Here is a 55,341-nt window from a genome sequence, read left to right on the forward strand (position 1 = left end):
GCAATCTCATGCGAGAGCGCCGTAAACGGAGATGCGACAGCGACTTCCATGACTTAGGTCAAGCCGACTGTTCATGGTGGCCGTGGTGGGGAAGCCCACATTCGTTCCGCAACTGGCCGCCTTATTGGGACACCTTGGGTAAGGGCGGCGGACTGCGGAGACGGATAGGTGAGCACATCTGCCTACGCTGCTCTCTTCACATTGAAGAATGTTGATGAGGCCACGAAAGCGTACTTGAAGAGGGCGAGCGCGACGACATCAAGCGGGGTCGATCACGTCACTTGGGGGGACGTGAAGTCTAACACTTCTCTCTTCGTGAGTAGGCTGCATAGGGACCTGAAGCTTGACTACAACTTAAGTCCGCTTCGTCCTATTCCTATACCGAAGCCGAATGGCAAAGGGATGCGAGTGATCTGCGTTCCTACGATCCGCGATAGGATCGTGCAGCGGATGCTCGTTCAGCACCTTATGACGCGCCCTGGCGCTGCGCTGATACGCAACAGCGTGAGCTACGCCTTCATGTCCTCCGTAGACGACGACAAGAAGGGCATTCACCCTGCGCAAAACAAAGCCTTAGAGCTGCGCCGCAAGTTTCCTTGGGCCCACAAGTCCGACATTACGTCCTTCTTCGACAACATTCCGAGGAAGCAGGTGGTTGATCGGACTATGCAGATGTTTCGTCAGCCGAGCTTTCGGGGACTGTTGCAGAAGACAGTCGCCTGCGAAGTCGCTCGCGTTGACCCCGGTACGAACCGGAGGGTCGATCAAGCTGGGCTCCGACCTGGGATAGGGGTGCGGCAGGGTATGCCCATCTCACCCTTCCTCTCGAACGTTATCCTACAGCGCTTCGACAGCGGCATGGCGGCTAACGGATTCCATGCAGTCCGATACGCGGATGACTTCATCGTCTTCTGCGAGAGCCGTGATGAGTGCCTTCGCGTGGACAACCTGGCCCGCAGCTTACTGAATGAGCAGAGCTTTACCCTTCCCGCTCTGGAGCCAGGGAGCAAGACGCAGATTGCAGAGCCGGAGGAGGCAATTGAGTTCCTGGGGTTGGAGATAGCGAAAGCATCTGACGCTCTTGGCGACTACGCCCTTTGCATCACGCCGAAGCAGCTCGCCCACATTCGGGACGAGTTGGGGTACTTCCGGGATTTCGATCGTTTGGCTCGGGATCGCGTCACCCTTGCCGCTGCCGTGCAAGGGGCGACGAACAGGATCGCAGGCTACCGCGCAGCGTACACTGCCGCGTCGAACGTCAGCCAGCTCATCAAGGTGCTTAACAACGAGGCCCGTGAGAGCACGCGTGCCCTCTTCGTTAAAGCGTTCGGTGAAAAGGCGGTGAGCGAACTGTCTGCGAACAAGGCGATGGTCCTGGGGATCAAGGAGTTCCCAGAAACCAAGGTTGCAAGCCGCAGAAGGTGATGTGTCCCTTAGGCATCGCGTGTCGTCTCAGATTGAGCGTAGTTCCCCACGTTGGAGAGATAGCGAGGGAGACGGTTCACCGCCTCCGATAGCCGCTGCATCTCCAACGCACCAACGTAACGGTTATCCTGTCCATCTAGCCTGTGGCCCGTGATGCGCTTCCGCCGAGTGTCGGAGACATCAAGGTTCACAAGCTCTGTCGAAAAGCGATGACGCCACCCATGGTTCGGGCTGACCTCTCCTGACAGCACCGCTTCGAGGTTGAGGCCTCGTATCCAGTCCCCCAAGCGGTTCACGGCGACCGACTTCCGAGGCCGCTTACCATCCTCATCGCCGCCTTCTCGGTCCTCGTAGAAGAGCCTTCCAGCAGCTTGCGCTTTCACCCACTCAACGAAGCCAAGCTCTATTAGATGGTCATGAAGCGGGACTACGCGACGGGACGCCTTGTTCTTCACCCGGCCAGCGCCAGGAGCGAAGTCCATCATCCATAGTCCCGTCTCGGGCTCCTGCTTCACGTCCTCTTTTCGGAGTTGGACCACTTCACCAGCTCGGGCTCCGCTGTAGGCTAGAAGCCACGGAACCCAACGCCGGATCGGGTTCGTCTCCTTCAGCGACGCGCCAAGGATCGTCTCGGCCTCCGCTTTAGTGAAGCCACGCTTGCCATCTCCTTCCTCCCTGCGGTGTATCTTCGGCACGTCTGCAGTAGGGGCGCTCGGGACGTATCGTTTCCCACGCGCCCACCGGTATATGGTCTTGATTGCAGCGAAGTAGGTCTCGTTGATCGTTTTTGCGCTGCGGCCCTTCTCCACCAGCATGGCCATCCACGCGATAATGGCTTCCGCTGTGATCGCTGACGCGTCTTCCGTCTTGGCGTGGTCCGTCAGGCTCTGGACACTACGGGTCCACTCGGAAACTGTCTTCGGCGCATATCCGCGTTCCTTCGCCAACTTGCCGAAGAGGGTGATGAGCTTGTCCCCATCCGCCGTCTTAGACTGCGCTGTTGATGCGGCGGTGCTCTGCTGAGGCTTTGGAGGCGTCCATGTGGGAAACCGCTGGGTGCGGGTGTCTGGTCCGTAGTCTCCGTCAGCGTTCCGCATCAGGTCCATAGCGGCGTCCTGCAGGGCCTTGCCAGTCTCTTCGATCAAACGCCTGCGGCTATCGTCATCCACAAGGAAGCCGAGGGTCGCGAGCTTGCTGTCCGCCCAGAAGCCGAACCGCTCCTCCATGCTCTTCTGGCGGATCGTAGCGTCATCACTGATCATGAGGGCGGCCCGGCCGAACCTTCCCTCGGTCGCCGCGATGTTCGCCACCTCCACCCCTGCCCACATCTCAGGCTTGCCCGGATCGTCTTCGATTGCTTCCACGAACTCACGGTAAATTTCGCCAGCGAGCGCCAAAGCTTCCTTATGGGTCAACCTTCGGGTTCCATCGCGCACGGACTGCCACATCCTTGCGAGGTATGCCGTGATGGTCGCAGTCCGAAGCTTAGCCTCGGCGGGGTCGCTGGTGCGGAGAGAAAGACGAATGTCTGGTGTCGTCGGAGAGATGGTCACAGGGATGACCTTATCTCCAAGCGGAATAGCCAGCTTGAGACCTCGGGTCTTCGTCTTCACATCGGCCGGGATGCGTTGGACGAACTGCTTATTTTGGGTGCCGGGTCGTTTCATCGGACGGGCTATTGCAAGGGGCATGTTGTGCAGTCCTGTTGTACAGGCCGCCCCATGCAATCCCTTGTAATCGCTTAAGTCTCGGGCTTCCCTGAACAATCAGGGGAGTTGGTGCCCAGGAGAGGACTCGAACCTCCACGCCTCGCGGCACACGGACCTGAACCGTGCGCGTCTACCAATTCCGCCACCTGGGCAGGTGTGCGCCGCCGATGTACGTGCGGCGCTTCGGTCTGTCAACGTACAATCTTCGCTGTTTTCAGCAATCTTCGCAGATGCGTCATTCTGCGAAGATTGTGAGCCGGCCCTAGTTGCCGGCCGGACTGAAAATTACAGCGTTTCCTTGGATGCGACCGTCGAATCTGCATTGAGCTTGTAGACGATCGGGACGCCTGTTCCGAGCTCCATCGAGACGACTTCCTCACCCGTCAGACCATCGAGCGCCATGATAAGGGCGCGCAGGGAATTGCCGTGGGCTGCGACGAGCACGGTTTCGCCGCGCAGCACGTGCGGCTGGATCTCGTGCATGTAGTAGGGCCACACGCGAGCACCCGTATCGCGCAGGCTTTCGCCACCGGGCGGTGGGACGTCATAGGAGCGGCGCCAGATGTGAACCTGGTCTTCGCCCCATTTGGCGCGCGCATCGTCCTTGTTGAGGCCTGACAGGTCGCCGTAATCGCGCTCGTTCAGCGCCTGATGACGGATCGTCTTGAGATTGTCTTGCGCAAGTTCACCGAGGATCAGCGAGCAAGTGTTCTGCGCCCGCTTCAGGTCGGATGTATAAGCGAGATCGAACTTGAGCCCGCGCGCGGCAAGCTTTGTGCCGGCGGCCTTGGCTTCGGTGACGCCCTGGTCGGTCAACTCGGGATCACGCCAGCCGGTGAACAGGTTCTTGAGGTTCCAATCGCTCTGGCCATGGCGCACGAGCACGAGGGTACCGGACATAATTCTCTCCCAGTTCGTTCGATGATCAGAAGGCAGGACTGGCGGTCATGCCAGGCCAAGAACGTCTCGCATGGAATACAGGCCGGATTTGCGTCCGCGCGCCCACAAGGCTGCCCGTACGGCGCCGCGGGCGAAAATCGAGCGGTCTTCGGCCATGTGGCCAAGCGCGATGCGCTCGCCCGCGCCAGCGAGGATCACGGAATGCTCGCCCACAACGGAGCCGCCGCGCAAGGTGGCAAAGCCGATCGTGCCCGCTTCGCGTGCGCCGGTATGGCCGTCACGGCTGCGTACGCTGTTTTCGTTCAGATCCACAGCGCGGCCCTTTGCTGCGGCGTCACCCAGCAGCAGGGCGGTGCCGGACGGGGCATCCACCTTGTGGCGATGGTGCATTTCCAGAACCTCGATGTCGAAGTCAGCTGCGGGCAAAGCGCGGGCCGCCTGTTCCACCAACGCGGCGAGGAGATTGACGCCGAGGCTCATATTGCCGGATTTCACGATCGCCGTGTGGCGCGCGGCGGCGAGGATCTTGGCATCGTCGTCTGCCGAACAGCCGGTGGTGCCGATCACATGCGCGATATGCGCTTGTGCGGCATAGCCGGCAAACTCAACGGTCGCGGCAGGCGAGGTGAAATCAAGCACACCATCTGCCTGGGCAAAGACCAGCAGCGGGTCATCACTGACGATGACGCCGAGCGAGCCGACGCCGGCAAGCTCGCCCGCATCACGTCCAATCGCTGCGGACCCCTGACGCTCCACAGCACCCGACAAAACGGCCTCTGCCGATTCGCCGATAGCGCGGATCAGCGCCTGACCCATGCGGCCGCCGGCACCCACCACGACCAGTCGCATCGGGCTCAAGGCGTTCTCGCTCGTCATGGAAGTGTCTTTCGCTGGAGGGGCGGCAGTTCGGATGCGGCGCGGTCTTCCACGAGCTCCAGTCCCTTTTGTGTTTGAAGACGATAGAAGCGTGCATAGATGCCGTTCTTATCCGCGAGAAGCGCGTCATGTGTGCCTTGCTCGACGACCTCGCCGGAGTCCATCACCACGATCTTGTCGGCATTCACCACCGTCGACATTCGGTGGGCAATCACGATCGTGGTTCGACCCTGCATCACACGCTCGAGTGCGGCCTGCACCTGCGCTTCCGATTCATTGTCGAGCGCCGAAGTGGCTTCATCGAGCACGAGGATCGGCGCATTGCGCAGGATGGCGCGGGCGATCGATACGCGCTGTCGCTGCCCGCCTGACAGTGTGGCACCGCTTTCGCCGACCAAGGTGTCATAACCTTCGGTTTGAGCGCGAATGAAGGTGTCGGCATAGGCGATGCGAGCGGCTTCCTCGACCTCGGCATCGGTCGCATCGGGGCGGCCATAGCGGATGTTGTCGCGGATCGTGCCTTCGAACAAATAAGGCTGCTGCGAAACATAGGCGATCTGGCTGCGCAGCGACTGCTTGGTGACGCCGGCAATATCCTGATCATCCACGGTAATGCGGCCGGACTGGAGATCGTAGAACCGCAGCAGAAGCGAGATCAGCGTCGATTTGCCCGCGCCTGAGGAGCCCACGATTGCTGTCGTCTGGTTGGCTCCGGCCACGAAGGAAACGGCGCGCAGTACGGGCAGCGTTTCGTCATACGCAAAGCTGGCAGTCTCGAAGCGGATCGCGCCAGCCTGAACCTTCAGCTCCGTCGCACCAATGGCGTCGCGCTGATGGGGCTCGATATCGAGAATCTCGTAGATCATGCGCGCGTTGACGAGCGACTTTTCCAGGTTGACCTGGACGCGCGCCAAACGGCGGGCGGGGTCGTAGGCCAGCATCAAGGCGGTGATAAAGGCAAACACCGCGCCGGGCGGCAGCTGTTCATAGGCCGCGCGATAACCGGAATAGGCGATCACCCCGGCCACCGCCACACCGGCCAGAATTTCGGCGATGGGCGTGGTGCGCTCGGAAACCTGCGCGATCTTGTTGGCGCGCTGTTCGGCATCATCAATCAGCGTGCCGATACGCCGCGACAGCTGGTCTTCCATCGTGAAGGCCTTGACGATGGCCACGCCCTGGGTCGCTTCCTGGATAGCCCCGACGAGACGGGAATTGATTACGACGGCTTTGCGCGCAGCCTTGCGCAGGCGCCGCATCAGCGTGTTGACCGCAAAGATCAGCGGCGGACCGATCAGAAGCGCGATCATGGCCAGAAACGGATCCTGGTAGATCATCACACCCACCAGCGCGAGCAGTGACACCAGATCGCGCGCAATCGAAGTCAGCGTCATCGAAAGAAGATCACGCACGCCGTTGACGTTTTCGGTGATCCGCGCGGCCAGCTGGCCGGAGCGCTGGTCACTAAAAAAGCCGATGCCGAGCTTCATCAGATGGTCGAAGATGCGCTTCTGGTAGCGCGCAACGAGATTGTTGCCGACGCGCGCCAGGATCACGGATTGCGCATATCCGGCGATGCCGCGAATAAGAAAGGCCGCGAAGATCGAGAATGAGATGACAGCAATCAGGTCGGCCCGCGCATTGACGAAGATCTCGTCGATGACGTCGCGCATGATCCAGGCGCTGAATGCGGTGGTGCCGGCGATCGCCAGCAGGCAAAGAATGGCGATCGTGTAGGAGCCGGCATAATCCCGGCTGTTTTCCGCCAGCATGCGCTTCAGGATGGCGTAGGTTTCGCCCCTGAAAATGCCCTGCCTGGTTTTACCTGCCTCGTTCTGCTTGATGGCCGTCAACCGCTCGTCCAGTTTGTTGAACAACCGGCGCAGCATGCACCCGGCTGTTGGCGCCTTCATAAAGGCATCGCGGCCACATTTCTATCGGCGAAATCGCGGAACATTCCCGTCGAGCTGAAGCGCGGTCTCAAGCGCTCCAGCGGCGGCCGTGTGTTTCGACCCCAAACAAAGCGGGTGTGCGGGCAAAAGCCGCCAGGCCAGCCAGCGCGGCCAGTGGGTGGGTGATGACGTAGACCGGCATCGTGCTGAGAAGGTGGCTATGCGGCGCCTTGTCTTCGAAAGCGCTGCGGAACGCACCGGTTTTCAGCGCCGGAATGATCTTTTGTGCAATGCCACCGGTCAGGAACACGCCGCCCTTGCTCATGAACACGAGCGCCAGATCGCCGGCCGTGCGACCTAGCGCCGTCACGAACATCTCGACGGCTTCGACGGCCATGGCATCGGATGTGTCGAGCGCACGCGCCGTCACCTCGGCCGGCGTGGTCAAGGTAGCCTCCTTGCCGTCGGTCTTCGCAATGGCACGATAAAGGTTCACCAGACCACGGCCGCTCAGCAGCTGCTCGCCGGAAACACGGCCCTCGATCTTTTCGATGTGCGGCCATACCGCGTAATCGCGCTCGGTTCGTGGCCCGATATCCATATGGCCGCCTTCGCCGGGAACGGGCACCCAGGTGTGAACGGCATGAACGAGACCGGCGACACCAAGCCCGGTGCCCGGACCAAGCACGACACGGCTGGCAAGCGGCTCGGCCGGGCCGCCGCCGATCTGTTCCATGTGCTGCTCACCCAAGGCCACGACGGCAAGTGCCTGCGCCTCGAAATCATTGAGCACGATCAGTTCGGAAAAGCCGAGTTCGCCGAAGAATGTCTTCGGCCGAACAACCCACGGGCAGTTGGTCAGGCGGATTTCGTCGCCTTCCACCGGACCTGCAACGGCCAGCACCGCCGAAAGCGGACGCAACGAGGTGCGGTCCAGAATGGAGGTCTGGATCGCATCATCGATCGTGGCGAAATCCGCCGTTTGCACGATGGGAAATTCCTTGGGATCGGCATGCGGACCGGTCAGGATCGCGAAGCGGGCATTGGTGCCGCCGATGTCGCCGATCAGAACCGGGAACTTCAACACCGTGTCTTCAAAAAGCTGAGCCATTTCGTTTCCGCCTGTTCCGCCTGGTCATGCGCCGTTCCAACCGGCTTCCTCGCTACGAAGGATCATCTCCGCAGAAGCCCGGTTGAGCGCCATTGCAATGTCGTAAACGATGCCGAGCCGCATAAGTGCCTTGACGTCGACATCATGCGGCATCGGCGTCAGGGGATCGACAAAGAAGATAAGAATATCGATGGCGCCTTCCGCAATCAGAGCGCCGATCTGCTGGTCGCCGCCAAGCGGTCCGCTCTTCAGAAGCGTTACATCGAGTTGGGGGCAGGCTGCTTTGACCAGGCTGCCGGTCGTACCCGTCGCAACGAGGCTGCAGGTCTCGAAAAAGGCAGCATGCACGGACACGAAGGCGACGAGGTCGTCCTTCTTCAAATCATGCGCAATGAGGGCGATGCGGCGGGACATGGGCAGACCAAACTAAATCGATTGAGACCTAGTCCGGTTCGACGCTGCCGCCAAGGCTTTCCGGGCGCTTTATTGCGCCAATGGGCGCGGAGTGGGCACCGGAATCGCGTTCGGCAGTTCCGGTTCGACGGCGGACACGGTCGGGATGACATTCGCCACGCGGTTGCTGCCGCCGCCTACCGTCACCGACGCTTCGGACTGCGGCGCGGGTGCTTCCAGCACCATGCGGCACTCCTTGGGCAACGCTTTCATCGTCATCACATCACGGGCCCGTGGCGCCTGTGGGCCGGTAGACTTGCGCCAGGGCTCTTCGGTGAACCACCAGGCAAGCGACTTGTCGCAACCGTCGCCGGTGCCCGTGGATTCCTGGGCCTTGCAGTCGACCGAACCGGGTGGGCAGCCGATGCGAACGTGGAAATGGTAGTCGTGGCCCCAGAAAGGCCGCACCTTGTTGAGCCAGGCACGATCGCCCTTCACCGTGTCGCAAAGCTTCTTCTTGATGCCTGGATGAACGAAAATGCGCTCGACTTCCGGATAACCGGCAGCGCGCTTCAGGATCGCGGCATGCGCCGGCGTCCAAAGCCGGTCATCGACGGTCAAACCACCGCCCTTGATCATGGACTTGGGTTCGAAGCTTTCCCGCTCCGGTCCGGACAAACGCCGCTTCGGCATCGGCGTGAACCAGATGTCGGCATCGAGCCCGACTTGGTGCGAGGCATGGCCGGACAACATCGGGCCTCCGCGCGGCTGCGAAATATCGCCCAGCATCAGGCCGTTCCAGCCGTCCTTGGCGGCCCCATCATCCGACAAGCGTTCCAGAACCTGGATGAGCTGTGGGTGTCCCCAGCGACGGTTGCGCGACAAGCGCATGGCCTGCCAATGCGGACCATCCACCGCCATGGCGATGCCACCACCGAAGCAGCCTTTGGAATAAAAGCCATAGGACTTGGCAGGAATGGCGGCGGGCAGGGATTTGGACCCGAACAGGTCCTTGGCAAGCGGCTCTGCGGCGTTGGCCTGCGGAACGGCAGGAACAAGAGCGAGCAGGGTGGCGCAGGCAAAAACCGCGCGGAGCCATCGAGAAGGTGTGCGCATCGGGTGATCTCCAACGGCGCATGGGCCGCCTTTGGAGATGATCCTTCCGCCGCCAAGGTTAACGGAAGCTTAACGTCACACGTTCCAGCTCGCTGATGGTGCGTGAGGAGGCTTACCCAGCGTCGCGCCAGTTGCCGGCTTGCATCATTGCCTGGAGCGCAACCCGGTAGTTCGGATAACGAAACGCGTATCCGGCTTGCCGCAGCTTGGCGTTGGAGATGCGCTTGTTGTCGCCATAGAAGCTGCGTGCCATCGGCGACATGTCGGCTTCATCGAACGGGATCGCAGGCGGTGGCTCCACGCCCATGAGATCTGCCGCGAAGGTAATGACATCCTGAGGCGGCGCGGGCTCGTCGTCGACGATGTTGAAGGCGCCTCCGATTTTTCCCCGAGCCAACAGTTCCGTTGCTCCCGCGATGTCTTCGACATGGATGCGGTTGAAGACCTGACCCGGCTTTATGATGCGTCTGGCCTTGCCGTCTTCGAGGTTCAGGAAGGTGTTGCGCCCCGGCCCGTAGATGCCGCCTAAGCGAAGCTGGGCAACCGGGATTCCCTTGGCGCTGCCAAAGGCGTTCCAGGCTTGTTCGGCGACAACACGTTGCTGCCCCCGTGTCGAGGTTGGATCTCGCAGATCGTCTTCCGCCACCCAGCCGCCAGCGCGATCGCCATAAACGCCGATGGTCGAAAGATAACCGACCCATTGCAGCGCCGGTGTCTGGTCCCGCAGCAGATCGCCAGCGGCGTTCAGAACGGGATCGCCGGTCGCATCCGGCGCGGCGGACAGGATCAGATGCGTGGTCTGCCTGATCTCGGCAGCCAGCGCCTCGGTTACACTTCCGTCGAACTGGAATGGTTCGATGCCGAGCTGCTTCAAGGCTGCGAAATTCGCGGTCGAGCGGGTTGTGCCGCTGACGGGAACGCCGGCTTGGGCGAAGCACTGCCCGATGGCGCGGCCGGAATAGCCTGCCCCGAAGATCAAAACGCGCATGGTCATGCGTCCTCAAACACCGGCAATACCGCGCGCCATTCTGCGCGCACGTCCGCGTCGGCCTCATTCTCATGGCGCTGCGCGAGACCCGCAAAGGCCGCGCCCGCCATCAATTGCGACAGCGCCCACACGGCGGCACCGCGCACCAGCGGGTTCGGATCGGCCAGCAGCGCTTCGCAAGCCGGGATCAGCGTTGCATCTCCGGAATTGCCCGCAGCAATCAGGACATTGCGCAAAAATCGATCGCGCCCGATGCGTTTCACCGGCGAACCGCTGAACAGCGTGCGAAACGCCGCATCATCCAGCGCCAGCAGTTCAGCCATTCGCGGTGCCCGCAGATCGTCACGCGCGGCAAACTTCGCTTCGGCCGCAACCTGCGCGAACTTGTTCCAGGGGCAGGCGGCGAGGCAATCGTCGCAGCCATAGATGCGGTTGCCGATCGCTGGCCTGAATTCGGGCGGGATCGGGCCCTTGTTCTCGATGGTGAGATAGGAAATGCAGCGCCGTGCATCGAGCCGGTAAGGAGCCGGAAAGGCGTTTGTCGGGCAGGCAGTCTGACAGGCGTTGCAGCGGCCGCAATGATCGGCAACCGCGTCATCGGCTGGAAGTTCAACCGTGGTGAAGATGGAGCCGAGAAACAGCCATGAGCCGAACTGACGGCTGACCAGATTGGTGTGCTTGCCCTGCCAGCCAAGCCCGGCCTGTTCTGCAAGCGGCTTTTCCATCACCGGGGCGGTATCCACGAAGACCTTGACGTCGGCGCCCGCACGCGACGCGAACTTGCCGGCAAGCGTCTTCAGCTTGCCCTTGACCACATCATGATAATCGCGGTTCTGCGCGTAAACGGAGATGGCCGCGCGATCCTTTTGCGCATGCACGGCGCGCGGATCGCTGTCGGGACCATAATTCATGCCAAGCATGATCACGGAGCGAACGTCACCCCATAGCGCCTGAGGATCGGCCCGCTCGTTCCTGCGAGTTTCCATCCAGTCCATTGAGCCATGATGGCCATCGCTTAAGAAGACCTGCAGCCGTTCGGGGGCGCGTGGAATGGAATTCGGCCGGGTGATGCCGATCGCATCGAACCCCACCGCTTTCGCCTCGACTTCGAGGAAAGCCCGCAACCGCGCTGCCCTCCCGGAAGCGGCGGTTATCATGTCAAAAGTCCAGATCCGCGTAATGCGACGACGGCGAAACGCCGCGTACCCGGTCGGCCAGGATCGAACGGAAGGCCGGGCGTGATTTCATGCGCGTGTACCAGTCCTTGGCCGCCGGATATTCGCTCCAGTTGATCTCGCCGAGGTAATCGAGCGTCGCCAGCGTGGCTGCACCTGCCATGTCGGCATAGGTGATGCGATCGCCGGCCAACCAGTTACGCGTACCGGCCAGCCAGTTCGTATATTTCATATGCTGCTTGAGGTTGGAGCGAGCTGTGCGGATCACCGCCGAATCGGGTGAACCGCCGCCTTCGCCAGCCGGCATTAGCGGCTTGTAAACGCGTTCGCGCACGAGGTGGCGCGTCACTTCGTTTTCGGTCTTGCCGAGATACCAGTCCACCAAGCGGCGGATTTCGGCACGCTCCACGGATGTGTCGGCAAACAAGCGCCGTTCGCGCTTCAACACGCCGCGCGTTTCATCGATATATTCGGAAATCACGGTGCCGCCGACGATCGGGACATCGCCTTCCGCCAGCAAAACGGGAATCGAGCCTGCGGGGTTGAGCGTCAGGAACTCTTTGCGCCGGGCCCAGGGTCGCTCCTCGATCAGGGCGATCTCTTCGCCGTATTCCCCGAAGATGAGGCGAATGAACCGGCTGGCTGCGGACATTGGGTGATGAAAAAGGGTCAGCATATCCGCTTCTGAAATGAGAGGCTGGCATTTGGCCGGCTGTGCCGCTACAGGCCGCGCCTGTGTCCGAGGATGCGATCAAGGCTGGTCCTATAGGAGCAGATCGCGGCGCTGACAAGCAAGCGCTGAGTGGTCATGACTCGGACAAGGTTCATGCGCAATGGTGCGGCCGCCGCAATCCGACCGGCCTCGAAGGTAAACACATGGCAGACCAGACAATCGTTGAAGCGCTTCTTCTTGGCGCATTGGAAGGTCTGACCGAGTTTCTGCCGGTATCCTCCACAGGCCACCTCCTGCTGGCGGGGCACTTCCTGGGCTTTCAATCAACCGGCAAGGCTTTCGAAGTTTTGATCCAGGTCGGCGCCATATTGGCGATCCTGACCGTTTATTTCGGCCGCCTTTGGGACCTGTTCGTACATCTTCCGCGAAGCAGGGCGGCGCAACGCTTTGTTCTTGGCGTTCTGGTGGCGTTTTTGCCTGCAGCCGTAATTGGCGTGTTCGCGCATGGCTTCATCAAGGCCGTGCTGTTCGAATCACCGATGACGATCTGCATCGCCCTTATCCTGGGCGGCATCGTGCTGTTGTGGGTGGATCGCCGGGCCGAACAGCCGATCTATAACGACCTGATCGATTATCCGCTCTCGCTGTGCCTGAAGATCGGCTTCTTTCAGTGCCTGGCGATGATCCCCGGCACGTCGCGCTCCGGCTCCACGATCGTTGGCGCGCTTTTGATGGGCGCCAGCAAGCGTTCGGCCGCCGAGTTCTCGTTTTTCCTCGCCATGCCGACAATGGCCGGCGCGTTTACCTTCGACCTGATCAAGAACTGGGACGTTCTGACAGCAGCCGACCTGCCGATCATTGGCGCCGGCTTCATCATGGCCTTCATCGTCGGCGTTCTGGTGGTGCGGTCGCTGCTCGATTTCGTCTCGAAGCGCGGTTATTCTATGTTCGGCTGGTGGCGCATCGTGGTCGGCACGGTCGGCCTGATCGCCCTTCTCACCGTGGGGTGAGAAGGCGAGGCCTGCCATCAAGGATCAGGCGTGGCGGCCGACCCGCGTATATTGGCCGGCAACGCGGTAGCGCCACAGGTAGCTCGGCAGGATTGCGTCCACCGTCTCAGCCTTGATGCCAAGACCGCTCAGCGTCCGGCCATCCTTTTCTGCTTCTTCTGATACGACATTGTCGGACTGCAACAGCGTGACCTGATCGCTGGTCAGAAGATGACCAGGCAGATTGCCAAGGATGGCGCCCTGCAACTTTGCGATCGACCATGGCACGGAAACGAGCGGACGGCGGCGGTCCACCACTTCCAGCATATGCTCCATGCACTCGCGGAAGGTCATCACCTCAGGTCCGCCGAGTTCGTATACGCGGCCGCCCGCAACCTGTCCGTCGACCGACATGGCAGCCGCTTCGGCGATATCGCCGACATAAACCGGCTGCAGCCGTGTCTTGCCGCCGCCAAGCAGCGGAAGCATGGGGGAATAGCGCGCCATATCGGCGAAGCGGTTGAAGAAGCTATCTTCCGGACCGAACACGATCGAAGGCCGCAGGATCACGGCATCAGGCATGCTTTCCAGAACACCGGCCTCGCCCTTGGCCTTGCTGCGCGCATAAACAGACTCGGAATCCACATTCGCGCCGATGGCGGAGATGTGGGTCAGCGGTGCACCGGCAGCGCGCGCCGCTTCTGCAACCGAACGCGCACCGAAATCCTGAACGGTGTTGAAGCTTTGACGTCCGCTTTCAAACAAGATGCCAACGGCGTTGACGACGAAATCGGCGCCTTCCACAGCACGGTCCACCGACCAGCGATACCGCAGATTGGCCTGGATCGGCTGAACCTGCCCGACATTGCCGAGAGGCTGTACGAAGTTTGCAATATTCGGATTGCGGCACGCAACGCGCACCTGATAGCCGCGCCGCGCCAGCGCTCGCACGATGTGGCGTCCCACAAAGCCCGAGCCTCCGAACACGGTTACGAGTTTCGGGCTTGCCTTGATGGTCGTCATGATCGGGTCTCCGGCGTGGATGCCTATGGGTTGGAAGCGATATATGCGCTTTAGCGAGCAAGGCAAAGATGCGCTTTGCTTCGGTGCCACTGCAATTTGCCTCGAAAGCTCGGTTAAACAAGCCACTCATGCGTGCTTAACAGGCGCCGCGCGCGATCGGAGGCTCATCAAGGCATAGTGAATTGACCGGCGACGGAGCATCGCCTCAAAGGCGCCGGTTATTTCATCACCTGATCGGAGCTTCTTTCGTTTGACCCACAATCCAAACCTACCCGGCCGTCGCCGGCTGTTTGTTCCAGCGCTAGGCGGCCTTTATGCCGCTGCACATGACGGCGTGGAAACCCTCATGCGCGTCGTGGCCGGCTTGGCTCTCGTCACGCATGGCTATGGCAAGATCATGAATCCATTCGGTGCGGCCGGCATGGTGGAAAGCCTCGGCTTCTATCCAGGCTCGTTCTGGTCGTTGCTTCTTGCGCTGACGGAATTCGTTGGTGGCTTGTTTATCGCCATAGGCTTTCTGACCCGTCCGTCCGCCTTTGCTGCGTTCTTCGTCCTGATGGTCACCGTGTATTTCCACTGGATCGTCAAGGCTGAAGGCTATGGCGGCTCCGAGCTGTCGATCATCTGGGCATCGATCATGCTCTTCTTCGCGATCCGCGGCGGCAACCGCCATTCGGTGGATGCCAAGATCGGCCGCGAGTTCTAAGCGCCCGTTGAACCAAACAAATAAAAACCCCGCCGGATCGCTCCGGCGGGGTTTTTCATGTTTGCTTGAGAACCTGAGGCTTAGTTGCCGCGGTTCTTGAGGGCTGCGCCCAGGATGTCGCCGAGCGAAGCACCCGAGTCGGTCGAACCGTACTGTGCAACGGCTTCCTTCTCTTCGGCGATTTCCAGCGCCTTGATGGAAACCTGCAGACGACGGGTCTTCTTGTCGAAGGCGATGACGCGCGCATCGACCTTCTGGCCAACCGAGAAACGCTCAGGGCGCTGCTCGTCACGGTCACGCGACAGGTCGGAGCGACGAACGAAGCTTTCCATGTCGTGATCGACAAGGCGAACCTCGATGCCACCGTCGGTGATCGCGGTCACTTCACAGGTCACAACGGCGTTCTTGCGCAGTTCGCCCGACGTAGCGGCTTCGCCGATAGCGTCCTTGCCGAGCTGCTTGATGCCGAGCGAGATGCGCTCCTTGTCGACATCAACGTCGAGAACCTGAGCCTGCACCATTTCACCGCGGTTGTATTCCTCGATGACCTGCTCGCCCGGACGGTTCCAGTCGAGATCCGACAGGTGAACCATGCCGTCGACATCGCCATCGAGACCGATGAACAGGCCGAACTCGGTCTTGTTCTTGACCTCGCCCTCGACCTGGCTGCCAACCGGATGGTTGCGTGCGAAGGCTTCCCATGGGTTCTCGAGGGTCTGCTTGAGACCGAGCGAGATACGACGCTTGGACGGATCGACTTCAAGCACGACAACGTCGACAGCCTGGGTCGTCGACAGGATCTTGCCCGGATGGACGTTCTTCTTCGTCCAGGACATTTCCGACACGTGGATCAGGCCTTCGATGCCTGGCTCCAGTTCAACGAACGCACCGTAGTCGGTGATGTTCGTAACCGTACCGGCGATCTTCTTGCCGATCGGGAACTTGGTGCCGATGTCGGACCACGGATCGCTCTCGAGCTGCTTCATACCGAGCGAGATACGATGGGTTTCCTGGTTGATGCGGATGATCTGCACCTTGACCGTCTGACCGATGTTGAGGATTTCGGTCGGATGGTTGACGCGGCGCCAGGCCATGTCGGTAACGTGCAGCAGGCCGTCGATTCCGCCGAGATCAACGAATGCACCGTAATCGGTGATGTTCTTGACCACACCCTCAACCACCTGACCCTCTTCGAGGTTCTGGACGATCTCGGAACGCTGCTCTGCACGGCTCTCTTCGAGAACGGTGCGGCGCGAAACCACGATGTTGCCGCGACGACGATCCATCTTCAGGATCTCGAACGGCTGCGGGTTGTGCATCAGCGGGGTAACGTCGCGGATCGGGCGGATATCAACCTGGGAGCGCGGCAGGAACGCCACTGCGCCGTCGAGATCGACCGTGAAGCCGCCCTTGACCTGGTTGAAGATGACGCCTTCGACGCGCTCGTTGGCGTTGAACTTCTCTTCGAGGCGAACCCAGCTTTCTTCGCGGCGAGCCTTGTCGCGCGACAGCATGGCTTCGCCCAGCGCGTTCTCGATGCGCTCGACATAGACTTCGACGGTGTCGCCGACGGCAAGCTGGCCGTCCTTGGCCTTGGCGCCGAATTCCTTCAGCGGCACGCGACCTTCGACCTTCAGGCCGACGTCGATGATCGCCATGTCTTTTTCGATGGCGGTCACGGTTCCCCGTACGACGGAACCTTCGGAAGATGCGTTTTCAGAGAACGACTCTTCGAGCAGGCTCGCGAAATCGTCGCGGGATGGATTGGCTTTCGACATATAATCTCCTGGAGAGCCGCTTGATCCCGTATCCCGGGAGCGGCAGCGCCGTGGGTTCGTGTTGCGGTCGCCTGCCGAACAATCCGGGCAAAATCAATGCCCTGTACCGCTTGTGAGCGGCTGGTCCGGCGCATGGAATGCAGGCAGGCAGGTTAACGATCGTGTCCACTCAGATATGGTGACGATCAAAACCGTCGCCAAATCCTTTTTGGATCTAGATCGTGTTCTCAGCGGATAAGCGAACATCGATGATCGTCTTCGCCGCAGAAAACGCGGCTTCTATATCCATTTGCGAGGTATCGAGCAAGTAGGCGCTCTCCGCAGGCTTCAAGGGCGAGTCCGCGCGGCCCATGTCGCGCGCATCGCGGCGCTCGATATCTGCAAGGATCGTCTCGTAGGAAACATCCTTCCCGCCAGCCACCATTTCGTCATGGCGACGCCTGGCGCGTACCTGCGGCGAGGCGGTCACATAAAGCTTTACGCTCGCATCCGGACAAACAACCGTGCCGATGTCGCGTCCGTCTAAAACGGCGCCTTTGGCCGCAAACTCCCGCTGCTTGTCGACGAGGATGCGCCTCACGCTTGGCATCACGGCGACCTTCGACGCCGCTTCACCAACCGCATGCTGTGATAGGACTTCGCGGTTCATGTCCCCGAGATCGAGCTGCCTGGCCGCCGTTTCCGCCGCCGACACATTTTCGAGCGGCAATCCGAATTGGAGCAGACGATGCGCCACAGCACGGTAGGTGAGGCCGGTATCGAGATGCGGCAAGCCGTATTGCGCAGCCAACCGCCGGGCCAGCGTCCCCTTGCCCGATGCGGCCGGGCCGTCGATGGCGATGATGAGAGGTTTTGTCATCACGTCAAACCCAATTTGGCTCGTGCCGGCGTAGCCTGAAAACTCGCCCGACATGGCCTGTCACTTCCAGTGAAGTGTTCTCGTCGCGACCGATAGGTCAAAGCGGCGAAGCGGCGCAAGCCGGCATCATCAAACCCGTCAGCGCTCATTGCTGCCCATGATGACCCCGACGACGTAGCCAAGAAGCCAGCCGGTTGCGGGAACCGTGAGCAGGGTCAGCACCTGTCCCCATTCGTCGTCGATATAAGGCGTTGCCGGATCGCTGAGGTCGAAGCCTCGGATCAGGCCTGTTGCAAACAAGGTGAGCGGCAGAAACAAGAACCAGAAGGTCACGGCATGACCTGGGTAGCTGCCTGATCGTGCCGCGGTGCTGTTCCGTGTCGCGACGCCGGCCCACACCACGAAAGGCACGCAGGCCACGGCGTAAAACGCGTAGCCCAGAAGAGGCTCGACGAGAAACGAGAGGGATGCAAGCCGATCCATGCCGGTTCTTACTCGATAACGGCGCCCAAGCCGGTCATCAGATCCATGAACTCCGGAAAGCTGGTCGCAATCATGGCGCGGTCATCAACCGTGACGGGCTTGCTTGCCGCCAAGCCCATGACGAGGAAAGCCATGGCGATGCGGTGGTCGAGATGCGTTTCCACCGTGCCGCCGCCGAGACCCATACCGCCGGGGCATCCGGTCACCGACAGGGAAGCCTCGCCTTCCGTGCAGTCGACATTGTTGGCTTTCAAACCGGCCGCAACGGCGGCAAGCCGGTCGGATTCCTTCACGCGTAGTTCGTCCAGCCCTTCCATCACCGTAATGCCTTCGGCGAAAGAAGCGGCAACGGCCAGCACGGGATATTCGTCGATCATCGACGGAGCGCGTTCGGGCGGAACGGTCACGCCGCGCAGGTCGGATGCGCGCACGCGCAGATCCACGACGTCCTCGCCGCCTGCATTGCGCGGGTTCAAAAGCGTGATGTCGGCGCCCATCTCCTGCAGCGTCAGGATGAGGCCGGTGCGGGTCGGGTTCATCAGTACGTTGTCGATCGTGATGTCCGAGCCCGGCACGAGCAGCGCTGCAACGAGCGGGAAGGCGGCCGAGGACGGATCACCGGGAACTGCGATGACCTGGCCGGTCAGCTTCCCTTCGCCCTCGATGCGGATGGTGCGCAAACCGGCCGCGTCCGTCTCGACCTCGATTGCAGCGCCGAAGCCGCGCAGCATCTTTTCGGTATGATCACGCGTCATCACCGGCTCAAGCACGGTGGTGATGCCCGCGGTATTGAGGCCAGCTAGCAGCACGGCCGATTTCACCTGCGCCGAAGGCATCGGCACGCGATAGGTGATGGGAGCGGCATGTTTCGGCCCGCGCAGGGTCAGCGGCATACGGTCGCCGGGTGCCGCACTCACGACCTGCACGCCCATTTCGCGCAAGGGATCGAGCACGCGCGCCATCGGTCGCTTCGACAAGGACGCGTCGCCGATGAAAGTCGTTTCCATGTCATACGTGCCCACGAGCCCCATCGTGAGCCGTGAGCCCGTGCCGGCATTGCCGAAATCGAGCGGTGCTTCCGGCTGGAGCAGGCAACCATTGCCGGTACCCTGGATCACCCATTCTGCACCGTTGCGCTCGATCCGCGCGCCCATTGCCTTCATGGCTTCGCCGGTGCGCATCACGTCTTCGCCTTCAAGCAGGCCGGTGATGCGCGTTTCGCCCGAAGCCAGACCGCCGAACATAAAGGAGCGATGGGAGATCGACTTGTCGCCGGGAACGCGGACGCGGCCGGTCAACGCTTCGGAGCGATGGGCAGTGGCGGGCTGGGGCAGAGCTGAATGAGACATAAGCACAAGAAATATGAGGGCATTGGGCCGGAAAGCGGGTGCCGCCGGTGGTCGCTTCCGTACCACCCTTTCTCCACCCGGTCATCCCTGGCGCTGCGACTTGTTCGCGCCCCGTTGATCGTCTGCGGGACGGACCAGGCTCGCGACGCTGCCAAAGGCTTTGACAGGATTGGGAACTGTTTGTATGGGGTCCGCACTTCTAAACAGACCGACGGAGCTTGTCGCCCGCTTGAGGCGAGTGTGGCACGGCTCCCCATGAGACACGAGGCAACCGTGGCAAATCCCGAGCTTGGCACCAAGCGTGTCTGCCCCGAAACCGGGCGAAAATTCTACGACCTGAACAAGGATCCGATTGTCTCGCCCTATACGGGCAAGACATATCCGCTGAGCTTCTTCGAAACGACGGCTTCGCCGGTGCGCGCATCCACGCGCAACGAGGATGCGGACGAGAAGGAAACGAACGAAGTGGAGGAGGTCGATGATGAGGCTGAAACCATCTCGCTCGAAGAAGCCGACGAGGATAACAAGGAAGACGAGAACCTGCCGGACATCGACGAAGATGACGACGTGGATCTCGGCGATGACGACGAAAACACCTTCCTTGAAGACGAGGAAGACGAAGACGACGACCTCGAAGACATTGTTCGTGGTGGCGACGAAGACGACGAAAGCTGATCTTTTCAGCCTGGCGTGCTTGCAATAGCACGCCCTTTTCGAGCGCCGACAAAGAAAGGCGCTCGAAGCGTGTCAGAAGGGCTTGATCTCTTCGGAAAGCGCGGTTAGAAGCCGCCCACCGTGACAGCGCAAGCCATCACGGCCAGCACCCACCGGCAGCACCTGCCGGTTTTTAGATGGGGCCATAGCTCAGCTGGGAGAGCGCCTGCATGGCATGCAGGAGGTCAGCGGTTCGATCCCGCTTGGCTCCACCAAATCTTCGAACATTCTCACATTGAACGATAATGTTACGGCGCGCTTCGGCGTTGGTCGGTTGCCGAGGGCGGAAACATCTCTCCGCCCCTGAATGCTTCAAAGCGTCTGAGGCGGTTCGGTTGTCTCTTCCTTGATGGCAACGGTGCTCGCGACACGCGTGGTGCCGCGGTCTTCGGTGAAGAGCGACCAGACGGCGATAAACAACGCCGCAATCAGTGGCCCCACAACGAAACCGTTGATCCCGAACAGCGCAATGCCGCCGAGCGTGGAAACCAGAACCACGTAATCGGGCATCCGTGTTCCCGCACCCACCAGAGGCGGTCGCAGGAGATTGTCAACGAGGCCGATCACCAGAACGCCGATGGCAATCAGGATCGCGCCCTTCAGGTAAGCGCCGGAAAGGATCAGGTAGACGGCAACCGGTCCCCACACAATCGCGGCGCCGACAGCCGGCAACAGCGACAGGATCGCCATGGACACGCCCCACAACAAGGCTGCGGGCAGGCCGAGGAAGTAAAAGGCGATGCCGCCGATCGTGCCCTGAATACCGGCGATGATGACGTTGCCCTTGACGGTCGCCTTCACCACCGAGCTGAACTTGTTCAGGATATGCGCCGTGTGATGCGGACTGAGCGGGCTTGCTCTACCGATCTTCAGCGCCAGCGAGCGTCCGTCGCGGAACAGAAAGAACAGCACGTAGAGCATGACGCCGAGGCTGACGACGAGCTGCGCCGTTCCTTGCCCGATCGTAACGAGGCGGCTGGCGATGAACTGGGATGTCTGGCCAATAAAGCTCGCCAGCTGCTGCTGAATTTCATCCAGCGTGCCGAGATTAAAGCGTTCGAGAAGATCGGTGACGAAAGCGGGAAGTGAATCGCGCATTGTTTGAATGATCAGCGCAGGATCGGTCTGGCTTGAGCGGATCCGCTCATAAAGGCCGGTTGCCTGGCTTGTAAGGGAAGACAGAACGATCACGCCTGGGATGAGCACGATGCAGATACAGGCAAGCACGCTGAGCGCGGCGGCAAAACCGCGTCGTCCGCTCAGCTTCCAGGTCAGCCAGCGTTCCAGCGGGTTAAACAGGAGAGCGAGGATCACGGCCCATAAAAGCGCGCCGTAGAATGGAATAAGCAGCCAAACAAACGCGATCGTGACCAGAACGATCACAATCACGAAGCTCGCCTTCTCGGCACGGGGTTTCAGATCATCCATATCAGCGCTCTTGGCGTGTGAGGTGCAGTTGCAAGCTTCACCTAACATGCCTTGAGCCAAGATAACGATCAGATACGCCTACCTTTGACTGTTATGACACCTGACTTACAGCGGCGTCCGGTCGGCATGCTTTTCAGCTTTGCGCCTTTGGCCCAGCTGCTTCGACAGTTCGGCAACAGGCGGGGCGTAGAGAAAGTCGAACGACACGGCGCCTTCTTTCTCGTCTACGGCGTGATGCAGGCGATGGGCCTGGTACAAGCGCTTGAGATAGCCGTAGCGCGGCGGCTTCTTGAACAACCAGCGCTGATGCACCAGGCCATCGTGAGGGTGCAACTTGTGCCAGCCCCATCCTCAGCCACGCATGACTTAGAGATGCAGCGCATAAGCGTCGAAGTCCATCAGGATGACCACGACAAGCGAAATCTAAAACCCGAAGATGATGTTTATGACGGAAAAATTCCGTCCGAGCTCAGAAGCGAAACCTGCCGCAAGGCTTGGAGATCGGCCGCACCTGTGCAGAAGCAGCTGATGCGCAGCTGCTCGATCGTGATTTTGTAAGCCTCGATCACCGCTTCGGTCGAATCCAGTGCTGGTCCGAGGATGCCTGCTGCCTGTCCGACAAGGTCGGCGCCCAGCCGGATGGCCTTGGCGGCATCGACGCCGTTTCGAATTCCACCGGAGCCGATCACGAACATGTCAGGCAGCGAAGCCCGCACGGATGCGATGGCCCGCGGTGTTGGAAGGCCCCAGTCGGCGAAGGGTTCGGCAATGGCGCGCTGACGGTCGCTCGCGCCCCGTGCGGCTTCGATGGCCGCCCAGCTGGTGCCACCGCTTCCCGCCACATCCACAGCCGCAACGCCCGCATCCGCCAGGCGCCGTGCCGTCGCTGCCGACAGGCCAGCGCCCACTTCCTTGACGATCACCGGCGCGCCAAGGCGCTGCACGAGTTGTTCGAGCGCCCGCAAGATACCGCGCCAGTTCGTGTCGCCTTCTGGTTGCAGAGCTTCCTGAAGAGGGTTGAAGTGAACGATCAACGCATCCGCTCGGATCGTGTCGAGGGCGCGTCGGGCAATGTCGATGCCTTTGCGATCGATGAGTTGCGCCGCACCGATATTCGACAACAGCGGAACGGACGGCGTCAGGTCGCGTAGCCTCTGTGTCAGGCCGCTGTCGCTTTCGCCTTCAAGCGAAACGCGCTGCGAGCCGACGCCGAAAGGGATGCGCAGGACTTCGGCGGCTTCGGCCAGATGATGGTTGATCCGCTCGGCGCGCAACGCGCCACCGGTCATCGAGCTGATCAACAAAGGTGCTGCAAGCCGCTTGCCTAGCCATTGTGTGGAAAGGTCGATGTCAGCAAGATCGAGCTCCGGCAAAGCGCAGTGCTCGAAGCGCAGCGCGTCGAAACCATTGCGCGTCGCAGGCACAATGCCAGCGCCAGCAAGGACCAGATCGAGATGACTCTCCTTTCTGATCTGCAAAGCTGCTGACATTTCCGGCTTGGCATCCATACAAGGGCTCCTAATTTCGCTAGAACAGGTAGATACTGCAAAGCGTGCCCCCTGCCAGCCCGCCTCACGCAAAGGTTGATGTTCCCTGACACCAAGAGCCATGACTGATCTCACAGCTCCGGCAAACCAAGACTGGGACGCCCTTAAGGCGCGTGTTGATGTGCAGCTTCGCGCAATCACGGGCGCGCCGGAGCCGGACGAGCCGCTGGTGCGGACTGCCGTGCGCGAGAGCGTGATGGGAGCGGGCAAGCGCGTTCGGCCGATCCTGGTGGATCTTGCAGCGCGCGACCTTGGTTACGACCAGCCAGCTGCTTTACAGGCGGGCTGTGCGATCGAGCTGGTGCATACGGCGTCGCTTTTGCTCGACGATCTGCCTTGCATGGACGATGCGCTGACGCGGCGCGGCAAGCCGACGGTGCATATCCGGTTCGGCGAGGATGTGGCGGTTCTGGCGGCGATTGCGATGCTGGGCGACGCCTTTGGTTTGGCGGCTTCCGTGCCGGGGTTGAGCGGCGAGCAGCGCAGTGCGTTGACGTTATCCTTGTCGCAATCGGTGGGGATGCGGGGGCTGGTTGCCGGGCAGTATTCCGATCTGCGCAATGTCGGGAATGTCAGCGAAAACAATGTCGTAGAGCTGAACGACCAGAAAACGGGATCCTTGTTCGTGTCGGCCGTGGAGATGGCGGGGATCCTGGCGGATGCGTCGGCGATGCAGCGCGAACAGCTGCGCATCTACGGCCTTGAACTGGGACGCGCCTTTCAGTTGTTCGACGATCTCCTGGATGTCGCGGGCGATGCCGCGCGGATGGGCAAGAGCAACAACAAGGACGCGGGAAAAGCCGTTCTGGCTCAAGGACTTGGCTCGAAAGCGATGGCCGAGCGCATTCAGGCGCATCTTGATACGGCCTTGCACGCACTCGATCATTTGCCGGACGGCGCGCCCAATCTCAGAGCCTTTACGGACAAGCTGTTCGGCAAGCCGGCGGCTGGAATGCAGCCTCATGGCGGAGGCAAGAACGGGTCGGTTCTGACCAGCCTGTTGGCCTAGATTTTGGGCCTTTTCCAGAGCGTTTCATCGCGCCTTTTGGCGATTTGGCTGCGCGGTTTCAGCGTTTTAACGAGCCCTTTGAGCGCAAAACCGCTCTTTTGCAGCGTGCTTGTGCTCACTCTTTCGTCCCAGGCACGCGCGCCGCGCTTCACCACTTCCTGACCGATCGCGCGATACACATAAAGCGCCGTGGCGATGGCAAGACGGGAGCGGAAGGGCAGGGCGCCGATGCCGACCTGGGCGGAAGCGTAATAAGGTTCGGCAGCTTGAACGAGACGCCTGGCGACGGAGGCGAGTGCATCACGATGTTGTGAGGCGGCGACCTCATCCACGGGGATGCTGGCTTCATCCAGCCAATCCAGCGGCACGTAGATCCTGCCATTTTCGGCGTCTTCGACGATGTCGCGGGAAATGTTGGTGAGTTGGAAGGCGAGGCCGAGATCGCAGGCGCGATCGAGTACGGCGGGATCGCGTACGCCCATGATGTCAGCCATCATAATGCCGACGACACCGGCCACGCCGTAGCAGTACACCATCAGATCCGGCAGCGTTTGGTAGCGGCGATGCTCAACATCGGCGCGGAAGCCTTCGAGATGGGCAAGCGGCAGCGCACGCGGCAGCTCGTGATGCTGGGCGATGTCGCGCAAACCGGCAAAGGCCGGATGCTTCACCGGACCGCCTTCCAGCGCGGCTAGAGTTTTCTCGGTCAGTTCGGCGAGCCGCTGTTGTTGAGAATGGGGTGAGACGACCGTGCCATGACCGAGCACCTGACCATCCACGACATCGTCGCAGTAGCGGCACCAGGCATAGAGCTTGGTGACGTCTTGACGCGTTTCCTTGTCGAACAGCCTGGCTGCAGCCGCAAAGCTCTGCGAACCCTGCTCGATCGACTGATCGGCATAATCTTGCGTCGACGCCGTGGTCATGGCCGGGCGTCGATCATCAGCTGCGCCGTGGCCTTGGCCGACCCGATCACGCCGGGAACACCGGCGCCGGGATGGGTGCCGGCACCCACGAAATACAGGTTGTCGATCTGATCGTCACGATTGTGCGGCCGGAACCAGGCGCTTTGGGTCAGGATCGGCTCCAGCGAAAAGGCGGAGCCGAGATGGGCGTTGAGCTCGTCGCGGAAGTCGAACGGCGTGAAGTGGCGGACGGTCACCAGCTGCGAGCGAAGGCCCGGCATGTAGTGCTTTTCGAGATAATCGAGGATCGCATCACGGTAGCGCGGTCCTTCCACGGTCCAATCGATATCGGCACTGCCGAGATGGGGAACGGGTGCCAGCACGTAATAGCTTCCGCTGCCCTCGGGTGCGAGCGACGGGTCGGTGATCGAGGGCGAATGAAGGTAGAGCGAGAAGTCGGTCGCGAGCTTCGGACCCTTGAAGATCTCGTTGATCAGCGGCCGATAGCGCGGCCCGAAGCAGACCGTGTGATGCGCGAGCTGGTCGTGAAGCTTGTTCAAGCCGAAATAGATCACGAACAAGGACATGGAATGGCGCTTGGCGGCCAGTTTCTTGCCCTGGCTCTGGCCGCGCGGATGGTTGGACAAAAGCTTGCTGTAGGTGTGCACGACGTCGCCGTTGGAGGCGACCACGTCGAAGGGCAGCGTTTCACCCTGGCTGACGATCGCCTTTGCCTTGTCGCCTTGCGTTTCGATGCGCTCCACCGGCGACGACAGGCGGATGGTGCCGCCCAGATCCTCGAACAGGCGCACCATGCCCTGCACCAGCGCGCCGGTGCCGCCCTTGGCGAACCACACGCCGCCTTCGCGCTCCAGCGCATGAATCAGCGCGTAGATGGATGAGGTCGAGAACGGGTTGCCGCCCACCAGAAGGGAATGAAACGAAAAGACCTGGCGGAGATGCTCGTCCTTGATGAAGCTCGAGACCATCGAATACACGCTGCGCCAGGCCTGCAGCTTGGTCAGCTGTGGTGCGACCGAGATCATCGAGCGGAAGTTGAGGAACGGCACGGCGCCGAGCTTCACATAGCCTTCCTGGTAGACCGCGCGGGAATAATCGAGGAAGCGGCGATAGCCTTCGACATCATCGGGATTGCGCAGGCGGATCTGCCGATCGAGCTCCTCCTGGTCGTTGGCGTAATCGAAGGTCGAGCCGTCTTCCCAGGCAAGCCGATAGAAGGGAGTGACCGGCAGAAGCTCGACGTAATCTTCCATGCGCTTGTTCGCTGCGGTGAACAGTTCGCGGATGCAGTCGGGATCGGTGATGACGGTCGGACCGGCATCGAAGGTAAAGCCCTGATCCTCATAGACATAAGCGCGGCCGCCCGGCTTTTCGCGCTTTTCAAAGATCGTCGTCTGGATGCCGGCGGCCTGAAGGCGGATGGCGAGTGCCAAGCCGCCGAAGCCGGAGCCGATTACGGCGGCAGTGCGAGTTGTGCCGGTCATGACAGCTCCATGGATTTCGGTTTGCGAAGAAGGGCGGAAAGGGCTTGGCCAACGGGTACGGGCGGTTTGCCGGCGAGAATGCGCAGCTTGTCCGCCGTTGTGGTTTGGCCGGCATAGAAGCGCTCGATCAGCGGTTCGGACAGCTTGTAGAAGCGCTGCATCACCCGCCAGCGCTGGTCCTGTTCGCCGGCAAGAAACAGCATGCGGTTCAAGGCGCGGAAAAAGCGTTGCTCGCGCCACAGCACCTTCGCATGCATTTTGAGCGCGTCGAGGATGGCTGGCGATGTGAGCTGCGGCATCTCGGCGATCAAATCCGCCACACGCACGGCATCGGGCAGGGAATAGCCGGTGGTCGGATGAAAGAAGGAGCCGGCCAGACCAATGCGCGGCAGGGTCACGCCCGTCCAAAGCAGATCGATGTCGGCATCAAGCGTGATCGGCAGAACGCCTTGTTCGCGGCGAACCTCTTCCACGATCTGCCAACCGCGCGTTGCGCAGTAGCGGGTGATGCGGGCTTCGAGCTCGGCAAGGTCCAGCGCGCGGTCGTCCACATAGCCGGTATCTTCCACCAGCATCGTCGTGTCCGTGAAGGGCAGCAGATAGGTGAAGCGATAGCCGCCATCCTGCGGCGTGGTCGCGTCCATGATCACGGGTGCGCTCAAGCCGTGCGGCTCGGCAAAGCGCAGTTCGAGGCCAAGAAAGGATTGGAAGCGGATCTGCAGGGCGGGATGGGAGCGAAAGCCGGTTGCGTCGATCACCGCCGGCGCTTGTAGCGTTGTTCCGTCAGCCAGCACGACCTGTGTCGGCGCAATCGATCTGACGGAAGTGTTCAGCCTGATGCTGTTGCCGAGTTGCTCGCTCAGCACATGGTGGAAGCGGTCGGACGCCACGGAATTGTAGCCGGCGTCGAGACGCCGCTCGAAGGCCGGGAAGCGCACGCTTTGCGCCGGCCAGCGATGAACAACGAGCGGAGCCAGGAACGCGTGCTGTTCGGCCGTCAGATCATCGTCGTGGAAGGACCATGTGTGATTGCCGCCAAGGGTCGGGCCGCTTTCCAGCACGAGAACGGACAGGTCGGGCCGGCTTTGTTGCAGGCGCAAAGCGAGCAGACCGCCCGCCAGACCACCGCCGACGATGATGAGGTCGGCATCCTTCATGCGGCAGCCTGCGACCGGCTTTGAACGGGCGCATCTTGTGTAAAGGCCTGTTCGATCAGAACCGCCGCGCGCCTGGCGCCACCGGCCGACGCAAAGTCTTTTGCCAAGGGTTGAGCCGCAGCCTTGTATTGGCTGCTTGCTGCCAGAAGAATGTTGAGCGCCGTTGCGATCACCTTGGGCGAGGCGCGCTTCGACACGATCTCGCCGACACCGGCATGGCGCACGCGCGCGGCCATTCCCGGCTGATCGAACGCCAGGGGAATGCAGAGCATGGGCACGCCTGCGGTCAGCGCATCCACCACCGTGTTGAGGCCGGCATGGGTGATCACGACATCGGCGCGGGCCAGCGCTGTTTTCTGGTCAACACGGTTCACCACCCAATCGGCATCGAGACGCCCCGCCTGGGCCGGCGACAAGCCGCCGCAATGGGCGATCATCAGTTGCACATCAAGGGTGCGGCAAGCGCGCGCGATGCGCTGGAAGAGGTTGAAGCGGTGGCCCTGCAGCGTGCCGAGCGACGCGAACACGAAGGGGCGATCCCTGGCGATTTGAGGCATGGCCTGTGTGAGCGGCACGGGCTGTTGCTGCCGCAAGGCGCCGATATAGGAAAAGGTATCGGGGCGATGCAGGCGCGGAAAATCGAAGCCTTCAACCAGCTGCGAGATTTGCGCCAGCGGCGACAGGCAATCGACAAGCCGGGGTTTGGGGCTGCAACCAAGCTGCGCGGCGCAATCGGCGATCGCGTGATCATGCCGCAATGTCAGCCAGTCGGCGATGCGTTCGCCAACGGCATTGCGCTTGATGGCGGCCTCGCTGTTTTCATACGGCCAATCGAGAACCGGCAGGGGCACCAGCGGTTCGCGATTGATGGGAGCGGCAACGGCAAGCGACACGAAAGGCAGGCCGAGATGTTCGGCAACCAGCGCGCCGCCGGCTTCCATCTGGTCGCAGACCACGGCCTCGATGCCGTGCTGGCGCAGCAGGGCCGGTGCCTGACTGCACAGAGAGCGGGTGATGGCTGCCATGTCGGCCACCGTGCGGCGGATGCCGAGCGGCAGGGATGGACGGCGGGTGTTGCGGATCACCGAGGCCGGCGACCAGGAACAGCGGGCCGGATCGAGCGCGATCAATTCGAGGCTTTGGGGCAGGTCGGCAGCAAGATCGGGATGGCCGACATAAAAGCACTGGTGGCCGCGTTCAACCAAGGTGGCGCCAAGCGCCCCCATGGCCTGCAGGTGGCTGGACAAACCAGGCGAAAAGAACGCGATGCGCAAGCCCGGTCATCCCCTTCTGTCGCAGCCTTCACGCCGCTGTTTGCTTGATCCCCATGAAATAGGGTCGCAATACCGTGCGGAAAGCCGATGAACCCACCGTGATTGCGTCTCCTGCCACGGGGACAACAACAAGAAAACCCTGACCGAACCGTTTGATGCTCTATATGGCTCGTATCGGTCATCCACATGCGAGGCGTTTTTGACCAGCCATGAGTTCGCGTCCGTCTCGGCTTTGACCGGAAGGGTCAAGTTCGTGCCGCGCCCGGCGCCCGTTCCCGTTTATGTCGCCGTTGTTCTGTCGATCCTCGCAGCCAAGGCCCTCATTCTCTACCTGATGGGCAATGACGTGACCTGCGCTTGCGGCGTGAAGCTGTGGCTGAACGATGCGACGGGTCCGGAGAACTCCAAGCAGATCGCCGACTGGTATTCGCTGTCGCATCTGATTGCCGGCATGCTGTTTGCCGCCGTGATGTGGTGGACATCGCGGCGCTGGCCGCTCGGCTGGATGATCGTTGCCGCCGCCGCGTTCAGCATGGGGTGGGAGGTGATCGAGAATACGCCCTGGATCATCGGCCATTTCGGCCAGTCGGAAATCGGCGCAAATTATTCGGGCGATACGATCGTCAATTCGCTGAGCGACAGCGTGTTCGTTCTCGTTGGCTTCGTTGCCGCCCTGCGGTTACCCCTGTTTGTCGTGTTGGCGCTGGGGCTTGCGGCGGAAGCGGCGGTGACTTTTGCGATCAATGACGGGTTGATCTTGAGCACGCTGCGTTTCGTGGGCGGCTTATTCTGAAAGCGTAGACGCTGGGCATCCCTCGTTAACGCTTTGTTAACCATCCTGGTGTGTGATGCCAGTCAGTCACCTCGCCGGCGACCACGGATGAACTGGCGCCGGTATCGAGGTGACGCATAGAAAAGGTCGGCCTTGTGCCGGCCTTTTGTTTTTGTGCGCGCGCAAAGCTGCGATGCTGGCGGCTGCCGGACCCAGGCTTCCCCGAAGCCCGGGCCGAGCTCATGAACCCGGGTCTAGAAGACCGCGAGGTAGCGCAGCAGCGAAATAATGCCGATGACGATCACGATCAGCTGCACGATCTGGCGCATGCGGCCATCGAGCGGCAAACGCTGCACGAGCCAAAGAACCAGAATGACAACAAGGAAGGTGATCAGGATGCTGATCAGAACTGACATGGATTTTCCCTCTCCGCGGCGATGATCGCCGTCAGCACCCATATAGGGGAAACAACGAAAGCGGCGAGGCGGGATGATCTACTTCACAGGTGATACGCATTTGGGGGAAGCGCGCGGGCTTCGCATCGACCGGCGGCCCTTCGCTTCGATCGCCGAACAGGACGCGGCGCTGATCGCCAACTGGAACGAAGTGGTGGGGCAAGACGACGAGATCTGGCACCTCGGCGATTTCGCGCGCGGCGATCAGGCGGCGATCGAGGCGCTTCTTGCGCAGCTGAACGGTCGCAAGCATCTGATCGTCGGCAACAACGATCCCGAAGCCACCACCACAGCGCGCGGCTGGGCGAGCGTGCAAAGCTATGCCGAACTCGAGCTCGACGGGCACCGCCTGGTGCTTTGCCACTACGCCTTCCGGACCTGGAACGGGATAGGCAAGAAGGCGATCAACCTGCATGGTCATTCGCATGGCCGGTTGAAGCCGATGACGCGGCAGTTCGATGTGGGTGTGGATGCGCAGAACTTTCGCCCGGTGTCGCTCGCAACCCTGCTGACAACAAAGCGGCGGACGAGCGCGGCGACGCCAGAGGCCGTTATTCGCTGATCAGGGCGCGCAGGCGTTCGGTCAGGCTGTCGATTTCGTCCTGCCGCACGACGTTCAGGCTGAGCAACTCGTTGCACTTCAAGCCGCTAATCACGAAGTAAAGGATCATGGCCAGACCGGTATCGCCGAGATCGGCCTTGATGCGATCCAGAAGCGCGCGGTCATAGCGCTTGATCGGGTTGAGAAAGGATGGATCCTCTGCCAGAGCGGCCAGAATGCCGGATGAAGGCGGCCTTTTGCAGCGGACATCGTCGATAAAAACGTCGAGAAAGGCCTGCGCCACGGGCGTCGTGGCCTGCGCATGCGCGGCTTCGCGCTCCTTCAGCAGACGGTCGTAATCCTCCACGAAGGTCTCGACCGTGGCTTCCAGAAGCTTCGCCTTCGAGGGGAAATGGTAAAGCAGCCCGCCCTTGGACACGCCGGCCTTTGCGGCCACGGCATCGAGCGACAGCTTGCCCGGTCCCGATTCCCAGGCCAGTTCCGATGCCGCCTGCACGATGCGCTCGCGTGTTTCATGGCGTCCTGTCACCATTGCGGCGCCTACTCCTCTTGACAATACCGTCCAGACGGTACAGCTGTCTTGCGCTGCAATACAACTTATTTCTTGCTACCTTGCGGTAGCTGTCTGTTGAAACCCGCGCCCATTTCGAGCCTTGTCCATGATTAAACGCCTCCTGATCGCCATCGTTCTGCTTGCACTCGTTGGAGGCGGCGTAGTGGGCTTCAACATGTTCCGCGACAAGGCCATTCAGGACTTCTTCGCCAACATGCCCGTGCCCACGGCCACCGTGTCCGCCGTGGCGGCCGAGAAAAGCAGCTGGACGCCCAATGTCGAGGCGATCGGTACGGTCAGCGCCATCCAGGGCGTCGATCTCACCGTTGAAACCGCAGGCGTGATCACCGAGGTCAACTTCAAGGCCAACCAGGAGGTCAAGGAAGGCGACGTTCTTCTGCGCCTGGACGATGCGGTGCAGCGTGCCGATCTCGAAGCCGCCCGCACGCAGGCGGATCTCGATCAGCAAACCCGCCAACGCGCCCAGGAACTGCAGCAGCGCGGTGTCGGCTCCAACGTGACGCTGGAATCCGCACAGGCCGCTGCGCAGTCGTCCGCCGCACAGGTCCAGAAGCTGGAAGCCGTTCTTGCGCAAAAGCAGCTGCGTGCGCCCTTCGACGGCGTTGTCGGTATTCCGCGCGTCGATGTCGGCCAGTATCTTTCGCCGGGCAATCCGGTTGTGACGCTGCAGAACATCAAGACGATGCGCGCCGATTTCACCGTGCCGGAACAGCGCTTGAACCAGATGCGCATCGGCCAGCCGGTGGTGGTGACGCTCGATGGCCAGGAAGGCACGTTCAAGGGCGAGATCACCGGCATCGACCCCAAGATCGACCCGGCAAGTCGTCTTGTTTCGATCCGCGCCAATATCGACAATCCCGACAATGTTCTGACGCCCGGCCAGTTCGCGCGCATCCGCGTTCAGCTGCCATCCGAAGACGGCATCATCATCCTGCCTCAGACTGCGGTCGTGACCTCGCTTTACGGCGATTACGTCTATGTCGTGCGTCCGATGGAGCCGAAGAAGGCGGAAGAAAACAAGGAACAGAAGGAAGAACAGGGCGACGCCGTTGCCGAGGCCGGCCAACCCCAGACGCCGCCGGCAACGCAGCAGGCGTCCCAGGTCTTCGTTCAGCTCGGCCGCCGCAACGGCACCGAAGTCGAAATCAAGAGCGGCCTGAAGGTCGGTGATCAGGTCATCACCGCCGGCCAGAACCGCTTGAGCAACGGCACGCCGGTGGCGATCGACAACACGATCGATCCATCGAAGGCCAATGCGCCGACGCAGGTGTCGCAGCAATGAGCATTTCCGATATCTTCATTCGCCGGCCCGTTCTTTCAACGGTGCTCGGCCTGATGATCCTGCTTCTGGGCTTCCAGGGGCTGTTCAACCTGGCGGTGCGGCAATATCCGGAAGTCGAGGAAACGGTGATCACCGTGACCACGACCTATCCGGGTGCGAGCGCGGACCTGATCCAGGGCTTCATCACCTCGCAGATCGCCCGTTCGGTCGCGACCACCGAAAACATCAACTACGTGACGTCGCAAAGCCGGCCTTCCGCCAGTGTCGTTACCGTCAACATGACGCTGGGTTCTGACCCGGATGCCGCCTTGACCGAAGTGATCGCCAAGGTGAACCAGGTGCGCGGCGAGCTTCCCTCGGAAGCCGAAGACCCGATCATCGTGAAGGGCACGGGCCAGCAGTTCGCCATGATGTATCTGGCGCTGCAAAACCCCAACATGACCAACGAACAGGTCACCGAATATATCGAGCGCGTCATTCGTCCGCGCATGTCCACCATTCCGGGCGTGGCCGAGATCCAGATCATCGGTGCGGCCGATTATTCGATGCGCGTTTGGGTCGATCCGATCAAGCTTGCGGCGCGCGGTCTGACCGCATCCGAAGTGTTGAACGCCATCAGTGCGTCCAACTTCCTGGCGGCACCCGGCAAGACCAAGAACGAATATGTCGCTTATTCCATTACCGTGCAGTCGACCCTGCAAACGCCGGAAGCCTTTGGCGCGCTGCCGCTGAAGGCCGATGGCGATGAGGTCGTGCGCCTGCGCGACGTGGCCAATGTCGAACTGGCGGCGGAAAACACGGATACGATCGTGACCTTCAACGGTCAGCCCGGCACGTTTATCGGCGTGTTCCCGACACCGGCGGCCAACCCGCTGACGACGGCAACGGCGGTGATCGACGAACTGCCGAACATTCAGGCCAGCCTGCCGGAAGGCATGCAGCTGACCATGATGTACAATTCGACCGAGACGATCAGCGCCTCGATCGAGGAAGTGTTCCATACGATCGCGGAAGCGGTTGCCATCGTCGTGGTCGTTATCCTTCTGTTCCTGGGCTCGTTCCGCTCGGTTCTGATGCCGATCATCACCATCCCGCTGTCCTTGATCGGCGTTTGCGCGATCCTGTTTGCGATGGGCTATTCCATTAATCTTCTGTCGCTCTTGGCCATGGTGCTGGCGATCGGCCTCGTGGTGGATGATGCGATCGTGGTGGTGGAAAACGTCCATCGTCATATCGAGGAAGGGCTGGAACCACGCGAAGCGGCCTTCAAGGGCATGCGCGAAATCACCGGGCCGGTGATCGCGATGACCATCACGCTCGCTGCCGTGTTCGCGCCGCTCGCCTTTACCGGCGGTCTGACCGGCTCCTTGTTCCGCGAATTCGCGGTGACGCTGGCCGGCGCCGTGGTTTTGTCGGGCATCATCGCCCTGACGATTACGCCGATGATGGCATCGCGCCTCTTGAAGCGCGGCAATCACAGCCGCTTCCAGAAGATCGTCGACCGCTCCTTCGATCGCTTCGCAAACGGCTACGAGAAGCTCGTATCGGGATCGTTGAAATACCGCCCCGTGACGCTGCTGATGGTGGTGGTTCTGGTTGGTTTGACCGGCTTCATGTTCCTGAAGACCTCCGGCGAGCTTGCGCCGGAAGAAGACGAAGGCGCGCTGTTTTCGCTCGTGAATGCACCGCCTTATGCGACGGCGGCTTACACCAAGACCTATACCGACCAGATGCGCGCTTTGACGGAAGACATTCCCGAATTGCGGGCGAACTTCTCCATTGTCGGCTTCGGCGGCGCGACCAATTCCGCCATTGCGCTGTGGGCGTTCAAGGACTGGGCCGATCGCGATCGGTCGCAGGACGAGATCAAGGCGGACATCCAGAACCGTTTGGCAAAGGTCGCCGGCGTGGAAGCGCTCGTGTTCGCACCGCCCTCCCTGCCGGGTGCCGGCGGCGGTTTGCCGATCTCCATGGTGCTGCAGACCACCGGCGAAGCCAGCCGCCTTTATGAGGTTGCCGAACAGGTACGCCAGAAGGCACAGGAATCCGGCCGCTTCATCGTGGTGCAGAACTCGCTGAAATACGACGCCGACCAGGTGGTGATCACGATCGATCGCGATCGTGCGGCGGCCTTGAACATCCCGATCCGCGATATCGGCACCACGCTCAGCCTGATGGTGGGCGGCGGTTCGATCTCGCAGTTCGATCGTGATTCCAACAGCTACGACATTATCATGCAGGTTCCCGACGAGTATCGGAACAATCCCGAAAAGCTCGGCGACTTCTTTGTGCGCAGTGCAACCGGCGCGATGGTGCCCTTGTCGGCCGTGGTCACGATTTCCACCAGCGTGACGGCTGCCGCGATCGAGCAGTTCAACCAGCTGAACTCGGCCACCATCTCCGCGCTTCCGGTTCCCGGCGTCACCACGGGTGACGGCTTGGCGGCGATCGAGCAGATCGCCCGGCCGCTGCTGCCGGACGGCTATTTCATCGATTATTCCGGCCAGTCGCGCCTTGAGGTGGAACAGGGCAACACGATCCTGCTCGCTTTCGCGGCCGCCGTGGTGGTGATCTATCTCGTGCTCGCGGCGCAGTTCGAAAGCTTCCGCGATCCGCTGATCATCATGATGTCGGTGCCCTTGTCGATCTTCGGCGCGATCCTGCCGCTCAACCTCGGTCTGGGAACGCTGAACATCTACACGCAGGTCGGCCTCATCACGCTGATCGGCCTGATCACCAAGCACGGCATTCTTCTGGTGGAGTTCGCCAACCAGCAGCGTGAAGAACACGGCATGAACCGCGTTGAAGCGATCGTGGCGTCGGCCAAGGTGCGTTTGCGCCCGATCCTGATGACGACGGCGGCGATGGCCTTGGGCGTCGTGCCGCTGATCATCGCCTCGGGCGCCGGTGCTGCCGCGCGCTATTCGATGGGCCTGGTGATCTTCACCGGCGTTCTCATCGGAACGATGTTCACGCTGTTCGTGGTGCCCATGTTCTATTCGTTCCTTGCCCACAAGGAGACGGTTGCGGAACGCGAAGCCAAGCACACCACGCAGGCACCGCCGGCGCATCCCGCACCGGCCGAGTGACAGCCAAGCCGATGAAGTATCCGGTCACGCCGGATGGCCGGTACTTCGTTGTGCGCGGACGGCTGTGGCGCATGAGCAATCCGGGTCTCGGTGAGACCGAGCGGGCCGGGCTGGTCAAAGACCTGATGACGGCGCGCCGCGACATTGCCGCGGCGCGCCGTTCGCATGATGGAAACGCCGAAAGCGAAGCGCGCGAGCGCGTCGACGCGGCCAAGATCGCGCTCGGCGAGCGGGGACCGGTGTGGTGGGCGGACGGCGCGCCCGATTGGAACCGCAAGATGGTGGCCAAGACGCCCTATGCCGGCTGGTACAGCGCCTGGGAAACCACCGAACCAGACGGCTGACCCGTTGCGGTTCGACGCCAGCCGGTTCATGATTCCTCCCGGAGGACGTTTCGGGAGGGTTGGAATGACGGCTGAACGGGAAACCGAGAGCTTCGACTACATCATCGTGGGCGCAGGCTCGGCCGGCTGCGTCCTGGCGAACCGCCTGTCGGCCGATCCCAACACACGCGTTCTTCTGCTAGAAGCCGGCGGTCGCGACCTCTACCACTGGATCCACATTCCCGTCGGCTATCTCTACACGATCGGCAATCCGCGCACAGACTGGATGTTTCAGACCGAGGTCGAGAAGGGGCTCGGGAACCGCGCGATCGGCTATGCGCGCGGCAAGGTTCTGGGCGGATCGTCATCCATCAACGGCATGATCTATATGCGCGGCCAGGCGCAGGACTATGACGGCTGGGCGCAAAGCGGCAACACCGGCTGGTCCTGGGCCGACGTGCTGCCGGTGTTCAAGAAGTTCGAGCGCTTCTATGAGGGCGAAAGCGAATTTCACGGCGGCGATGGCGAGCTGCGCGTCGACAAGCAGCGGCTGAAATGGGCGGTGCTGGACGCGGTGCGCGATGCCGCGCAGGAGATCGGCCTGCCGCATACGCATGACTTCAACACGGGAAGCAACGAGGGCGTCGGTTACTTCCATGTGACGCAGAAGAACGGCCTGCGCTGGAGCGCGGTACGCGCCTTTCTCAACCCCGCGCGCAAACGGCCGAACCTGAAGATCGCCACGAAGGCCACCGTCGAGAAGGTGACGATCGAGGATGGTCGCGCGACCGGCATCGCCTACCGCATCGGGGACAAGCCCATGCAGGCGCTGGCCGCGCGCGAGGTGATCCTGAGTGCGGGTGCGATCGGCTCGCCGCATCTGCTGCAGCTGTCGGGCATCGGCGATGGCGAAACGCTGGCCGAGCACGGTATCGAGAGCGTGCATCATCTGCCGGGCGTCGGTCGCAACCTGCAGGATCACCTGCAGATCCGCGCGGTTTACGGTGTGACGGGCATTCCGACGCTGAACCAGTACGCCAATTCGATGATCGGCCGCATGCGGATGGGGCTCGAATTTGCGCTGCGCCGCACCGGTCCGCTCACCATGGCGCCGAGCCAGCTCGGGATTTTCGCCAAAAGCAACGGACGCTTCGAAACGCCGAACATCGAGTTCCACGTCCAGCCGCTGTCGACGGAAAAGCTCGGCGAAAGGCTGCATGATTTTCCGGGCGTCACCGCGTCCGTCTGCAATCTGCGACCGACCAGCCGGGGTTCGGTGACGCTGCGCTCGAAGGATCCGACGCAAACGCCGAAGATCGCGCCGAACTATCTGGCGACGCCCGAAGACGAGATGGTGGCGGTGGAATCGCTGCGTTATGCGCGTCGCTTGTTCGAAACGAAGGCGATGGCGCCTTATGCGCCGCGCGAGCTGAAGCCCGGGCCGGATGCCGTCAGCGACGAGGATCTCCTGAAGGCTGCGCAACGGCTGGGCACGACGATCTTCCATCCGGTCGGCACGGCCCGCATGGGTTCGGATACGATGGCCGTCGTGGATGGGGATTTGCGGGTGCACGGATTGCGCGGTTTGCGCGTGGTGGATGCTTCGGTGATGCCGACGATCACTTCGGGCAACACCAATGCGCCGACCATGATGATTGCGGAAAAGGCGTCGGAAGCGATCCTGAAGGCCGCGCGGGCCTAATCCGCTTCATCCGCCGCTGGCGGCGGCGCTTCGACCGGCCAGCGCTGAAGGGCGGCGCGGCCGGCATCGGTGATCTCGTAGAGGCCGCGTTCGTGGCTGACGAACCAGCCATAAACGTTGCGATGCAGGATTTTCTGCGCGTTGGGATTGGCGGGGCGAAGGTCGCGCGGGCGTTTGGGACCGTCGATCAGCATGGCCGCACAGGCCAGCGCTTCCTGGCGATAAGCGGTCATGATCGGCTGGCGCGATCCGCCGCCTTCCACCGGATCGCCGCGGCGACGGCGGTGTTCGTCGATCAAACGCGAGCGTTTGCGCGGATCGCGGCGCGGCGCCAAGGCGGCGGGGCTGAGCAGGAGTTCGACGGTGCCGGTACTGGAAACGCCCAGCAGGCCGAAGCCGAGACGCCGGCACAGATTGCGGAAGCGGGCGTCGTGTTCCCGACCTTTGCCGCGCTTGGACATTCTTGCGGCGAGCCAGACTTCGTCGCAGGCCGAGGCGCGGTCTACGGCTTGTAGAACGAGGTCCATGTTGAACTGCATCTTGAGCTCGCACACCACCACGACCGGCGGTTCGCCTTCGCGCAGGCCCACGACATCGCAATGGCCGATCTCGCCTTTGACGAGGTAGCCCAAGCCTTCCAGGAAGCGCTTTACCGGTTTGTAGAGCGTGGTTTCGGTCATCGAATCAAGGGCTTGTTCATTGACCACACCTAACCTGCCCGGGATTGGCAGGGGAAGCCAGCAGGGTTGGGATCGTTCATCGGCAAGCTGCGTTTTCGACCCATGTTCGATCACAGCTTTCATGATCCTGACGACTTTCCCGAGGCCATGGCGCAGCTCGGCGAGCGACCGTTGCTCGTGTTTCACAACGATGCGGATGGGCTTTCGGCGGGTGCTATCCTGCAAAACGTGCTGCTCAAACAGCGATTTGGCTGCACCATTCGCATCATTGGGAAGGGCGAAAATGCCTATTCCAGCGATTTTGTGCGCGAACTCGAAGCCCTTCAGCCGACCGGGCTGATCATCGCCGATCTCGGCGTGTCGAACCGGGTGACACTGCCCAATATTCCCACCATCATCATCGACCATCACGCCCCGACCGGCGTGCCGGAAAATGCCACCGTGATTTCCGGCATTAACGATGATCCGGTTCCGACCACCAGCCTGCTGGCTTATCGATGCGCGAAAGCGGTGGGTGCGGAGGAGGGGCTGTTGTGGCTGGCCGCTCTCGGCATCATCGGCGACATGGCCGAAGATTATGGCTTTGCGGAAATGGCAGAGGCACGGTCGGCCTACGGCGTCACGGCACTGCGCAAGGCCGCTTCACTCATCAACGCGCCGCGCCGCACGGGATCGGGCAATGCGCGGCCGGCTTTCGATCTTCTGATGATGGCGCAGGGACCGAAGCAGGTTTTGTCGGGCGAGTTTGAGGAAACCGAAGCACTGCTGGCGGCAAAGGCAGAGGTCAAACAGGCGCTGGATGATGCGCGCAAGGTCGGGCCGAAATTTTCCGGCAATGTCGCGCTGGTGCAGTTTTCCTCGCCCTGTCAGGTGCATCCGCTGATTGCGCAGCAATGGCGCGGGCGGTTGAAGAACGCGATCATCATTGCGGCCAATACCGGCTACCGCGAGGGCTTCGTGCATTTTGCGGTGCGCTCCTCAAACGACACCGACATTCTCCAGTTTCTCGCCCAGCACCGGCCGCCGAACGCCGACGAGCAATATGGCAATGGCCATCGTGCGGCATCGGGCGGTGCGTTGCGCGGGGACGACTGGACCTTTTTTCTCAACACACTCGGCTTCGACGCGTTTGGCGCGCCGCAGCCTGCATCTTCGGAAATAACATGACACAACGAATTTCGCGCCTCGGCTTTCCCGTCAAGGTGATGGGCCGCGACGATCTGAAGAGTGGCGACGCGCGCCGGTCCACCAACAATCCGCATTTGAAAGTGTCGCTCGAATATATCGACGCGATCCTCGATTATCTCGTGAAGCACGACATCAAGATGTACCGCATGTCCTCGGATATCGCGCCCTATGCGACCCATCCCGACATGCCGCAGTTTCACGGCATGGTGGCCGAAAGCGATGCGGAGCTTCGGGCGTTGGGTGCGAAGTCTAAGGAACTTGACATCCGGCTCTCCTTCCATCCCTCGCAATTCGTGGTGCTCAACAGCCCTGATCCGGAGCTGGTGAAGAAGAGCATCTGGGATCTGACATCACAGGCCGAGATGCTGGACCGCATGGAGCTTGGACCGGAAGCGGTGATGGTGATCCATGTCGGCGGCACCTATGGCGATATTCCGGCGTCACGCCAACGCTGGGTGGACACTTGGGCCACCTTGCCGGAACCGGTGCGCCGCCGGCTTGTGCTGGAGCATGACGATCTCCGCTTTTCGGCAGCCGACGTGTTGTGGATCCACGAACATACCGGTGTGCGGCTGATCTTCGACCATCAGCATTTCTGGTGCCTCAACCCGGAACGCGCCGATATGCGCCAAACGCTGGAAGCGATCCTCAAGACTTGGCCGGAGGGGCAGCAGCCCAAGCTGCATTTCTCATCGCCGCGCACCGAACTGCGCGAGCAGATCAAGATCGACAAGAAAACGAAGAAGAAGACGGTGAAGCATGTGGCGCCGGTGAACACCGGTCATGCCGACTTCTGCAATCCCTTCGAGTTCATCACCTTCATGCGCATCGCCGAAGGGCTGAACTTCGATGTCATGCTGGAAGCCAAGGCCAAGGACCTGGCCTTGATGCGGCTGCGGCCCGACCTTCTACGCTATGCGCCCGATGTCGCCGCGCGCTTCGGTATCGAAGCCAAGGATGCGGGCGAGATGGAAGCCGATGCCGACGAGGTTCTGGACGAGGAATAGGCATCGGCAGCGCGTGAGGCGTCGGCAAAGCTGGCTGCGCTGTTGTCTCCGCCGGAACGTTCGGTGCGACCTGCCCTCTAAGGGGGAGAGGTGGGACAGTGGGCTGTTTGCTGCTTAGCTAGCAGGTTGGGTGCATCAACAGAATGAAGCTCGTCATCCTTGGGCGAAGCCGGAGCGCAAGCGGAGGCGCAGACCCGAGGATCCATGCCTGACCGGCTGTTGGTGGGCCAGCAGTGGAATTGGCATGCCGCGCATTGCTTTGGCTGTTCAGGCATGGATCCTCGGGTCGAGCCCGAGGATGACGAAGCGGTGCGGTTGGCGGCGCTGGAAGAGGAGCCGGTTGCCGGCGGCGCTGGGAGCGCCGCCGGCGAAGATGTTAGGCGCTGTCGTTAGGTGCTGGCCTTGTCGAGCGCGGCAAGGTCGTCTTCGCTCAGCTTCAGGCTTGCCGCCTTGGCGAAGCTTTCCACCTGCTCGACGCTGGTGGCGCTGGCGATCGGCGCTGTGACGCCGGGGCGTGCGATGATCCAGGCGAGCGCCACTTCCGCCGGCTGCGCGCCATGCGTTTCACTGACCTGATCCAGCGCCCTGAGGATCGCCTGTCCGCGATCGTCGAGATATTTTTCGACGGCATTGCCGCGCTTGCTCTTCTTCAGGTCGTCCTTCGAGCGGTATTTGCCCGACAGGAAGCCCGAAGCGAGGCTGAAATAGGTGACGACGCCGAGCCCTTCGCGCATGCAAAGATCACGCAGCGGACCGTCGAAGGCGCTGCGATCATAGAGATTGTATTCCGGCTGGAGCACGTCGTAGCGCGGCAGGTTTTTGGTTTTGGCCACCGACAGCGCTTCCTGCAACTGAGCGGCATCAAGATTGGACGCGCCGACCGACTTGATCTTGCCGGCATCGAGCAGCTGCTGATAAGCGCCGAGCGTTTCCTCGTAGGGCGTGTCGGCATCGGGCCAATGCGAGAAATACAGGTCGATATGGTCGGTCTGCAGCCGCTTCAGAGAGGCATCCGCGGCTTGGGAAATCCAGCTAGATGACAGGCCCTTGTGACCGGGCTCACCCATATCGGAGCCGACCTTGGTGAAGATCGCGACCTTGTCCCGCTTGGCGGGATTGGCCTTGAGCCACTTGCCGAGGATCGTTTCGGACTCACCGCCCTTGTTGCCGTCGACCCAGGCCGAATAAACATCGGCGGTGTCGATGGCGTTGAAGCCGTGATCCACAAAGGCGTCGAGCACCTTGAAGCTGGTTTGTTCGTCTGCCGTCCAGCCGAAGACATTGCCGCCAAATACCAGCGGCGCGATCTCCAGCCCGGTTTTTCCGAGCGCACGTTTTTCCATGGATTTTCCTTTCGTGCTGAAATGGCCGCCGGCGGGGGAGGCACGGGGCCCTGCTCTCAGAGATAAGGGCGGAAGGAGGGGGATCAAGCGGGTGTGTGAGGGCGGGGGTGTGAGGGTGCTGACAGTTGAGGGGATGCCGGAGCGGGATGGGTGCAGCTCTTCCCTTCTCCCCTTGTGGGAGAAGGTGGCTGAGCGCAGCGAAGTCGGATGAGGGGTGTTCCAGCTTGGCATTGTCGGCGCAGACCCCTCATCCGTCTCGCCGCTGACGCGCCGATCCACCTTCTCCCACAAGGGGCGAAGGTAAGGCGCTCCGCCGTCGCATCCTCCTTTGTAACCTTCGGCGCTGCTTTGATCGTCACGGCATGGATCCTCGGGTCGAGCCCGAGGATGACGAAGCGGATAGCGGTGCAGGCGCTGGTCTACCAGGCGAAGGCCAGCAGGAAGGCGCAGAGCACCAGCACGGTGCCGGCGAGGAGCATGTCGATCTTGCTCGGGCGCATGGGGGTGGCTCAGGTGACCTGGATGGCGATCCAGATCATGCACAGCGCGATCACCCAAAGGGCGACGCGCCCCCAGCGGGTGCGGCGCGCTTCCTCGCGGCCGATGGCGCGCGCGGTTTCGGGATCGAAGCGCAAACCGTTTTCTGCCATCTGATCGACCGCAATCGATAAACGCTCGGTGCGGGCGGCAAGCTCGGGCGCCTGGCGAGCGAGCGACACGGCCGCCTTCAAGCCGTCGCGCACATCGACCGCCATGCCCTTCGGGCCGAGATTGTCGCGGATCCAGTCGCCTACGACCGGCTCGGCCGCGCGCCACATGTTGAAGGCGGGATCGAGCGTGCGCGCGACACCTTCCACCACCACCATGGTCTTTTGCAGCAAAACGAGTTCGGGCCGCGTCTGCATGTCGAAGATCTCGGTGATCTCGAACAAAAGCGTCAGGAGCTTGGCCATCGAAATGGTTTCGGCGGGCTGGCCGTGGATAGGTTCGCCGATGGCGCGGATCGCTTGCGCGAAGGAGGCGACGTCGTGGTGATAGGGCACATAGCCCGCTTCGAAATGTACCTCGGCCACGCGGCGATAATCGCGGGTGATGAAGCCGTACAGGATCTCGGCGAGGAAGCGGCGTTCCTTCTTGCCGAGCCGTCCGGTGATGCCGAAGTCGACGGCCACCAGCGTGCCATCGGCTTCCACGAACAGGTTGCCCGGATGCATGTCGGCATGAAAGAAGCCGTCGCGCAGCGTGTGGCGCAGAAACGATTGGATCAGCGTTGTGGCGAGGGCGGGCAGATCGTGGCCGGCAGCGCGCACGGCCTCGACATTGTTGAGCTTGACGCCATCGATCCATTCGAGCGTCAGCACATCGCGCCCGGTGCGCTCCCAATCCACGTTGGGCACGCGGAAGCCCGGGTCATTGCGGGTGTTTTCGGCGATTTCGGACAGGGCGGCTGCTTCCAGCCGCAGATCCATCTCGATCTTGGTGGTCTGCGCCAGGGTCTGCGCGACCTCAACGGGCTTCAAACGGCGCGTGGCGCGGATGAACCGCTCCTGCAGCCGGGCGGCCAGAAAGAAGCTGTCGAGATCTTGGTGAAAGCGCTGGCGGATGCCGGGCCTGATCACCTTCACCGCAACTTTGCGGGCGCCGAGTGGATCCAGAATTTCGGCTGGATGCACCTGCGCGATCGAGGCTGCCGCCACTGGAGGATCGAGGCGGGCAAACAGGTCCGACACGGATCGGCCGAGCGATCCTTCGATCATCGCCTCCGCTTCCTTGCGGGGGAAGGTCGGCATCCGATCCTGCAACTGCGTCAGGTCGAGCGCGAGATCGCTGCCCACCACATCGGGACGCGTCGCCAGGAACTGGCCGAGCTTCACGTAGGAGGGCCCGAGAAGTTGCGTTGCGCGGATAAGGCGCTGGGCGCGTTCATCGGGGGCGCGGCGGCGTGCCAGAACCTGCGCCACGCGAAACCCGCGCGCGGGCATGCCTTCGAGATCCTGACCGGGAAGGGCTGCGAAAACGCCTTCGCGCAACAGGATCCAGCCGGCGCGAGCCAGGCGGAAATAAGCGGCGGGCGTGCTCATCGGATGCTCGCGATCAAAGCTTCCAGCCCGAATGCAGGGCTGCAATGCCGCCGGAATAATTGCGGTACGTCACGCGCTCGAAGCCGGCATCGCCGATCATGGTCGCGAAATTCTCCTGATTGGGGAACTTGCGGATCGATTCCACGAGATACTGGTAGGGCTCTCCATCGCCGGTGACGAGTCTGCCGATCGGCGGAATGGCCTTGAACGACCAGGCTTCATAGGCCTGTTCGAGGAAGGGCAGGTCGACCTCGGAAAACTCCAGGCAAAGAAGGCGGCCGCCGGGCTTGAGCACACGAAAGGCTTCCTTCAGCGCGACGTCGATATGGGGCACGTTGCGGATGCCGAACGCCACCGTATAGGCGTCGAACGTGCGGTCGGGGAAAGGCAGGCTTTCCGCGTTGGCTTCCACGAAGGTGCAGTTGTTCAAGAGGTTGCGCTTGGCGGCGCGGTCGCGGCCGACTTCCAGCATGGAGCCGTTGATGTCGAGCACGGTGGATTGCGCCATGCCGTCCGACGCGTCGATCACGCGAAACGCGATGTCGCCGGTGCCGCCGGCAACGTCGAGATGCGCAAAGGCGCGCGACCGCGGCGGGTTGAGCGCGGCCACCATCGCGTTCTTCCAGATGCGGTGCAGACCGGCCGACATCAGGTCGTTCATCACATCATAGCGCTGCGCGACCTTGTGGAAGACCTCGTTGACGCGGCCCTGCTTTTCACCATCGCCAACAGGCTGGAAGCCATAGGACTGGTTCATCTCGCCGGCGGCGGTGGCACGTTGGTCTGACATCAAATTTATCCCTTGAACCGACCCGACCATAGCCGAGCCATGATCGCAGCGCTACGTTTGGTGGCGCGATGAAGAGACGCGCCGGCCAACCAGAGATGGGGCCGGTGCCAGGAAAGGCGAATGGTCCCCAAAGCAGAATTGCATTGCCACATCGAGGGCGCCGCGTCTCCTGATCTGGTTCTCAAACAGGCGCAGAAGTATGGCAAGGACCTGTCCGCCTTTGTGGTGGACGGCGCGTTCGTGTGGGAGGACTTCACTGGTTTTCTTGCAGCCTATGACGCTGCCGCCGAGCTTTTCCGCACCGAAGACGATTATGCCAGGCTGGCCGAACACTACCTCTCGAGTCTTGCGCGCGACGGGGCGATCTATGCTGAGTTCTTCACCTCGCCCGATCATGCCCGCCGCGCAGGACTTTCGCCCGAAGCCTATACGGATGCTTTAGGCGAGGGCATGAAACGAGCGCAGGCCAAGACCGGCATCGAAAGCCGCATGATCGTGACCGGCGTGCGCCATTTCGGTGTGGAAAGCGTGGAAGCGGCGGCGCGGTTTGCGGCACGCTCGAAGCATCCGCTGGTGGCGGGCTTCGGCATGGCCGGCGACGAGCGCTTCGGCGACATCGAAGATTATGTGCGCGCCTTCGATTTCGCGCGCGAAGCAGGACTGGGCATCACCGTTCATGCCGGCGAGTTCTGCGGGCCGGAAAGCGTGGAAGCGGCACTCGATCATCTCAGCCCGTCGCGTATCGGCCATGGCGTTCGGGCCGTTGAGCGTATGGACTTGATGAAGCGCATCGCAGCGGAAGGCGTGGTGCTGGAATGCTGCCCGGGCTCCAACATCGCCCTTGGCCTGTATGACAGCTTCTCCAGCCATCCGCTCCCCGCTCTGCGCCGCGCGGGCGTCAAGGTGACGCTCAATTCCGACGATCCGCCGCATTTTCATACTTCGCTGGCCCGCGAATACGAGATCGCGCGCAGCGAGTTCAAACTGGACGACAAGGCGCTTCTCGGCCTCACCCGCACGGCGATCGAAGCGGCGTTCGTGGACCGCAAGACGAAGGCCGAGCTGCTGGCAAGGCTGGAGCCGAAGCGCCGCTGACCACGCGAAATATGTGGCTGAGGGGAAGCTTTCGGTTTCGCCGCAGGCGCGGGCTCGCTATGGTCGCGCCCACGTTGCGGTCGGAGTTCTTTGTTATGGGCGTCACAGTCGTCGATCACCCGCTTGTTCAGCACAAGCTCACCATCATGCGGTCCAAGGAAACCTCGACCGCAAGCTTCCGGCGGCTCCTGCGCGAGATTTCGCTGCTGCTTTGCTATGAAGTGACGCGCGATCTGGAGCTCACCACCCGCACCATCGACACGCCGATGCAGGAAATGGAAGCGCCGACGCTGGAAGGCAAGAAGCTGGTTTTCGCTTCGGTCCTGCGCGCCGGCAATGGTCTGCTCGACGGCATGCTCGACCTCGTGCCGGCAGCCCGCGTCGCGCATGTCGGCCTGTATCGCGACCATGAGACGCTCGAAGCGGTGGAATACTTCTTCAAGGCGCCGAGCGATCTCGAAAACCGACTGGTGATCGTGGTCGACCCGATGCTGGCGACCGCCAACTCCGCCGTTGCGGCTATCGACAAGCTGAAGGAGCGCGGCGCGACCAATCTGCGCTTCGTTTGCCTGCTGGCGGCGCCCGAAGGCATAGAGCGCTTCACAAAGGCGCATCCGGATGTGCCGGTGTTCACGGCGGCAATCGACGAAAAGCTCAACGAGCTGGGCTATATCGTGCCTGGTCTGGGCGACGCCGGCGATCGTTTGTACGGCACGAAGTAAGCCAAGCTTAACCCTTCAACCAAGTCGGCCGCATTCCTTAACGCACCTCTTTGCCCGGTTGTGCCACACCGGGCGCCGAGAGGTGCGTCATGATCCGCCTGGCCGTTACCGCTGGCTTGTTGATCGCCGCCGCCGTGGCGGTGCCGATGGTCTATGAGTCCAATCCGGATGCTGTTCTGCGCTTGTTCGGTGGCCGGCGAAACGCCGTGCAGGTAACGGGTGCTGCGGCCGATGACGGCAACACAAGCGGCGCGCCGCAGAACCGCCGCGTGCTGATCCCGGCCAATCGTGCCGGCCATTACGTCGCCAGCTTCAAGCTGAACGGCCGGTCTGTGGAGGCGGTGATCGACACCGGCGCCAGCCTCGTTGCGATCAACGAAACCACCGCACGCCGCATCGGTGTTTCCGTGAAGCCAGCCGATTTCAGACATCAGGTGCAAACCGCCAACGGCCAGACAGCAGCGGCTGCAGCAACCATCCGCGAGCTTCAGATCGGCCGCATCATTGCCCGCGACGTGCCGGCGGTTGTGCTGAACGACAAGGCGCTGTCTTCCACCCTGATCGGCGTCAGCTTTCTCCAACGCCTCGCCCGCTGGCATGTGGATGGCGACGGCATGGTGCTGGAACAGTAGCAATTCGATGCAACCTGAGCGCGAACATTTCGCTTTCGCGCGTGCATGGCCTCAGCTAGAACAGGAACAGGGCAGAAGCAGACGCGCCAGCCAGCGGCGTACCGGAGGGGATAAGCCCCTTCGGCCGAGGCAACGGCTTTGTCCTGAACTGGAGGTGAGCGATGGTTCTTCCCATCATCACCCTGGAAGTACGAAAGACCCGGAGCGGCTGGCTTGTTCGCTTCCGGGTCTCATTCGTAACGTTCTAGGCAACGGGGTCGGGAGTTACAGCTCCCGGCTCCACTCCAGAAATATAACATCGCGTTTCGCCCTTCGCCAGCCCTCGGTTTCCTACACCCCAATCCGCCGCAAAATGACCTTTCCAGGTTTTGGTCTGGACGGTCCGATCGCATAAGCGGCCTGCAAGGCAGCAGCGCCGGCTTCTGCTTGATCGGCGGTTCGTGCATGCACGAAACCGAGCGGATCGCCTGGTCTGATCTCCGTGCCAACGGGCGCAAGTTCGGTGAAGCCGACGGACGGGTCGACCGGATCGTCCGGCATTGTGCGGCCGCCGCCGAGATTGATCACGGCAAGCCCGATGTCGCGCGTGGCGATGCCCGTGACGAAGCCGGTGGCTTGCGCTTCCACGGGACGGATAACCGGTGCCTTTGGCAGATGATCGGCGGTGCGATCGAGGAAATCCCGCGGACCGCCGAGAGCCGCTACCATCCGCCCGAAGCGCTCGGCGGCGGCACCGCTTTGAAGCGCCTGGGTAGCCTGGGCGAGACCGGAGCTTTGTGTCGGGGCCAGTCTGGCGAGCACCAGCATTTCGGCGGCGAGCGCCAGTGTGACCTCAATCAGGCGGACGTTGCGACGGCGGCCGGTAAGACAATCGACGGCGGCGGCGACTTCCACCGCGTTGCCGGCGGCGTCCGCCAGCGGCTGGTCCATGTCGGTGATCAAGGCGGAAGCGGGCAGGCCGGCGGTTGTTGCAACATCCACCAGGCTTTGGGCGAGGTCCCGTGCATCACGTGCGCGCGCCATGAAGGCGCCGTTGCCGAGCTTCACGTCGAGCACGAGCCCGTTCAGCCCGGCGGCGAGCTTCTTGGACAGGATGGATGCGGTGATCAGCGGCACGGACTCGATCGTCGCCGTCACGTCGCGCACCGCATAGAAGCGCTTGTCGGCAGGGGCCAGCGCGGTGGTCTGGCCGATGATGGCGCAGCCGCTGTCGCGCACGGTGGAGCGAAACAGGCTCGTGTCGGGCTCGCTCGCATAACCGGGAATGGCGTCCATCTTGTCGAGCGTGCCGCCGGTATGGCCGAGGCCGCGGCCGGAAATCATCGGCACATAAGCGCCGCAGGCTGCGAGGATCGGGGCCAGCACCAAAGAAACCGTGTCGCCCACGCCGCCGGTGGAATGCTTGTCGACGGTGGGGCCGGGAAGGTCGGACCAATGCAGCACATCGCCGGAATCGCGCATGGCGAGCGTCAGCGCGACCGCTTCCTCGCGGTTCATGCCGTTGAGGAGGATCGCCATGGCGAGCGCCGCAATCTGGCCTTCCGAGATGGTATTGTCGGTTATACCGGACACAAAGGCTCGGATATCGGCAGGCCCGAGCGGAAAACCATCGCGCTTGCGGGCAATGACCTCCTGCGCCAGCACGGTCACGCCGCCGGTGCGGAAAAGCCGCCGGTGGCAAACAGGTGGCGCAGGATGGACGCGAGCTTGGCGCCGCCCAGGGGCGCGACATCCTTGGTTTCGCCATGCGACAGCTCGGCTTGGCTTAGCCCGGCGGCGAGATTGGTGATCACCGAACAGGCCGCGACTTCCAAGCCGAGAAAGCGGGCCAGAATGACTTCGGGCACGGTCGACATGCCGATGGCGTCGGCACCCAGAGTGCGCGCCATGCGGATCTCGGCAGGCGTTTCGAAGGAAGGGCCGGAAAACCACATATAGATGCCGTGATGCAGTTCGACCTGAACGGCGTCAGCCGCCGATCGAAGTCGATCGCACATCTCCCGGTTGTAGGCGGCAGTGAGGCCAACGAAGCGGCGATCGGTCGGCTCGCCGATCAGCGGGTTGAGGCCGGAAAAGTTGATATGGTCGCTGATCATCATCACCGATCCCGGTGGCATGTCGGGATGAAGCGAGCCGGCGGCATTGGTGAGAAACAGATGCGTGACGCCGAGCGCGGCCAGCGTTTCGAGGGCGGGCCGCATCGCGGCGGCGTCGCCCTGTTCGTAATAATGAGCGCGGCCGGCTAGAAACAGCACGGGTTGACCGGCAAAGGTGCCGGCAACAACGGCGCCGGCATGTCCGCTGACGCCGCTTGGGGGAAAGCCGTCGAGGTCGGCATACGGAATGCGGATGGCGTTCTCCACCTCGTCGATCAGCCCGCCGAGGCCTGAGCCGAGCACCACGGCAACGGTCGGCGCAAGGCCGTTCAGTTGTTGGCGCAGATGCTCGGCCGCATGGGTCATTTCAGCAGATCGGCGCGGAAGCCGAGCGGCAGGATCTCACCCATCGTGACGGTCTTCGTGACCCCGTTCTGGTCGCACAAATGCAGCCTGGTGTCGGGGCGGGTAAACTCGGCCAGGCGCTGACGACAGCCGCCGCAGGGCGTGATCTCGTCCATGCGCTCGGCAACAACCGCGATCTCGTCGATCGGGCCGCCGCCGGCCATATGCCAATGGCCGAGCATGGTGGTTTCGGCGCACCAGCCCTCGGGATAGGAGGCGACTTCCATATTGGCGCCGGCAAAGATCTGGCCGTCCGATGTGCGCAGGGCCGCGCCCACCGGAAACTTGGAATAAGGCACATAGGCCTTTTCCATCACCGCGCGGGCGGCATCGAACAGCTCACTCGTGGCAGACACGGGATCAGCGCTCCTTCACATAAGGCACGCCGCCAGCGCGCGGCGGGATGGCCTTGCCGATAAAGCCGGCAAGCAGAATAACGGTGAGGATGTAAGGCAGCGCCTGCATGAACTGCACGGGCACGCGGCCAACGAGCGGCAGCGGCGTGCCCTGAAGGCGGATCGACAAAGCGTCGAGGAAGCCGAACAGAAGGCAGGCGAACATCACCGGCACCGGCTTCCACTTGGCGAAGATCAGGGCTGCCAGCGCGATATAACCGCGGCCGGCCGTCATGTCCTTGACGAAGCCGGCATTCATGGCGAGCGCGAGATAGGCACCGGCCGCGCCCGACAGGACGCCGGTGCAGATCACGGCGCGATACCGCAGCCATGGCACGGAAATGCCGGCCGTATCAACCGCCGCCGGGTTTTCGCCGACCGCGCGCAGACGCAAACCGAAGCGCGTGCGGTAAAGCACCCACCAGGTGAAGGGCACCATCAGAAAGGCGAGATAAACCAGGATGGAATGGCCGGAAATCAGGTTGGAATAGATCGGCCCGAGGATTGGAACATCGCGCACGGCATCTGCGCCGGGCAGGGTGATCTCGTTGAAGCGCGCGTCACCGCCCACAGTCGGCGTGCGGCCGCCTTGCGAGAACCAGGCTTGGCCCAGAATGATGGTGGAGCCGGCGGCGATGAAGTTGATCGCGACGCCCGACACGATCTGGTTGCCGCGATGGGTAATGGAGGCAAAGCCGTGCACGAGCGCCAGTGCCACGGCAACGAGCACCGCCATTCCGAAGCCCGCCCAGGCCGATCCGGTGATATAGGCGGCAGCGCCGGCGGCAAAGGCGCCGGCCAGCATCTTGCCTTCCAGGCCGATGTCGAAGATGCCGGCGCGTTCGGAATAAAGGCCGGCCAGGGCTGCAAGAAGCAGCGGGATCGACAGGCGCACCGTTGAATCGAGCACGGTGATGAGGGTGGCGAAGAACTCCATCACGCACGACCCTCGTTTGGCGAAACAGAGGATCTGCCTGCGCCGAGACTTGCAAAGAAGGTCTGGATCGCCGGGCGGAACATGTGTTCGAGCGCGCCCGCAAACAGGATCACCAGACCCTGGATCACCACGATCATGTCACGGCTGATCGCGGGCATCTCGAAGGCGATTTCCGCGCCGCCCTGATAAAGCATGCCGAACAGGATCGCGGCCGGCACGATGCCGACGGGATGCGAGCGCCCCATCAGCGCCACCGCAATGCCGACGAAGCCTGCGCCCGTCACGAAATCGAGCTGCAACCGGTTCTGCGCGCCCATCACAGGGTTGAGCGCCATCATGCCGGCAAGCGCGCCGGAGATCATCATGGTGATGATGATGATGCGGGCTTCACCGATACCGGCATAGCGCGCGGCCTTGGGCGAATGGCCTTGGGTGCGGATTTCATAGCCGAGCTTGGTGCGCCAGATCAGCACCCAGACGCCGAAGGCGGCGAGCAGAGCCAGCAGGAAGGAAATGTTGAAAGGAGCGGAGCGGATCTTCGCGCCGAACAGTTCGATGATCCAGTTGAGCTTCGGCAGCTGGGCGCCCTCGGCAAAGGCACGCGTTTGCGGCGCCATCTGGCCGAGCGGCTTCAACACGTCGACCAGCAGATAGACCATGAGACTGGCGGCGATGAAGTTGAACATGATCGTCGTGATGACGATGTGCGAACCGCGCTTGGCCTGGAGGTAAGCCGGAATCAGCGCCCAGAGCGCGCCCGCCAGTCCCGCGCCGATCACGGCCAGCGGGAAGTTCACCCACCAGGGAAACACGCCATCGAGGTTGAGGGCCACCAGCACGACGCCGAGGCCGCCGACATAGGCCTGGCCTTCGCCGCCGATGTTGAACAGCCCGCCGTGAAAGGCCACCGCGACGGCGAGGCCGGTGAAGATGAAGCTCGTGGCGTAAAACAAGGTATAGGCGATGTTCTGTCCCCGCCCGAACGCGCCTTCCACCATGATCGCGGCCGCGCGCAACGGGCTTTCGCCGACGAGCAGCACGACGAGGCCGGCGACCGCAAAGGCGACGATGAGGTTGATGAGCGGAATCAGGCCGTAATCAACCCAGCGCGGGAGCTTGGCGTAGGGAACGCTCATGGCAGGGCCTCGATCACGGTCTGCGTCGTCGAGATCTGCGCATATTCGCCCTCAAGGATCGCCAGGGTCAGGGCATGAACGTCCTCGGCGGTCCAGTGGCGACCGTTGCGGTCGGTCCGGTCGACGCTTGCCACCGCATCGTCGGGAATGATGACCTCGAAGCCAAGATTGCCGGCCATGCGGACCGTTGCTTCCACCGAGTTCTCCAGCAGCACGCCCGTGACGATCAGCTGGCGGATCTGCAGTTCGTCGAGCACATCCACGAGATCCGTTCCGATAAAGGCGCTGTTGGTGCGCTTGTCGATCACGGCTTCGCCGGGAATGGGGGCGACGATCTCCTTGAAGTCGTTACCCGGCGTTCCCGGCCGGTAGGGCGAGGTCGCGCTCGTGGAATCGTGGCGAATATGAACAACCGGCAGCCGCCTGGCGCGCCAGGCTTCGAGAAGCAGCGCGATCCGGTCTTCCACATGGGGCTGGCCGCGCCGGCCCCAGACGGGATCGTCGATTGCGTTCTGCATATCGATTACGAGAAGAGCAGGCGTGCTCATGCCGCGGCCTCCGGGGCGTGCTTGTAGCGCGCAAGCCGCTCGGACAGTGTGCCCGTGTGCAGTTCGAACATGTGGTTGTCCAGGTCGTAGAAATAAAGGGAACGGCCTTCGCCTTCCACGCGCGGGCGCGGCGGGCGGATGTCGAGGCCGAGCCGTTCCACGCGCTGAACGTAGAGGTCGAAGTCAGCGTCATCGATCTTGAAAGCGACGTGATTGTAAGTGCGGGTCGGCAGCGGATCGCCTTCCATGATGGCGATCCAGAGCTCGCCGATCAGGAAGAATTTCTCGCGTGAAACCGAGAACGTGTCGTCGCCGCTGCTATAGATCTCGCGCGCATCCATCACCTCGGTCAGGATGGTGGTCATGCGCTCCAGATCGCTGACGATAAAGGTCATGTGCGACAGGCCCTGGATCATTCCGCAGCCTCTCGGCCTTCCACGCCAGCCATCAGAAGGCCAAGCTCGCCTTCATCCGCTTCGCCTTCGCGCTCGCCGACGATGCGGCCGTCGAACATCACGAGGATGCGGTCGGACAGGGAGCGGATTTCGTCGAGCTCGACGGAAACGAGCAGCACGGCCTTGCCGGCGTCGCGCATGGCGATGAGGCGTTTGTGGATGAATTCGATGGCGCCGACATCGACGCCGCGCGTGGGCTGGCCGACGATGAGGACGCCGGGATCTTTCTCGATCTCGCGGGCCAGCACGATCTTCTGCTGGTTGCCGCCGGAAAAGTTCGCCGTTTTCAGATGCGGATTGGCCGGGCGAATGTCGTAGTCGCGGATCTTTTCTTCCGCATCGGCCTGAATGGCGGCGCGGTTCAGGAAGGGACCGGAGAGATACTTCTTCTGATCGTGGTAGCCGAGAATGGCGTTTTCCTGTTCCTCATAGGCAAGCACGAGGCCGACATGGTGGCGGTCTTCCGGCACATGGGCGAGGCCGCGGTCGCGAAGCTCGCCGGGATCGGCCGTGCCGGTGACGTCGATCGGCTGGTTGTCGAGGAGGACTTTGCCGGACACGGCCTTGCGCAGACCGGCAATGGTTTCGATCAGCTCGGACTGGCCGTTGCCGGCGACGCCCGCAATGCCGACGATCTCGCCGGCGCGGACATCGAAGGACACGTTCTTTACCATCTCGACGCCGCGTCCATCGCGCACGGTCAGGTTGTCGACCGACAGCTTCACCGCGCCGGGATTGGCGGCACCCTTTTCGACGCGCAGGAGGACGCGGCGGCCGACCATGAGTTCGGCCAGTTCCTCGACGGTGGTGTCGGCGGTTCTGCGCGTCGCCACGATCGTGCCCTGGCGCATCACCGACACATTGTCGGTGATCGCCATGATCTCGCGCAGCTTGTGGGTGATGAGGATGACGGTTTTGCCTTCTTCCTTCAGCCGAGCCAGGATGCGGAAAAGGTGGTCGGCTTCGGCTGGCGTCAGAACGCCGGTGGGCTCGTCCAGAATGAGAATGTCGGCGCCGCGATACAGCGCCTTCAGGATTTCCACGCGCTGCTGCAGGCCGACGGCCAAGTCTTCGACGAGGGCGTCCGGATTGACCTCGAGCCCATATTCGCGCTCCAGCCGCTGCAACTCGGCACGGGCCTTGGCGATGCTGGTCTTGAGAAGAGCATTGCCTTCCGCGCCGAGGATGATGTTTTCCAGAACGGTGAAGTTGTCGACCAGCATGAAGTGCTGGTGCACCATGCCGATGCCGCTCGCGATCGCATCGTTGGGCGTCTTGATGGCGGCCTTGGTTCCGTTGACGAGGATGTCGCCTTTGTCGGCCTGATAGAAGCCGTAGAGGATCGACATCAGCGTCGACTTGCCTGCGCCGTTCTCACCGATAATGCCGTGGATGGTGCCGCGGGGAACGTCGAGATGAATGTCGCGATTGGCGTGGACGGGTCCAAAGCTCTTGTTGATGCCGATGAGCTGGATCGCGGCGTTCGCCATGCGTGGTTCCTGTTTCCGGATGGTTCTTGTTATCAGGGATGGCCGCTGATGGCGACTGTTCCGTCATGCCCCGCCGGACGGGCTTGACGGTTCACTCTCGACAAATGCGGAGCGGATTGTCAATTTCCATCCCATGACAATTCAAAGCTTCCGCTTCCACACCGCTCCCTCCATCATCTTCGAACCCGGCAGCGCCGCCCGTTTGGGCGACATCGCCGCGCCGCGCCTGGGCAAGACGATCCTGTTCGTGACCGATCCCGGTTTGCGCAAGCTTGGTCTTTGCGATCCCGCGCTGAAATCGCTGGAAGCCAGCGGCGTGGCGGTCATTGTTTTCGATCAGGTGGAGGCCGATCCGTCGCGCAAAACGCTGGAAGCGGCGGTGAGTGCCGGGCGCGATGCGCGTGTGAGCGGCGTGATTGGCTTCGGCGGCGGATCGTCGCTCGATGTCGCCAAGCTCGCAGCCCTGCTGCTGGGCTCCAACGAGGACCTCGACCAGGCCTGGGGTGTCGCACAGGCAAAAGGCCCGCGTTTGCCGCTGATCCTGGTGCCGACCACGGCTGGAACAGGCTCGGAGGTGACGCCGGTTTCGATCATCACG

The 55,341-nt window shown here is 62.1% G+C and carries 53 protein-coding genes and 2 tRNA genes (1 of these 55 only partly in view); 18 read left to right on the forward strand and 37 right to left on the reverse strand.

Annotated elements, in window-relative coordinates:
• Nucleotides 1-315: 315 nt before the first annotated feature.
• On the forward strand, nt 316-1,425 hold the full coding sequence (locus JYU29_RS00005; protein ID WP_347879865.1) for a reverse transcriptase domain-containing protein: 1,110 nt from the start codon (nt 316-318) through the stop codon (nt 1,423-1,425).
• An 8-nt stretch (nt 1,426-1,433) separates the two neighbouring features.
• Here the strand turns inward: JYU29_RS00005 and JYU29_RS00010 are convergent, their stop codons facing one another.
• The 11 genes from JYU29_RS00010 to JYU29_RS00060 all read right to left on the reverse strand — a co-directional run bounded on the left by JYU29_RS00010 (nt 1,434) and on the right by JYU29_RS00060 (nt 12,261).
• On the reverse strand, nt 1,434-3,116 hold the full coding sequence (locus JYU29_RS00010) for a site-specific integrase (protein ID WP_213982758.1): 1,683 nt from the start codon (nt 3,114-3,116) through the stop codon (nt 1,434-1,436).
• Nucleotides 3,117-3,201: 85 nt separating this feature from the next.
• A tRNA-Leu gene (locus JYU29_RS00015) sits at nt 3,202-3,286 on the reverse strand.
• Between the two features lie 133 nt (nt 3,287-3,419).
• Complete coding sequence (locus JYU29_RS00020) at nt 3,420-4,034, reverse strand: 2,3-bisphosphoglycerate-dependent phosphoglycerate mutase (RefSeq protein WP_213982759.1); 615 nt, start codon at nt 4,032-4,034, stop codon at nt 3,420-3,422.
• Nucleotides 4,035-4,079: 45 nt separating this feature from the next.
• Nucleotides 4,080-4,910, reverse strand: coding sequence for a 4-hydroxy-tetrahydrodipicolinate reductase (gene dapB / locus JYU29_RS00025; RefSeq protein ID WP_250157113.1), 831 nt, complete (start codon nt 4,908-4,910; stop codon nt 4,080-4,082).
• Nucleotides 4,907-6,682: an ABC transporter ATP-binding protein gene (locus JYU29_RS00030; protein ID WP_250157217.1), complete on the reverse strand. Its 1,776-nt coding sequence runs from the start codon at nt 6,680-6,682 to the stop codon at nt 4,907-4,909. Before JYU29_RS00030 ends, dapB begins: the two co-directional genes overlap by 4 nt.
• Before the next feature lie 208 nt (nt 6,683-6,890).
• On the reverse strand, nt 6,891-7,913 hold the full coding sequence (locus JYU29_RS00035) for a glucokinase (RefSeq protein ID WP_213982760.1): 1,023 nt from the start codon (nt 7,911-7,913) through the stop codon (nt 6,891-6,893).
• A gap of 24 nt (nt 7,914-7,937) precedes the next feature.
• Nucleotides 7,938-8,327 carry a methylglyoxal synthase gene (locus JYU29_RS00040; RefSeq protein ID WP_213982761.1) on the reverse strand — a complete coding sequence of 130 codons (390 nt, stop codon included), beginning with the start codon at nt 8,325-8,327 and terminating at the stop codon, nt 7,938-7,940.
• 69 nt (nt 8,328-8,396) lie between these two features.
• Entirely contained in the window at nt 8,397-9,422 is a 1,026-nt protein-coding gene (mepA, locus tag JYU29_RS00045) for a penicillin-insensitive murein endopeptidase (RefSeq protein ID WP_213982762.1), read from the reverse strand.
• Between the two features lie 112 nt (nt 9,423-9,534).
• The gene (locus JYU29_RS00050; RefSeq protein ID WP_213982763.1) at nt 9,535-10,410 is read right to left on the reverse strand and encodes an SDR family oxidoreductase; all 876 of its coding nucleotides are present in this window, start codon (nt 10,408-10,410) and stop codon (nt 9,535-9,537) included.
• Nucleotides 10,411-10,412: 2 nt separating this feature from the next.
• Nucleotides 10,413-11,567, reverse strand: a complete 1,155-nt coding sequence (queG, locus tag JYU29_RS00055; RefSeq protein WP_213982764.1) for a tRNA epoxyqueuosine(34) reductase QueG — start codon at nt 11,565-11,567, stop codon at nt 10,413-10,415.
• Between the two features lies 1 nt (nt 11,568).
• A complete protein-coding gene (locus tag JYU29_RS00060) occupies nt 11,569-12,261 on the reverse strand; it encodes a glutathione S-transferase family protein (protein ID WP_213982765.1) in 693 nt (230 codons plus the stop codon).
• Nucleotides 12,262-12,461: 200 nt separating this feature from the next.
• Between JYU29_RS00060 and JYU29_RS00065 the strand changes: the two genes are divergently transcribed.
• Nucleotides 12,462-13,268, forward strand: coding sequence for an undecaprenyl-diphosphate phosphatase (locus JYU29_RS00065; RefSeq protein ID WP_213982766.1), 807 nt, complete (start codon nt 12,462-12,464; stop codon nt 13,266-13,268).
• 24 nt (nt 13,269-13,292) lie between these two features.
• Here JYU29_RS00065 and JYU29_RS00070 read toward each other — a convergent pair whose 3' ends face one another.
• Nucleotides 13,293-14,270 carry a complex I NDUFA9 subunit family protein gene (locus JYU29_RS00070; RefSeq protein WP_213982767.1) on the reverse strand — a complete coding sequence of 326 codons (978 nt, stop codon included), beginning with the start codon at nt 14,268-14,270 and terminating at the stop codon, nt 13,293-13,295.
• Between the two features lie 250 nt (nt 14,271-14,520).
• On the opposite strand from JYU29_RS00070, the gene JYU29_RS00075 reads away from it, so the two are divergent.
• A complete protein-coding gene (locus tag JYU29_RS00075; protein ID WP_250157114.1) occupies nt 14,521-14,976 on the forward strand; it encodes a DoxX family protein in 456 nt (151 codons plus the stop codon).
• 80 nt (nt 14,977-15,056) lie between these two features.
• On the opposite strand, the gene rpsA is transcribed toward JYU29_RS00075, so the two are convergent.
• The 4 genes from rpsA to aroA form a co-directional block, all read right to left on the reverse strand.
• Entirely contained in the window at nt 15,057-16,754 is a 1,698-nt protein-coding gene (gene rpsA, locus JYU29_RS00080; RefSeq protein WP_213982768.1) for a 30S ribosomal protein S1, read from the reverse strand.
• 214 nt (nt 16,755-16,968) lie between these two features.
• The gene (gene cmk / locus JYU29_RS00085; RefSeq protein ID WP_213982769.1) at nt 16,969-17,613 is read right to left on the reverse strand and encodes a (d)CMP kinase; all 645 of its coding nucleotides are present in this window, start codon (nt 17,611-17,613) and stop codon (nt 16,969-16,971) included.
• Nucleotides 17,614-17,751: 138 nt separating this feature from the next.
• Nucleotides 17,752-18,096, reverse strand: coding sequence for a hypothetical protein (locus tag JYU29_RS00090; RefSeq protein ID WP_213982770.1), 345 nt, complete (start codon nt 18,094-18,096; stop codon nt 17,752-17,754).
• An 8-nt stretch (nt 18,097-18,104) separates the two neighbouring features.
• Nucleotides 18,105-19,445, reverse strand: coding sequence for a 3-phosphoshikimate 1-carboxyvinyltransferase (gene aroA / locus JYU29_RS00095; RefSeq protein WP_213982771.1), 1,341 nt, complete (start codon nt 19,443-19,445; stop codon nt 18,105-18,107).
• A gap of 273 nt (nt 19,446-19,718) precedes the next feature.
• Between aroA and JYU29_RS00100 the strand changes: the two genes are divergently transcribed.
• Both JYU29_RS00100 and JYU29_RS00105 read left to right on the forward strand, forming a co-directional pair.
• Nucleotides 19,719-20,120: a TIGR02300 family protein gene (locus tag JYU29_RS00100; protein ID WP_213982772.1), complete on the forward strand. Its 402-nt coding sequence runs from the start codon at nt 19,719-19,721 to the stop codon at nt 20,118-20,120.
• Between the two features lie 178 nt (nt 20,121-20,298).
• A tRNA-Ala gene (locus JYU29_RS00105) sits at nt 20,299-20,374 on the forward strand.
• A 97-nt stretch (nt 20,375-20,471) separates the two neighbouring features.
• On the opposite strand, the gene JYU29_RS00110 is transcribed toward JYU29_RS00105, so the two are convergent.
• From JYU29_RS00110 to fni, 3 genes are all read right to left on the reverse strand, one after another.
• Complete coding sequence (locus tag JYU29_RS00110) at nt 20,472-21,587, reverse strand: AI-2E family transporter (RefSeq protein WP_213982773.1); 1,116 nt, start codon at nt 21,585-21,587, stop codon at nt 20,472-20,474.
• Nucleotides 21,588-21,692: 105 nt separating this feature from the next.
• Nucleotides 21,693-21,899, reverse strand: coding sequence for a hypothetical protein (locus tag JYU29_RS00115; RefSeq protein ID WP_250157116.1), 207 nt, complete (start codon nt 21,897-21,899; stop codon nt 21,693-21,695).
• A 131-nt stretch (nt 21,900-22,030) separates the two neighbouring features.
• The gene (gene fni / locus JYU29_RS00120) at nt 22,031-23,095 is read right to left on the reverse strand and encodes a type 2 isopentenyl-diphosphate Delta-isomerase (RefSeq protein ID WP_250157117.1); all 1,065 of its coding nucleotides are present in this window, start codon (nt 23,093-23,095) and stop codon (nt 22,031-22,033) included.
• A gap of 100 nt (nt 23,096-23,195) precedes the next feature.
• Here fni and JYU29_RS00125 point away from each other — a divergent pair, with 100 nt between their 5' ends.
• Nucleotides 23,196-24,143 (forward strand): polyprenyl synthetase family protein, encoded by a 948-nt coding sequence (locus JYU29_RS00125; protein ID WP_213982774.1) that lies wholly within the window; start codon nt 23,196-23,198, stop codon nt 24,141-24,143.
• Here JYU29_RS00125 and JYU29_RS00130 read toward each other — a convergent pair.
• Genes JYU29_RS00130 through JYU29_RS00145 form a run of 4 tightly spaced genes read right to left on the reverse strand, consistent with a single transcriptional unit; the run spans nt 24,140 to nt 28,984 of the window.
• Nucleotides 24,140-25,069: a phytoene/squalene synthase family protein gene (locus JYU29_RS00130; RefSeq protein WP_213982775.1), complete on the reverse strand. Its 930-nt coding sequence runs from the start codon at nt 25,067-25,069 to the stop codon at nt 24,140-24,142. The genes JYU29_RS00125 and JYU29_RS00130 overlap by 4 nt on opposite strands.
• The gene (locus JYU29_RS00135; RefSeq protein WP_213982776.1) at nt 25,066-26,553 is read right to left on the reverse strand and encodes a phytoene desaturase; all 1,488 of its coding nucleotides are present in this window, start codon (nt 26,551-26,553) and stop codon (nt 25,066-25,068) included. The genes JYU29_RS00130 and JYU29_RS00135 overlap by 4 nt, the downstream gene beginning before the upstream one ends.
• Nucleotides 26,550-27,710 carry a lycopene beta-cyclase CrtY gene (crtY, locus tag JYU29_RS00140; RefSeq protein WP_213982777.1) on the reverse strand — a complete coding sequence of 387 codons (1,161 nt, stop codon included), beginning with the start codon at nt 27,708-27,710 and terminating at the stop codon, nt 26,550-26,552. The genes JYU29_RS00135 and crtY overlap by 4 nt, the downstream gene beginning before the upstream one ends.
• The gene (locus tag JYU29_RS00145) at nt 27,707-28,984 is read right to left on the reverse strand and encodes a glycosyltransferase (protein ID WP_213982778.1); all 1,278 of its coding nucleotides are present in this window, start codon (nt 28,982-28,984) and stop codon (nt 27,707-27,709) included. Before JYU29_RS00145 ends, crtY begins: the two co-directional genes overlap by 4 nt.
• A gap of 199 nt (nt 28,985-29,183) precedes the next feature.
• On the opposite strand from JYU29_RS00145, the gene JYU29_RS00150 reads away from it, so the two are divergent.
• A complete protein-coding gene (locus tag JYU29_RS00150; RefSeq protein WP_213982779.1) occupies nt 29,184-29,777 on the forward strand; it encodes a DUF2585 family protein in 594 nt (197 codons plus the stop codon).
• A 233-nt stretch (nt 29,778-30,010) separates the two neighbouring features.
• Here the strand turns inward: JYU29_RS00150 and JYU29_RS00155 are convergent, their stop codons facing one another.
• Nucleotides 30,011-30,172: a Thivi_2564 family membrane protein gene (locus tag JYU29_RS00155; RefSeq protein ID WP_213982780.1), complete on the reverse strand. Its 162-nt coding sequence runs from the start codon at nt 30,170-30,172 to the stop codon at nt 30,011-30,013.
• Nucleotides 30,173-30,245: 73 nt separating this feature from the next.
• On the opposite strand from JYU29_RS00155, the gene JYU29_RS00160 reads away from it, so the two are divergent.
• Nucleotides 30,246-30,773, forward strand: a complete 528-nt coding sequence (locus JYU29_RS00160; protein ID WP_213982781.1) for a metallophosphoesterase family protein — start codon at nt 30,246-30,248, stop codon at nt 30,771-30,773.
• On the opposite strand, the gene JYU29_RS00165 is transcribed toward JYU29_RS00160, so the two are convergent.
• Nucleotides 30,763-31,305: a TetR/AcrR family transcriptional regulator gene (locus tag JYU29_RS00165; RefSeq protein WP_213982782.1), complete on the reverse strand. Its 543-nt coding sequence runs from the start codon at nt 31,303-31,305 to the stop codon at nt 30,763-30,765. The two genes, JYU29_RS00160 and JYU29_RS00165, sit on opposite strands and share 11 nt — an antisense overlap.
• A gap of 127 nt (nt 31,306-31,432) precedes the next feature.
• Here JYU29_RS00165 and JYU29_RS00170 point away from each other — a divergent pair, with 127 nt between their 5' ends.
• From JYU29_RS00170 to JYU29_RS00185, 4 genes are all read left to right on the forward strand, one after another.
• On the forward strand, nt 31,433-32,629 hold the full coding sequence (locus tag JYU29_RS00170) for an efflux RND transporter periplasmic adaptor subunit (RefSeq protein WP_213982783.1): 1,197 nt from the start codon (nt 31,433-31,435) through the stop codon (nt 32,627-32,629).
• Nucleotides 32,626-35,718, forward strand: a complete 3,093-nt coding sequence (locus JYU29_RS00175) for an efflux RND transporter permease subunit (RefSeq protein WP_213982784.1) — start codon at nt 32,626-32,628, stop codon at nt 35,716-35,718. Before JYU29_RS00170 ends, JYU29_RS00175 begins: the two co-directional genes overlap by 4 nt.
• Before the next feature lie 11 nt (nt 35,719-35,729).
• Nucleotides 35,730-36,062, forward strand: coding sequence for a hypothetical protein (locus JYU29_RS00180; protein WP_213982785.1), 333 nt, complete (start codon nt 35,730-35,732; stop codon nt 36,060-36,062).
• A 64-nt stretch (nt 36,063-36,126) separates the two neighbouring features.
• Nucleotides 36,127-37,743 (forward strand): GMC family oxidoreductase, encoded by a 1,617-nt coding sequence (locus tag JYU29_RS00185; RefSeq protein WP_213982786.1) that lies wholly within the window; start codon nt 36,127-36,129, stop codon nt 37,741-37,743.
• Here the strand turns inward: JYU29_RS00185 and JYU29_RS00190 are convergent.
• Complete coding sequence (locus tag JYU29_RS00190; protein WP_213982787.1) at nt 37,740-38,423, reverse strand: DUF2161 domain-containing phosphodiesterase; 684 nt, start codon at nt 38,421-38,423, stop codon at nt 37,740-37,742. The two genes, JYU29_RS00185 and JYU29_RS00190, sit on opposite strands and share 4 nt — an antisense overlap.
• A 102-nt stretch (nt 38,424-38,525) precedes the next feature.
• Between JYU29_RS00190 and JYU29_RS00195 the strand changes: the two genes are divergently transcribed.
• Both JYU29_RS00195 and uvsE read left to right on the forward strand, forming a co-directional pair.
• Complete coding sequence (locus tag JYU29_RS00195; protein ID WP_213982788.1) at nt 38,526-39,590, forward strand: single-stranded-DNA-specific exonuclease RecJ family protein; 1,065 nt, start codon at nt 38,526-38,528, stop codon at nt 39,588-39,590.
• Nucleotides 39,587-40,618 carry a UV DNA damage repair endonuclease UvsE gene (uvsE, locus tag JYU29_RS00200; protein WP_213982789.1) on the forward strand — a complete coding sequence of 344 codons (1,032 nt, stop codon included), beginning with the start codon at nt 39,587-39,589 and terminating at the stop codon, nt 40,616-40,618. Before JYU29_RS00195 ends, uvsE begins: the two co-directional genes overlap by 4 nt.
• 389 nt (nt 40,619-41,007) lie before the next feature.
• On the opposite strand, the gene JYU29_RS00205 is transcribed toward uvsE, so the two are convergent.
• The 3 genes from JYU29_RS00205 to ubiE all read right to left on the reverse strand — a co-directional run bounded on the left by JYU29_RS00205 (nt 41,008) and on the right by ubiE (nt 44,832).
• Nucleotides 41,008-41,961 carry an aldo/keto reductase gene (locus tag JYU29_RS00205; protein ID WP_213982790.1) on the reverse strand — a complete coding sequence of 318 codons (954 nt, stop codon included), beginning with the start codon at nt 41,959-41,961 and terminating at the stop codon, nt 41,008-41,010.
• 509 nt (nt 41,962-42,470) lie between these two features.
• Nucleotides 42,471-44,042 carry a 2-polyprenylphenol 6-hydroxylase gene (gene ubiB, locus JYU29_RS00210; RefSeq protein ID WP_213982791.1) on the reverse strand — a complete coding sequence of 524 codons (1,572 nt, stop codon included), beginning with the start codon at nt 44,040-44,042 and terminating at the stop codon, nt 42,471-42,473.
• A 13-nt stretch (nt 44,043-44,055) separates the two neighbouring features.
• Nucleotides 44,056-44,832 (reverse strand): bifunctional demethylmenaquinone methyltransferase/2-methoxy-6-polyprenyl-1,4-benzoquinol methylase UbiE, encoded by a 777-nt coding sequence (ubiE, locus tag JYU29_RS00215; protein WP_213982792.1) that lies wholly within the window; start codon nt 44,830-44,832, stop codon nt 44,056-44,058.
• 120 nt (nt 44,833-44,952) lie between these two features.
• On the opposite strand from ubiE, the gene JYU29_RS00220 reads away from it, so the two are divergent.
• The 3 genes from JYU29_RS00220 (at nt 44,953) to JYU29_RS00230 (ending at nt 47,281) form a co-directional block, all read left to right on the forward strand.
• Complete coding sequence (locus tag JYU29_RS00220) at nt 44,953-45,927, forward strand: adenosine deaminase (protein WP_213982793.1); 975 nt, start codon at nt 44,953-44,955, stop codon at nt 45,925-45,927.
• Between the two features lie 95 nt (nt 45,928-46,022).
• A complete protein-coding gene (gene upp / locus JYU29_RS00225) occupies nt 46,023-46,649 on the forward strand; it encodes a uracil phosphoribosyltransferase (protein WP_213982794.1) in 627 nt (208 codons plus the stop codon).
• An 89-nt stretch (nt 46,650-46,738) separates the two neighbouring features.
• A complete protein-coding gene (locus tag JYU29_RS00230; RefSeq protein WP_213982795.1) occupies nt 46,739-47,281 on the forward strand; it encodes a retropepsin-like aspartic protease family protein in 543 nt (180 codons plus the stop codon).
• A gap of 330 nt (nt 47,282-47,611) precedes the next feature.
• Here the strand turns inward: JYU29_RS00230 and deoA are convergent, their stop codons facing one another.
• Genes deoA through JYU29_RS00270 form a run of 8 tightly spaced genes read right to left on the reverse strand, consistent with a single transcriptional unit; the run spans nt 47,612 to nt 54,743 of the window.
• Entirely contained in the window at nt 47,612-48,925 is a 1,314-nt protein-coding gene (deoA, locus tag JYU29_RS00235) for a thymidine phosphorylase (protein WP_213984166.1), read from the reverse strand.
• Between the two features lie 2 nt (nt 48,926-48,927).
• Nucleotides 48,928-49,743, reverse strand: coding sequence for a purine-nucleoside phosphorylase (locus tag JYU29_RS00240; protein WP_213982796.1), 816 nt, complete (start codon nt 49,741-49,743; stop codon nt 48,928-48,930).
• Nucleotides 49,740-50,138 carry a cytidine deaminase gene (locus tag JYU29_RS00245; protein WP_347879825.1) on the reverse strand — a complete coding sequence of 133 codons (399 nt, stop codon included), beginning with the start codon at nt 50,136-50,138 and terminating at the stop codon, nt 49,740-49,742. Before JYU29_RS00245 ends, JYU29_RS00240 begins: the two co-directional genes overlap by 4 nt.
• A gap of 4 nt (nt 50,139-50,142) precedes the next feature.
• A complete protein-coding gene (locus tag JYU29_RS00250; protein ID WP_213984168.1) occupies nt 50,143-51,114 on the reverse strand; it encodes an ABC transporter permease in 972 nt (323 codons plus the stop codon).
• The gene (locus JYU29_RS00255) at nt 51,114-52,250 is read right to left on the reverse strand and encodes an ABC transporter permease (protein ID WP_213982797.1); all 1,137 of its coding nucleotides are present in this window, start codon (nt 52,248-52,250) and stop codon (nt 51,114-51,116) included. Before JYU29_RS00255 ends, JYU29_RS00250 begins: the two co-directional genes overlap by 1 nt.
• Nucleotides 52,247-52,798 (reverse strand): cysteine hydrolase family protein, encoded by a 552-nt coding sequence (locus tag JYU29_RS00260; protein WP_213982798.1) that lies wholly within the window; start codon nt 52,796-52,798, stop codon nt 52,247-52,249. Before JYU29_RS00260 ends, JYU29_RS00255 begins: the two co-directional genes overlap by 4 nt.
• Nucleotides 52,795-53,214 (reverse strand): FosX/FosE/FosI family fosfomycin resistance hydrolase, encoded by a 420-nt coding sequence (gene fosX / locus JYU29_RS00265; RefSeq protein WP_213982799.1) that lies wholly within the window; start codon nt 53,212-53,214, stop codon nt 52,795-52,797. The genes JYU29_RS00260 and fosX overlap by 4 nt, the downstream gene beginning before the upstream one ends.
• On the reverse strand, nt 53,211-54,743 hold the full coding sequence (locus tag JYU29_RS00270) for an ABC transporter ATP-binding protein (RefSeq protein ID WP_213982800.1): 1,533 nt from the start codon (nt 54,741-54,743) through the stop codon (nt 53,211-53,213). Before JYU29_RS00270 ends, fosX begins: the two co-directional genes overlap by 4 nt.
• A 139-nt stretch (nt 54,744-54,882) precedes the next feature.
• On the opposite strand from JYU29_RS00270, the gene JYU29_RS00275 reads away from it, so the two are divergent.
• Nucleotides 54,883-55,341, forward strand: partial view of an iron-containing alcohol dehydrogenase gene (locus JYU29_RS00275; RefSeq protein ID WP_213984169.1) — the 5' end (the start) only. The gene runs 702 nt beyond the window's last position; only the first 459 of its 1,161 coding nucleotides appear in the window; its start codon is at nt 54,883-54,885; its stop codon lies beyond the right edge, outside the window.

The organism is Tianweitania aestuarii, assembly GCF_018457165.1.
In the GTDB taxonomy this organism is placed as follows: domain Bacteria; phylum Pseudomonadota; class Alphaproteobacteria; order Rhizobiales; family Rhizobiaceae; genus Tianweitania; species Tianweitania aestuarii.

What these genes read in the sequence shown, in the direction of transcription:
- JYU29_RS00010 (WP_213982758.1), bottom strand. Translation starts at nt 3,116, where the DNA reads ATGCCCCTTGCAATAGCCCGTCCGATGAAACGACCCGGCACCCAAAAT.
- JYU29_RS00020 (WP_213982759.1), bottom strand. Translation starts at nt 4,034, where the DNA reads ATGTCCGGTACCCTCGTGCTCGTGCGCCATGGCCAGAGCGATTGGAAC.
- dapB (WP_250157113.1), bottom strand. Translation starts at nt 4,910, where the DNA reads ATGACGAGCGAGAACGCCTTGAGCCCGATGCGACTGGTCGTGGTGGGT.
- JYU29_RS00030 (WP_250157217.1), bottom strand. Translation starts at nt 6,682, where the DNA reads ATGCTGGCGGAAAACAGCCGGGATTATGCCGGCTCCTACACGATCGCC.
- JYU29_RS00035 (WP_213982760.1), bottom strand. Translation starts at nt 7,913, where the DNA reads ATGGCTCAGCTTTTTGAAGACACGGTGTTGAAGTTCCCGGTTCTGATC.
- JYU29_RS00040 (WP_213982761.1), bottom strand. Translation starts at nt 8,327, where the DNA reads ATGTCCCGCCGCATCGCCCTCATTGCGCATGATTTGAAGAAGGACGAC.
- mepA (WP_213982762.1), bottom strand. Translation starts at nt 9,422, where the DNA reads ATGCGCACACCTTCTCGATGGCTCCGCGCGGTTTTTGCCTGCGCCACC.
- JYU29_RS00050 (WP_213982763.1), bottom strand. Translation starts at nt 10,410, where the DNA reads ATGCGCGTTTTGATCTTCGGGGCAGGCTATTCCGGCCGCGCCATCGGG.
- queG (WP_213982764.1), bottom strand. Translation starts at nt 11,567, where the DNA reads ATGATAACCGCCGCTTCCGGGAGGGCAGCGCGGTTGCGGGCTTTCCTC.
- JYU29_RS00060 (WP_213982765.1), bottom strand. Translation starts at nt 12,261, where the DNA reads ATGCTGACCCTTTTTCATCACCCAATGTCCGCAGCCAGCCGGTTCATT.
- JYU29_RS00065 (WP_213982766.1), top strand. Translation starts at nt 12,462, where the DNA reads ATGGCAGACCAGACAATCGTTGAAGCGCTTCTTCTTGGCGCATTGGAA.
- JYU29_RS00070 (WP_213982767.1), bottom strand. Translation starts at nt 14,270, where the DNA reads ATGACGACCATCAAGGCAAGCCCGAAACTCGTAACCGTGTTCGGAGGC.
- rpsA (WP_213982768.1), bottom strand. Translation starts at nt 16,754, where the DNA reads ATGTCGAAAGCCAATCCATCCCGCGACGATTTCGCGAGCCTGCTCGAA.
- cmk (WP_213982769.1), bottom strand. Translation starts at nt 17,613, where the DNA reads ATGACAAAACCTCTCATCATCGCCATCGACGGCCCGGCCGCATCGGGC.
- JYU29_RS00090 (WP_213982770.1), bottom strand. Translation starts at nt 18,096, where the DNA reads ATGGATCGGCTTGCATCCCTCTCGTTTCTCGTCGAGCCTCTTCTGGGC.
- aroA (WP_213982771.1), bottom strand. Translation starts at nt 19,445, where the DNA reads ATGTCTCATTCAGCTCTGCCCCAGCCCGCCACTGCCCATCGCTCCGAA.
- JYU29_RS00110 (WP_213982773.1), bottom strand. Translation starts at nt 21,587, where the DNA reads ATGGATGATCTGAAACCCCGTGCCGAGAAGGCGAGCTTCGTGATTGTG.
- fni (WP_250157117.1), bottom strand. Translation starts at nt 23,095, where the DNA reads ATGGATGCCAAGCCGGAAATGTCAGCAGCTTTGCAGATCAGAAAGGAG.
- JYU29_RS00125 (WP_213982774.1), top strand. Translation starts at nt 23,196, where the DNA reads ATGACTGATCTCACAGCTCCGGCAAACCAAGACTGGGACGCCCTTAAG.
- JYU29_RS00130 (WP_213982775.1), bottom strand. Translation starts at nt 25,069, where the DNA reads ATGACCACGGCGTCGACGCAAGATTATGCCGATCAGTCGATCGAGCAG.
- JYU29_RS00135 (WP_213982776.1), bottom strand. Translation starts at nt 26,553, where the DNA reads ATGACCGGCACAACTCGCACTGCCGCCGTAATCGGCTCCGGCTTCGGC.
- crtY (WP_213982777.1), bottom strand. Translation starts at nt 27,710, where the DNA reads ATGAAGGATGCCGACCTCATCATCGTCGGCGGTGGTCTGGCGGGCGGT.
- JYU29_RS00155 (WP_213982780.1), bottom strand. Translation starts at nt 30,172, where the DNA reads ATGTCAGTTCTGATCAGCATCCTGATCACCTTCCTTGTTGTCATTCTG.
- JYU29_RS00160 (WP_213982781.1), top strand. Translation starts at nt 30,246, where the DNA reads ATGATCTACTTCACAGGTGATACGCATTTGGGGGAAGCGCGCGGGCTT.
- JYU29_RS00165 (WP_213982782.1), bottom strand. Translation starts at nt 31,305, where the DNA reads ATGGTGACAGGACGCCATGAAACACGCGAGCGCATCGTGCAGGCGGCA.
- JYU29_RS00170 (WP_213982783.1), top strand. Translation starts at nt 31,433, where the DNA reads ATGATTAAACGCCTCCTGATCGCCATCGTTCTGCTTGCACTCGTTGGA.
- JYU29_RS00175 (WP_213982784.1), top strand. Translation starts at nt 32,626, where the DNA reads ATGAGCATTTCCGATATCTTCATTCGCCGGCCCGTTCTTTCAACGGTG.
- JYU29_RS00180 (WP_213982785.1), top strand. Translation starts at nt 35,730, where the DNA reads ATGAAGTATCCGGTCACGCCGGATGGCCGGTACTTCGTTGTGCGCGGA.
- JYU29_RS00185 (WP_213982786.1), top strand. Translation starts at nt 36,127, where the DNA reads ATGACGGCTGAACGGGAAACCGAGAGCTTCGACTACATCATCGTGGGC.
- JYU29_RS00190 (WP_213982787.1), bottom strand. Translation starts at nt 38,423, where the DNA reads ATGACCGAAACCACGCTCTACAAACCGGTAAAGCGCTTCCTGGAAGGC.
- JYU29_RS00195 (WP_213982788.1), top strand. Translation starts at nt 38,526, where the DNA reads ATGTTCGATCACAGCTTTCATGATCCTGACGACTTTCCCGAGGCCATG.
- uvsE (WP_213982789.1), top strand. Translation starts at nt 39,587, where the DNA reads ATGACACAACGAATTTCGCGCCTCGGCTTTCCCGTCAAGGTGATGGGC.
- JYU29_RS00205 (WP_213982790.1), bottom strand. Translation starts at nt 41,961, where the DNA reads ATGGAAAAACGTGCGCTCGGAAAAACCGGGCTGGAGATCGCGCCGCTG.
- ubiB (WP_213982791.1), bottom strand. Translation starts at nt 44,042, where the DNA reads ATGAGCACGCCCGCCGCTTATTTCCGCCTGGCTCGCGCCGGCTGGATC.
- ubiE (WP_213982792.1), bottom strand. Translation starts at nt 44,832, where the DNA reads ATGTCAGACCAACGTGCCACCGCCGCCGGCGAGATGAACCAGTCCTAT.
- JYU29_RS00220 (WP_213982793.1), top strand. Translation starts at nt 44,953, where the DNA reads ATGGTCCCCAAAGCAGAATTGCATTGCCACATCGAGGGCGCCGCGTCT.
- upp (WP_213982794.1), top strand. Translation starts at nt 46,023, where the DNA reads ATGGGCGTCACAGTCGTCGATCACCCGCTTGTTCAGCACAAGCTCACC.
- JYU29_RS00230 (WP_213982795.1), top strand. Translation starts at nt 46,739, where the DNA reads ATGATCCGCCTGGCCGTTACCGCTGGCTTGTTGATCGCCGCCGCCGTG.
- JYU29_RS00240 (WP_213982796.1), bottom strand. Translation starts at nt 49,743, where the DNA reads ATGACCCATGCGGCCGAGCATCTGCGCCAACAACTGAACGGCCTTGCG.
- JYU29_RS00250 (WP_213984168.1), bottom strand. Translation starts at nt 51,114, where the DNA reads ATGGAGTTCTTCGCCACCCTCATCACCGTGCTCGATTCAACGGTGCGC.
- JYU29_RS00255 (WP_213982797.1), bottom strand. Translation starts at nt 52,250, where the DNA reads ATGAGCGTTCCCTACGCCAAGCTCCCGCGCTGGGTTGATTACGGCCTG.
- JYU29_RS00260 (WP_213982798.1), bottom strand. Translation starts at nt 52,798, where the DNA reads ATGAGCACGCCTGCTCTTCTCGTAATCGATATGCAGAACGCAATCGAC.
- fosX (WP_213982799.1), bottom strand. Translation starts at nt 53,214, where the DNA reads ATGATCCAGGGCCTGTCGCACATGACCTTTATCGTCAGCGATCTGGAG.
- JYU29_RS00270 (WP_213982800.1), bottom strand. Translation starts at nt 54,743, where the DNA reads ATGGCGAACGCCGCGATCCAGCTCATCGGCATCAACAAGAGCTTTGGA.